The sequence below is a fragment of the Chryseobacterium sp. GM_Chr_2 genome, assembly GCF_026540445.1.
Lineage (GTDB): Bacteria > Bacteroidota > Bacteroidia > Flavobacteriales > Weeksellaceae > Chryseobacterium.
On record NZ_JALNUD010000004.1, the window covers coordinates 287,894 to 345,564 of the forward strand.

Annotated in this window: 52 protein-coding genes (2 of these 52 running past the window's edge); 20 read left to right on the forward strand and 32 right to left on the reverse strand. The window is 35.0% G+C overall.

The annotated features are described in order from the left end of the window. The 4 genes from OXQ85_RS09060 to mraZ all read right to left on the reverse strand — a co-directional run. Nucleotides 1-139 carry the beginning of a penicillin-binding transpeptidase domain-containing protein gene (locus OXQ85_RS09060; protein ID WP_267403768.1) on the reverse strand. 1,853 nt of this gene lie to the left of the window's left edge, so only the first 139 of its 1,992 coding nucleotides appear in the window; its start codon is at nt 137-139; its stop codon lies beyond the left edge, outside the window. Next, complete coding sequence (locus OXQ85_RS09065) at nt 123-491, reverse strand: FtsL-like putative cell division protein (protein ID WP_267403770.1); 369 nt, start codon at nt 489-491, stop codon at nt 123-125. The genes OXQ85_RS09060 and OXQ85_RS09065 overlap by 17 nt, the downstream gene beginning before the upstream one ends. 90 nt (nt 492-581) lie before the next feature. Next, on the reverse strand, nt 582-1,475 hold the full coding sequence (gene rsmH, locus OXQ85_RS09070) for a 16S rRNA (cytosine(1402)-N(4))-methyltransferase RsmH (protein ID WP_267403772.1): 894 nt from the start codon (nt 1,473-1,475) through the stop codon (nt 582-584). Nucleotides 1,476-1,512: 37 nt separating this feature from the next. Then, nucleotides 1,513-1,971, reverse strand: a complete 459-nt coding sequence (gene mraZ / locus OXQ85_RS09075; protein ID WP_267403774.1) for a division/cell wall cluster transcriptional repressor MraZ — start codon at nt 1,969-1,971, stop codon at nt 1,513-1,515. Nucleotides 1,972-2,244: 273 nt separating this feature from the next. Between mraZ and OXQ85_RS09080 the strand changes: the two genes are divergently transcribed. The 3 genes from OXQ85_RS09080 (at nt 2,245) to OXQ85_RS09090 (ending at nt 4,139) form a co-directional block, all read left to right on the forward strand. After that, nucleotides 2,245-3,006 carry an alpha/beta hydrolase gene (locus tag OXQ85_RS09080; protein ID WP_267403776.1) on the forward strand — a complete coding sequence of 254 codons (762 nt, stop codon included), beginning with the start codon at nt 2,245-2,247 and terminating at the stop codon, nt 3,004-3,006. Between the two features lie 64 nt (nt 3,007-3,070). Then, complete coding sequence (gene yihA / locus OXQ85_RS09085; protein WP_267403778.1) at nt 3,071-3,697, forward strand: ribosome biogenesis GTP-binding protein YihA/YsxC; 627 nt, start codon at nt 3,071-3,073, stop codon at nt 3,695-3,697. Further along, complete coding sequence (locus tag OXQ85_RS09090) at nt 3,690-4,139, forward strand: GNAT family N-acetyltransferase (RefSeq protein WP_267403880.1); 450 nt, start codon at nt 3,690-3,692, stop codon at nt 4,137-4,139. The genes yihA and OXQ85_RS09090 overlap by 8 nt, the downstream gene beginning before the upstream one ends. A 62-nt stretch (nt 4,140-4,201) precedes the next feature. On the opposite strand, the gene OXQ85_RS09095 is transcribed toward OXQ85_RS09090, so the two are convergent. The 7 genes from OXQ85_RS09095 to OXQ85_RS09125 form a co-directional block, all read right to left on the reverse strand. After that, nucleotides 4,202-4,780 carry a hypothetical protein gene (locus OXQ85_RS09095; RefSeq protein WP_267403780.1) on the reverse strand — a complete coding sequence of 193 codons (579 nt, stop codon included), beginning with the start codon at nt 4,778-4,780 and terminating at the stop codon, nt 4,202-4,204. 18 nt (nt 4,781-4,798) lie between these two features. Continuing rightward, nucleotides 4,799-5,092, reverse strand: a complete 294-nt coding sequence (locus OXQ85_RS09100; protein WP_267403782.1) for a hypothetical protein — start codon at nt 5,090-5,092, stop codon at nt 4,799-4,801. A 13-nt stretch (nt 5,093-5,105) separates the two neighbouring features. Further along, nucleotides 5,106-6,176, reverse strand: a complete 1,071-nt coding sequence (locus OXQ85_RS09105; protein WP_267403784.1) for a type I restriction endonuclease — start codon at nt 6,174-6,176, stop codon at nt 5,106-5,108. A gap of 12 nt (nt 6,177-6,188) precedes the next feature. Then, nucleotides 6,189-6,845: a hypothetical protein gene (locus OXQ85_RS09110; protein ID WP_267403786.1), complete on the reverse strand. Its 657-nt coding sequence runs from the start codon at nt 6,843-6,845 to the stop codon at nt 6,189-6,191. A gap of 314 nt (nt 6,846-7,159) precedes the next feature. Then, nucleotides 7,160-7,825 (reverse strand): response regulator, encoded by a 666-nt coding sequence (locus OXQ85_RS09115; protein WP_267403787.1) that lies wholly within the window; start codon nt 7,823-7,825, stop codon nt 7,160-7,162. Between the two features lie 13 nt (nt 7,826-7,838). After that, entirely contained in the window at nt 7,839-9,476 is a 1,638-nt protein-coding gene (locus OXQ85_RS09120) for an ATP-binding protein (protein ID WP_267403788.1), read from the reverse strand. A gap of 261 nt (nt 9,477-9,737) precedes the next feature. Next, on the reverse strand, nt 9,738-9,926 hold the full coding sequence (locus tag OXQ85_RS09125; RefSeq protein ID WP_267403789.1) for a hypothetical protein: 189 nt from the start codon (nt 9,924-9,926) through the stop codon (nt 9,738-9,740). A 385-nt stretch (nt 9,927-10,311) separates the two neighbouring features. Between OXQ85_RS09125 and OXQ85_RS09130 the strand changes: the two genes are divergently transcribed. Then, a complete protein-coding gene (locus OXQ85_RS09130; protein ID WP_267403791.1) occupies nt 10,312-11,142 on the forward strand; it encodes a hypothetical protein in 831 nt (276 codons plus the stop codon). 71 nt (nt 11,143-11,213) lie between these two features. Further along, nucleotides 11,214-13,001, forward strand: a complete 1,788-nt coding sequence (locus tag OXQ85_RS09135) for a metallophosphoesterase (RefSeq protein ID WP_267403793.1) — start codon at nt 11,214-11,216, stop codon at nt 12,999-13,001. A gap of 342 nt (nt 13,002-13,343) precedes the next feature. Here the strand turns inward: OXQ85_RS09135 and OXQ85_RS09140 are convergent, their stop codons facing one another. Then, complete coding sequence (locus OXQ85_RS09140) at nt 13,344-14,417, reverse strand: phosphatidylinositol-specific phospholipase C1-like protein (protein WP_267403795.1); 1,074 nt, start codon at nt 14,415-14,417, stop codon at nt 13,344-13,346. 333 nt (nt 14,418-14,750) lie between these two features. Between OXQ85_RS09140 and OXQ85_RS09145 the strand changes: the two genes are divergently transcribed. Further along, nucleotides 14,751-17,795, forward strand: coding sequence for a SusC/RagA family TonB-linked outer membrane protein (locus tag OXQ85_RS09145; protein WP_267403797.1), 3,045 nt, complete (start codon nt 14,751-14,753; stop codon nt 17,793-17,795). Between the two features lie 19 nt (nt 17,796-17,814). Further along, entirely contained in the window at nt 17,815-19,578 is a 1,764-nt protein-coding gene (locus OXQ85_RS09150; protein WP_267403799.1) for a RagB/SusD family nutrient uptake outer membrane protein, read from the forward strand. A gap of 329 nt (nt 19,579-19,907) precedes the next feature. Here the strand turns inward: OXQ85_RS09150 and msrA are convergent, their stop codons facing one another. The 10 genes from msrA to OXQ85_RS09200 form a co-directional block, all read right to left on the reverse strand. Next, the gene (msrA, locus tag OXQ85_RS09155; protein ID WP_267403800.1) at nt 19,908-20,459 is read right to left on the reverse strand and encodes a peptide-methionine (S)-S-oxide reductase MsrA; all 552 of its coding nucleotides are present in this window, start codon (nt 20,457-20,459) and stop codon (nt 19,908-19,910) included. A gap of 573 nt (nt 20,460-21,032) precedes the next feature. Further along, the gene (locus OXQ85_RS09160; RefSeq protein WP_267403802.1) at nt 21,033-22,001 is read right to left on the reverse strand and encodes an ROK family protein; all 969 of its coding nucleotides are present in this window, start codon (nt 21,999-22,001) and stop codon (nt 21,033-21,035) included. Nucleotides 22,002-22,087: 86 nt separating this feature from the next. After that, the gene (locus tag OXQ85_RS09165) at nt 22,088-23,299 is read right to left on the reverse strand and encodes a PepSY-associated TM helix domain-containing protein (RefSeq protein WP_267403804.1); all 1,212 of its coding nucleotides are present in this window, start codon (nt 23,297-23,299) and stop codon (nt 22,088-22,090) included. A 293-nt stretch (nt 23,300-23,592) separates the two neighbouring features. Continuing rightward, a complete protein-coding gene (locus tag OXQ85_RS09170) occupies nt 23,593-25,707 on the reverse strand; it encodes a TonB-dependent receptor (protein ID WP_267403806.1) in 2,115 nt (704 codons plus the stop codon). Beyond that, nucleotides 25,707-26,909 (reverse strand): PepSY-associated TM helix domain-containing protein, encoded by a 1,203-nt coding sequence (locus OXQ85_RS09175; protein ID WP_267403808.1) that lies wholly within the window; start codon nt 26,907-26,909, stop codon nt 25,707-25,709. The genes OXQ85_RS09170 and OXQ85_RS09175 overlap by 1 nt, the downstream gene beginning before the upstream one ends. A gap of 41 nt (nt 26,910-26,950) precedes the next feature. Then, the gene (locus tag OXQ85_RS09180) at nt 26,951-29,176 is read right to left on the reverse strand and encodes a TonB-dependent siderophore receptor (RefSeq protein WP_267403809.1); all 2,226 of its coding nucleotides are present in this window, start codon (nt 29,174-29,176) and stop codon (nt 26,951-26,953) included. Nucleotides 29,177-29,201: 25 nt separating this feature from the next. Further along, nucleotides 29,202-31,349 (reverse strand): TonB-dependent receptor, encoded by a 2,148-nt coding sequence (locus OXQ85_RS09185; RefSeq protein WP_267403810.1) that lies wholly within the window; start codon nt 31,347-31,349, stop codon nt 29,202-29,204. A gap of 152 nt (nt 31,350-31,501) precedes the next feature. After that, on the reverse strand, nt 31,502-34,576 hold the full coding sequence (gene secA, locus OXQ85_RS09190; RefSeq protein ID WP_267403811.1) for a preprotein translocase subunit SecA: 3,075 nt from the start codon (nt 34,574-34,576) through the stop codon (nt 31,502-31,504). A gap of 126 nt (nt 34,577-34,702) precedes the next feature. Beyond that, entirely contained in the window at nt 34,703-34,924 is a 222-nt protein-coding gene (locus OXQ85_RS09195; RefSeq protein ID WP_047399050.1) for a DUF2795 domain-containing protein, read from the reverse strand. A gap of 140 nt (nt 34,925-35,064) precedes the next feature. Continuing rightward, nucleotides 35,065-36,087 (reverse strand): GDP-mannose 4,6-dehydratase, encoded by a 1,023-nt coding sequence (locus tag OXQ85_RS09200; RefSeq protein ID WP_267403820.1) that lies wholly within the window; start codon nt 36,085-36,087, stop codon nt 35,065-35,067. 163 nt (nt 36,088-36,250) lie between these two features. On the opposite strand from OXQ85_RS09200, the gene OXQ85_RS09205 reads away from it, so the two are divergent. From OXQ85_RS09205 to OXQ85_RS09215, 3 genes are read left to right on the forward strand one after another with little or no spacing between them, the layout of a single operon-like run. Next, nucleotides 36,251-37,045: a DUF2797 domain-containing protein gene (locus OXQ85_RS09205; RefSeq protein ID WP_267403822.1), complete on the forward strand. Its 795-nt coding sequence runs from the start codon at nt 36,251-36,253 to the stop codon at nt 37,043-37,045. Between the two features lie 2 nt (nt 37,046-37,047). Further along, the gene (locus tag OXQ85_RS09210) at nt 37,048-38,847 is read left to right on the forward strand and encodes a WG repeat-containing protein (protein ID WP_267403824.1); all 1,800 of its coding nucleotides are present in this window, start codon (nt 37,048-37,050) and stop codon (nt 38,845-38,847) included. 16 nt (nt 38,848-38,863) lie between these two features. Continuing rightward, a complete protein-coding gene (locus OXQ85_RS09215) occupies nt 38,864-41,518 on the forward strand; it encodes a hypothetical protein (RefSeq protein WP_267403826.1) in 2,655 nt (884 codons plus the stop codon). 36 nt (nt 41,519-41,554) lie between these two features. Here OXQ85_RS09215 and OXQ85_RS09220 read toward each other — a convergent pair whose 3' ends face one another. Continuing rightward, nucleotides 41,555-41,905 carry a hypothetical protein gene (locus OXQ85_RS09220; RefSeq protein WP_267403828.1) on the reverse strand — a complete coding sequence of 117 codons (351 nt, stop codon included), beginning with the start codon at nt 41,903-41,905 and terminating at the stop codon, nt 41,555-41,557. Between the two features lie 173 nt (nt 41,906-42,078). Between OXQ85_RS09220 and OXQ85_RS09225 the strand changes: the two genes are divergently transcribed. Both OXQ85_RS09225 and OXQ85_RS09230 read left to right on the forward strand, forming a co-directional pair. Then, entirely contained in the window at nt 42,079-42,273 is a 195-nt protein-coding gene (locus OXQ85_RS09225) for a hypothetical protein (RefSeq protein ID WP_267403830.1), read from the forward strand. A 121-nt stretch (nt 42,274-42,394) separates the two neighbouring features. Next, nucleotides 42,395-43,441 (forward strand): PA0069 family radical SAM protein, encoded by a 1,047-nt coding sequence (locus tag OXQ85_RS09230; protein WP_267403832.1) that lies wholly within the window; start codon nt 42,395-42,397, stop codon nt 43,439-43,441. On the opposite strand, the gene OXQ85_RS09235 is transcribed toward OXQ85_RS09230, so the two are convergent. Next, the gene (locus OXQ85_RS09235) at nt 43,438-43,740 is read right to left on the reverse strand and encodes a helix-turn-helix transcriptional regulator (RefSeq protein WP_267403834.1); all 303 of its coding nucleotides are present in this window, start codon (nt 43,738-43,740) and stop codon (nt 43,438-43,440) included. The two genes, OXQ85_RS09230 and OXQ85_RS09235, sit on opposite strands and share 4 nt — an antisense overlap. A 152-nt stretch (nt 43,741-43,892) precedes the next feature. Here OXQ85_RS09235 and OXQ85_RS09240 point away from each other — a divergent pair, with 152 nt between their 5' ends. Together OXQ85_RS09240 and OXQ85_RS09245 are read left to right on the forward strand one after the other, a co-directional pair. Continuing rightward, nucleotides 43,893-44,078: a hypothetical protein gene (locus OXQ85_RS09240; protein ID WP_267403836.1), complete on the forward strand. Its 186-nt coding sequence runs from the start codon at nt 43,893-43,895 to the stop codon at nt 44,076-44,078. 76 nt (nt 44,079-44,154) lie between these two features. Next, nucleotides 44,155-44,970 (forward strand): GLPGLI family protein, encoded by an 816-nt coding sequence (locus OXQ85_RS09245; protein ID WP_267403838.1) that lies wholly within the window; start codon nt 44,155-44,157, stop codon nt 44,968-44,970. Nucleotides 44,971-45,033: 63 nt separating this feature from the next. Here the strand turns inward: OXQ85_RS09245 and OXQ85_RS09250 are convergent, their stop codons facing one another. After that, on the reverse strand, nt 45,034-45,195 hold the full coding sequence (locus tag OXQ85_RS09250; RefSeq protein WP_267403840.1) for a hypothetical protein: 162 nt from the start codon (nt 45,193-45,195) through the stop codon (nt 45,034-45,036). An 81-nt stretch (nt 45,196-45,276) separates the two neighbouring features. Then, complete coding sequence (locus tag OXQ85_RS09255) at nt 45,277-46,227, reverse strand: 2-oxoglutarate and iron-dependent oxygenase domain-containing protein (protein ID WP_267403842.1); 951 nt, start codon at nt 46,225-46,227, stop codon at nt 45,277-45,279. An 86-nt stretch (nt 46,228-46,313) separates the two neighbouring features. Here OXQ85_RS09255 and menD point away from each other — a divergent pair, with 86 nt between their 5' ends. After that, nucleotides 46,314-47,987 (forward strand): 2-succinyl-5-enolpyruvyl-6-hydroxy-3-cyclohexene-1-carboxylic-acid synthase, encoded by a 1,674-nt coding sequence (gene menD / locus OXQ85_RS09260; RefSeq protein ID WP_267403844.1) that lies wholly within the window; start codon nt 46,314-46,316, stop codon nt 47,985-47,987. 2 nt (nt 47,988-47,989) lie between these two features. On the opposite strand, the gene OXQ85_RS09265 is transcribed toward menD, so the two are convergent. Then, nucleotides 47,990-48,616, reverse strand: a complete 627-nt coding sequence (locus tag OXQ85_RS09265; RefSeq protein ID WP_267403846.1) for an aminotransferase class IV — start codon at nt 48,614-48,616, stop codon at nt 47,990-47,992. Then, nucleotides 48,600-49,577: an aminodeoxychorismate synthase component I gene (locus tag OXQ85_RS09270; RefSeq protein ID WP_267403848.1), complete on the reverse strand. Its 978-nt coding sequence runs from the start codon at nt 49,575-49,577 to the stop codon at nt 48,600-48,602. The genes OXQ85_RS09265 and OXQ85_RS09270 overlap by 17 nt, the downstream gene beginning before the upstream one ends. 48 nt (nt 49,578-49,625) lie before the next feature. On the opposite strand from OXQ85_RS09270, the gene OXQ85_RS09275 reads away from it, so the two are divergent. The 4 genes from OXQ85_RS09275 to OXQ85_RS09290 all read left to right on the forward strand — a co-directional run bounded on the left by OXQ85_RS09275 (nt 49,626) and on the right by OXQ85_RS09290 (nt 52,511). Next, nucleotides 49,626-50,348 carry a hypothetical protein gene (locus OXQ85_RS09275; protein WP_267403850.1) on the forward strand — a complete coding sequence of 241 codons (723 nt, stop codon included), beginning with the start codon at nt 49,626-49,628 and terminating at the stop codon, nt 50,346-50,348. Between the two features lie 71 nt (nt 50,349-50,419). After that, on the forward strand, nt 50,420-51,157 hold the full coding sequence (locus OXQ85_RS09280; RefSeq protein ID WP_267403852.1) for a beta-carotene 15,15'-monooxygenase: 738 nt from the start codon (nt 50,420-50,422) through the stop codon (nt 51,155-51,157). Next, nucleotides 51,157-52,245 (forward strand): AI-2E family transporter, encoded by a 1,089-nt coding sequence (locus tag OXQ85_RS09285; protein WP_267403854.1) that lies wholly within the window; start codon nt 51,157-51,159, stop codon nt 52,243-52,245. The genes OXQ85_RS09280 and OXQ85_RS09285 overlap by 1 nt, the downstream gene beginning before the upstream one ends. Before the next feature lie 11 nt (nt 52,246-52,256). Further along, nucleotides 52,257-52,511, forward strand: coding sequence for a DUF3820 family protein (locus OXQ85_RS09290; protein ID WP_267403882.1), 255 nt, complete (start codon nt 52,257-52,259; stop codon nt 52,509-52,511). Between the two features lie 61 nt (nt 52,512-52,572). On the opposite strand, the gene OXQ85_RS09295 is transcribed toward OXQ85_RS09290, so the two are convergent. The 4 genes from OXQ85_RS09295 to OXQ85_RS09310 form a co-directional block, all read right to left on the reverse strand. Then, nucleotides 52,573-52,947, reverse strand: coding sequence for a VOC family protein (locus OXQ85_RS09295; RefSeq protein ID WP_267403856.1), 375 nt, complete (start codon nt 52,945-52,947; stop codon nt 52,573-52,575). Between the two features lie 28 nt (nt 52,948-52,975). Continuing rightward, nucleotides 52,976-54,967 (reverse strand): excinuclease ABC subunit UvrB, encoded by a 1,992-nt coding sequence (gene uvrB, locus OXQ85_RS09300; RefSeq protein WP_267403858.1) that lies wholly within the window; start codon nt 54,965-54,967, stop codon nt 52,976-52,978. Between the two features lie 64 nt (nt 54,968-55,031). Then, on the reverse strand, nt 55,032-56,417 hold the full coding sequence (locus tag OXQ85_RS09305; RefSeq protein WP_267403860.1) for a M56 family metallopeptidase: 1,386 nt from the start codon (nt 56,415-56,417) through the stop codon (nt 55,032-55,034). 3 nt (nt 56,418-56,420) lie between these two features. After that, nucleotides 56,421-56,792, reverse strand: a complete 372-nt coding sequence (locus OXQ85_RS09310) for a BlaI/MecI/CopY family transcriptional regulator (protein WP_267403862.1) — start codon at nt 56,790-56,792, stop codon at nt 56,421-56,423. Nucleotides 56,793-56,901: 109 nt separating this feature from the next. Here OXQ85_RS09310 and OXQ85_RS09315 point away from each other — a divergent pair, with 109 nt between their 5' ends. Next, nucleotides 56,902-57,671, forward strand: the 5' portion of a protein-coding gene (locus OXQ85_RS09315; protein WP_267403864.1) for a PQQ-dependent sugar dehydrogenase. The gene runs 448 nt beyond the window's last position; the window shows 770 of its 1,218 coding nt (coding positions 1-770); it begins with the start codon at nt 56,902-56,904; the stop codon falls past the right edge of the window.

Below are 57,671 nucleotides of genomic sequence, written 5' to 3' on the forward strand. Positions count from 1 at the left end.
TTTCCTGAACGTTTGTGTTTTGCAAGATGACGATTCTCGCAAGGAACATGACAAATACGCACAAAGCTACCACTGCGAAGAGGTAGCCCCACCTTAAGGTATTTTTACGCTTGTTATCGTATTCACTTGGCTTTTGCATCTGTACTGTCCAGTTTTATGAGCAATTTATGAGGGTGATTTTCCAAGGTCATCAAAGAATCCTTTGCAACCTCTTTCCCCAGCTCCGATTCCATTTTTACTTTTATCAGCTTACTTTGTGCGTAAGCGTTTCTCGATTTATATTCTTCTGTTTCTTCTTTTAATGTATTTACGATCTTGATCTTTTTATTCACCAAATGATTGGTGTAGATCATCGCCATCATTAGCACAAACAACAATAAAAAATACTTGTAATGTACTTTTATCTCATCACGATTCAGGAAATTACCTTTTATAATGTCTATAAAAGTTAATTTCTTCTGAGGGCGATTTGTTGTTGCTCTTTTTGCCACTTTAAATGTCAATTTGCTTTACAGTGAATTCACTTCGTTGGTCAATTGTCAATTTTAAAAATTCACGATTAACAATTCACTCATTCACTTTTAAACTTTTATTCCTGTTCTCATTTTAGCACTTCTGGCTCTTGAGTTTTCTTCGATTTCCTTATCATCAGGGATAATCGCTTTGCTCTTTACCAGTTCGAATGCTTTTTTATAATTTCCGTAAATGTCTCTTTCGGGCTCGCCTTCAAACATTCCGTTTTTCAAAAATCTTTTTACCAATCTGTCTTCCAACGAGTGGTAAGAAATTACAACCAGTCTTCCTTCCGGTTTTAAAACATTGTAAGCCTGAACCAGCATTTCTTTTAAAACTTCCAATTCTTGGTTCACTTCAATTCTAATGGCCTGAAACAATTGAGCATAAAATTTATTCACTTTATGCGGTGGAAGGTAGCTGAATAATTTCTTCAGATCTTCCGTTGTTTCGATGCTTTTCGTTTTTCTGTGATGAACGATGTCTCGCGCCAACTTTCTTGCTTCTCTCAATTCACCGTAATAGTAAAAAATATCGGCAAGCTGCTCTTCATCGTAATCGTTGATTACTCTTTTAGCATCCAATCCCTGCATTACATTCATTCTCATATCCAGCGGAGCGTTGCTTCTTGTGGAGAAACCTCTGTCGGCCTCATCAAACTGGTGAGAAGATACACCAAGATCTGCCAAAACTCCGTCTACCTGAGGAACTCCGTACATAAGTAAAGAGTTTTCCAGAAATCTGAAATTCTGATTGATTAATGTAAATCTCGGATCATCAATTGTATTTTTAAGAGCGTCTAAATCCTGGTCAAAGCTGAACAATCTTCCTTTATCAGAAAGTCTGCTCAGGATCTCTCTTGAATGGCCACCGCCACCAAAAGTACAGTCCACGTATGTTCCGTCTGGATTCGTCACCAAATCATCAACACTTTGCTTCAACAAAACGGGGTTATGATACATGTCTAATTGTGTTTTTTAACGCTTTTCAATCGCGTGGTTATTCTTCCTCGAATGAGCCCATTACATCTTCGGCGAGGCTTGCAAAATCTATCTCATCGGTAGAAATTACTTTCTCGTACGCTTCTTTATCCCAAATTTCAAATAATTCTCCTGCGCTGGTAATCACAATATCTTTCTGAAGATGTGCGAAAGCCATAAGGTCTTTTGAAATCTGTAATCTTCCCGCATTATCCAACTCTACAGTTTTTACGCCTGCCGTAAACATTCTAATGAAATCAGCATTCTTTTTAATGAATCTGTTCAGTTTATTAATTTTGCCCATCATTTTATCCCAGGCATTCATGGGATAAACCTCCAGGCAAGGTTGGAACACAGATCTCTTGACTACAAACGCCTTGTCGTCGAAGTTTTCCATCTGATTAATTAGAGATGAAGGAACTTTCAGGCGGCCTTTGTCGTCAATTTTACACTCATATGTCCCAATGAAACTTTTCATTTGGAGCAAATTTATATAATAATTTCCAAAATTTCCCACTTTTTCCCACTTTTTCCCTTAATGTTAATAAGTTTTATTAAAGATTTAAGGTAAACGCTGTAATCTATTGATATTTTGAGGGTTGTTGAAAGTATTATTCAAGCCATATGAAAGAGATTTTCAAAAAAAAAGTTAAAAAGCAGATTATTATATTATTTTTATTTTAAATTAGGGTAATCAAAATATTTTTGAGGTTTAATTTGTATTTTTGCAAGGCTTTATTACAGGCATTATATGATATTTAGTACAAAAAAAGAAAAGAAATATACTTTTGTTGAGGCGGGAGAAGGACATCCATTGGTGCTGCTGCACGGGTTAATGGGTGGTTTGAGTAATTTCGATAAGATGGTAGATTTTTTTTCAGACCGAGGTTTCAAAGTATATGTTCCTCAGTTGCCGATCTACGATTTGCCGGTACTCAATACGAATCTCACGACGATAGCGAAATATATTATCAAGTTTATAGAGAGCCACATCAACGGGCCGGTTACCATTGTAGGAAATTCTATGGGAGGTCATGTTGGGCTAATTTTAACATTGGCAAGACCTGATTTGGTTAAAAATTTGGTGCTTACAGGGAGTTCTGGTTTATACGAAAGAACTTTCGGAGATAGTTTTCCGAGAAAGAATGACCGTTCGTATATCAGAAAAAAGACGGAAGAAGTTTTTTATGATCCTGCGGTAGCGACTGAAGATTTGGTAGATGAAGTTTTCGGCGTGGTAAACGACAGAATGAAGGGAATTAAAACCGTCATGTTAGCCAGAAGCGCCATCAAACACAATATGCTGAATGATTTGCCTAAAATTACGACGCCGACGTGTCTGATTTGGGGAAAACAGGATAATGTAACACCTCCTGAGGTTGCAGAAGACATGCACAAATTTATTCCGAATTCGGATCTGTTCTGGATTGATAAATGCGGGCATGCGGCGATGATGGAAAAACCAGATGAATTCAACGAAATTCTCTACAACTGGGTAAAAGATAAAGTTTAAAATTAAAATATAAATGACCATTAAGAGCTTTTCTTAATGGTTTATTTTTCTAAAAAATAGTCAAATGGTTATTAAAACAGCAACGTTTGTAAAGAGCAGCGGAAAATGGCAGGATTGCCCAGACCCGAATCTTCCGGAATACGCATTTATCGGAAGGTCTAATGTGGGAAAATCATCGCTGATCAATGCAATGATGAATCATAAAGATCTGGCCAAAACTTCCGGAACGCCTGGAAAAACTCAGCTTATTAATCATTTTTTAGTGAATGAGACCTGGTATCTTACCGATTTACCGGGATATGGATATGCAAAGGTTTCAAAATCTATCAGAAAAGATTTCGAAAAACTGATTACCAATTATATTCTGAACAGAAGAAATCTAGTTAATCTTTTTGTACTGGTAGATTCGAGACATAAGCCACAAACCATCGATTTGGAATTTATCCAATGGTGTGGAGAAAGTGGAGTACCGTTTTCTATCGTGTTTACAAAAGCAGATAAGCTGAAACCGAATATTGTGATTAAGAATGTTGAAGATTATAAAGCCGAACTTCATAAAACTTGGGAAGATCTTCCGGAATTGTATGTAACTTCTGCTGAGAAAAAGGAGGGAGGTGATAAAATCCTGGATTTTATTCAGAAAACCAATGAGTTTTTAATCAATAATAATGTAAGCTTTGATGATGAGTAATATTGTCTGGAAGATCAAAACTTTTGACGAATTTACGGTTCCTGAATTATACAATGTTTTAAAAGCCAGAATTGATGTTTTTGTGATCGAGCAAAATTGTCCTTATCCAGATTTAGATAATTATGATCAGAAAGCCATTCACATTTGGGCAGAAGAAGATGGTGAAATTTTAGCAAATTGCAGAATTTTTGATAAAGGGATAAAGTATGATGAAGCTTCAATCGGAAGAGTTTTAACAACAGAAAAAGCAAGAGGAAAAAAACTTGGAAAGCTTTTGATACAATATGCTGTTGAAACCATCGAAAACCGTTTTCATACTTCGGAAATCAGAATTTCTGCACAGGATTATCTGTTGAGATTTTACGGAGACTTCGGTTTTGAAGATACCGGAAAAAAATATTTAGAAGATAACATTCCGCACACGGAAATGTTGAGAAAATAAAAAAAACGCGAGGATAAATCTTCGCGTTTTTTGGTAATGTATATGAAAGTGTTTTTTTATGGTTATTTAATATAGAGTACCTCAATCTTTTTCTTCAAAAATTTTGGATTTCCTTTTTTCGAATATTCATATTCAAAATTTTTTGTAACATTTTCTCCGCGAACTGTCCAATTGTAGTTTGTTATTAGTTCTAACGTGTCTTCTGCGGTTATTAAGCTTTTATTAAAAGAATGATAAACTCTATTAAAATCCCAGTCTTGGTAACTTTTGGTGATGGGACAAATGTCAATTATTTTATCATTATAGTATAAAACGGATAAATATATTTTTGTTCCAGAATTTTTATCTTCAGTAACAGATAATTTTGAATTCTGAATTCCTTCTTCCTGAAAAGTTTCAGAAGGAGTATATTCTTCCTTTGAGCTGTTTATCGAAGAATTTAAATAGTTGATGTTTGATGTAGGAGATGAACTATATGATGAAGAATATCCACTTCCCGAATTGTATGATCTTGTATGAGGTCTTACATATGTTCCGTCCTTTCTTGTATAACCTCTTACGCTGGTTGTTCTTCTTTGTGCTTCAACTTGAGCTAGAAATGAGAATGAAAATATAAAAAGTAATAATAATTTGAATTTCATGATTATTCGTTTTTAGAATTAATTACAATTTGAACAATAAGCTCTTTTAACATACTGTTTGCTTTTTCCTGCATAATAATAACAACCGCCTCTTTCACCAACATATAATTGATGTCCGTTATAGGTACATCCTTTGCTGCTGCTTTTAGAATATGATTTTGATGATCTGCTTTTCTTCGATTTCTTCGATTTTTTCTTTGGCTTTTTTGTGTAATATTCTGTTGCTGAAGTTGTACTTTTTTCAGCTGCCGAAAAAGTAGTTGGTAATAATAATCCTAAACCTAAAAGGCTTGTAAATAGTAATTTTTTCATGGTTATTAGTTTTTTAAATATAATTTTCTAGTGTTTTGTGTAGTTGCTCTCTGTAGTTATAGATTTCATCAAGACTATTTAATAAAAATTTTTCTCCGGCATCTTTACCGTTGTGAAAAGTCTCAAGATATTTATTGGCGGTATTAAAATGTAGCCTGCAAATTGGTTTTCTATTATTGTCATCCAACAGAATTCCGAAATAAGAAAGAGTGTCTCTATAAGCAATTCTTGATGCCGGAATTTTCTCTCTTACAATAGCTTTTACAATTTGAAATCCTTCCAATTCTTCTTCGGTTGTTACAATTTTCGAATCATTATTTTCATCAATAGGTGCGGCTGTTTTTATCTCATCTTCTTGCTTTTCAATTTGTTCATTAATGCTCAGCGCAGATTTTAATCTGAAACTTATCGACTCATTAATTGAAGTGGCTAAAGCTTTCTTTGCATATTCTTTAAAAGAAATCATTCTATTGGCCGTTAAAGGTTTTTCGAAAAAACGGTTCACTAACAGTTTTACCAATTCATCAGAAGGATTTTCTATTTCCTTTTCAAACTCTTTTCGGATGGCTTTGATATATTTCAATGCTTCGGCAGAATCCAAAATACTGTTGAGATTATAATCTTTTTTAGTAAAGCTTTCTAAAATTTTAATAGAACTGTCTTTTAAATCTTCAATATTGATGGTAAAAAATGGTTTTTCATCCATAATATTCGGCTTTTCAAGATCTGTGTAAAAATTGTAAATAATTCCGTTGGTTAAAACTCCAAATCTTGTTTTTGAAACATGATAATATCTGTGAAGCTGTGAATTATGAGCGTCTGCGCTTTCTTTCCAATGTTTACATTCGATAATAAAAATAGGTTCGTCATTATTTTTGATGACATAATCTACTTTTTCACCTTTCTTTGTTCCGATGTCGCAAACGTGCTCGGGAACAACTTCTGTCGGATTGAAAATGTCATAACCCAAAATTTGAATGAAAGGCATTACAAAAGCATTTTTTGTAGCTTCTTCTGTACTGATCTGGTCTTTCAAGCCAACCACTTTTTGGTGTAATTGCTCAAGTTTTATTTTAAGATCCATGGTTATTAGTTTTTAATTGTAATCTATAATTTCGGAATCTTTCGGAGAGTCTAAGTTATAATAAGTAAACTCATCATCTCCTGAGTACCATTTATATTGTATTTGTTTAAATCTTAGTAAGGAAAGTGCTTCGTGAAGCATTGATTGAGTATCCTGAATATTTTTGTTGGAAGCAAATATTCCTCCGGTAAGTTGAAGTGTTTTGTTAGAAGAATTTAAAATCTTAACATCTATATTATTTTCCCAAAGTTTATCTTTTATAAGTTTGTAATAAACCAGTCTTAATTTTGGAAGCACTTTTATTTGAGAGTTAATCACTTTTTTTTCGAGTTTTTTAGCCAGCTCTTGTTCTTCCGGTTTATCACTCTCTATACCTTCTTTAATAATAGATGAATAAAATTTATAAAGAGCAAGAACTAATGTAATTCCATCCATGGAAGAAACATTTTTGGATAAATCTAAATCCTTTTCTAAACTTTCAATTTCTTTGTTTAATCTAACGTTCAAGTCAAGTTTCTTTTCTTCAGTTTTAATAGAATCTTTTAAAAATGAATCCTTTTCATTGGTGACATCTGGTTTTGTACATCTTATGAGAGATAAAAAAGAGAAACTCACAAGAATTAAAATTTTAAAAAAAATTAGATTGCTCTTAATGGTTATCTTATTCATTGGTTTGTTTTTGATACGCCAAAAATATCACCCTTTAAAAAGTATTCCTTACGTGAAACCGTAAAAACAAAAAACCTTTCAAAAATATTGAAAGGCTATATACAAGTTTTTAATTAAGAAGTTATTTAAAAAATTAATCAAAATAAATTTCCGGTTGGTTTTCGCAAAGGCACAAAGTTATTTAGATCTTAATGCGCTTTAAGGCTCAAGGATTTTATCTACGATAAAATTGATCATCAGCATGATAAAAAGAATATTTTTATTAAACCTTGCGCCTTTGTGTTTTTCCAATAAACTTAAATAGGCTCTAAGATTTAAATAATCCCCAAATCTTTACAAAAAGCAACCAATTGCTCATTGCTTGTCACTTCCAGATCTTCTTTTAAACTGTTTAATCTTTTTTCAACACTGCTTAAACTGTTAGGCCTAATGTTATTCGCTTTAAGGTAAACAGGAATATTTTTAAGCAAAACACCTTGCGAAAGGAGAGAAACCAAAGTAATATCATACTCTGTAAACTCGTAGCTGTTGAGTTTTTTCACATCCTGTTTAAGATCAAGAGAAAGGTAAGTTTCATTTACATACACGGAAGCGATTGCCTTTTTCAAATCCTTAGAATCATTTCGGGCTTTTCTTACATAGCCATTGATTTTAGTTTCATTGAATAAAGAATGGATAACGCCTGATTTATGTTCCGCAGAGAAGACTATTACTTTTAATTCCGGTTGAAGCTGTCGAACCTCTTCCACCAATTCTTTTCCGTCTTTGATATTTTGCGGATGGTGATCTTCCTCATAATATAGATCGGTGATCAGCAGATCGTAAGGCTCATTTTCACGAATCGATTTCTGAATCTTTGCTAATGCATCATCACAATAATATACATGATCTACGGTCGGAATATTCAGCTCTTCTAATGTTTTTTGTACTGAAATACTGATGCTTTCGTGGTCTTCGGCTATTAAAATTTTTTTGAACATTTTTGGTCTTTTTTTAAGATGTAGGGAAAGAAATATAAATCTTCAACCCTTTTTCGATATTGGTTTCAAAAATAATTTTTCCCTGAATAGCTTCAATACGGGTTCCCGTATTTGTCAGTCCATTTTTGCGGATAAGATCTCCGGAAATACCAATCCCGTTATCGGTGTATTGAATAGTGATGGAATCCTTCAGCTTTTCAAATTTAAAAGCAACGGTGCTTGCCTGGCTGTGTTTTTTCATATTCACGAGCAATTCCCGAATGATTTGATACACCTCATCTTTTGAAGAAGCTGGTAAATTTTCCCAAATTTGTTTTCCGTTTCCGGCAACATAAGTGTTTACTGTATCATTTTTGAAAGAAGCAATAAGCGCGGAAATTTTTTCATCAAAAGGCTGTATATCTTTAATTTCATTCTTTTCATAAGAAATGTCTCTTGATTTTTCATAAACATATTCCAGCTCATCCAGCGCTTCATCTTTGTCAAAATGTTCCTGATTTTCAATCTTTGTCATTACCTGATAAATACCGTTGGCTACCACGTCGTGAACTTTTTTAGACATTTTAAGCTGGGTGTTTTTGACTTCGAGTTTTAATTTTAGCTGTCTTCTTCTGTACAAAACTATAATGATAATTATGATGACAATCAAAATGGCGGTTCCTATATATAATCTCAGAATGCTATTTTGATCTTCTATTTTGTCGTTTCTTAATCGTTGGTTATCGACTTCTTTTTTCTCAGTATCATATTTAATAAAAGCAAATCGATTTTTGTAAGTATTTCGTGCTGTTTGTATGCTGTCATCAAGAGTTTTGTATTCTAGAAACATATTTTTAGAATTTGAAGGATTATCTACTAATATTATTCTCTCAACAGCCTCTAATTTATCTTCTGGACTTTTAATCTTAATCGCTACATTATACATTTCTTTAGCATAGAATAATGATAACGCAGGATTTGTTTTTTCATTGATTTCAGCAAGATGAGCGTAACTTGAATTAGCGCCCCATAAATCATTATTTTGTAGCTTACTATCTAAAATTGCCAGCATATTTGTTTGTGGGTTATAACTTTTGTTATCCAACCATTTTACATATTCAATTAAAGTTTTTATTCTATTATTTAGTTTTAGGTCTGAAGAATTGATTGATCTTAATGTAGTTAAAGCTTTCGAGTAGTTATTTAATTTAAATTCTGAAGCGGCTTTATTACACAGGATATTATTTCTGTTTTCCTCAGAATTTATTGGTACAGATAGAGCTTTATCATACCATTTAATAGCATCTTTATACTCTTTTTGATCAGATTTTAGATTAGCCATTGTATCATAGACAGAATAAAAACTTTCGTCACCATCTTTCATATGTTTCATAGCTTCCACCAGCGTTTCTTCGGCGCCAAGTAGGTCTCCCCTGTTTTTTTGTGCAATGGCTTGGCAAATCAAGCTTTTTGATATATTAGATGAATCTTTTTTATTTGAATAATAATCAATAGCTTGTTGAAATTTCAAATAGGCATTAACATCATCTATTGAGAGTAATTTTATACCTTCATTATATAGCTTATCACCATTTAAAGCATCACTGCTTGTGGGGGGATTTTCTTTACAAGAAAAAAGAAAAAAAACAAGAAAGGGTATATATCGTATCATAATACTAAACTAAAAATCTATTGGTTAAATTATAAACGATGATGATATTACATCTCGTATAAATCTCATTTTAGGTAATGTGATACAGTTGTTTTGTATTATTGATAAATTCTCAACTCTACAAAATGTAATTTTTAATGTACCATTATTTGAATATATAAATGCGGATAACATTATTAAAAAATTGATCATAGTTTTAGTTTTCTTAATCGATTGTTACAAATATACAAAGAGGAGAAAAATTATTCTCCTCCTGATTATTTATTTTTTAGGCGGAAGAGTTGGTGCTGTATCTCCTCCCGTATCACTTCCCCCTGGATCTACACCTTCTCCTGGCATACTCGAATTCTGTACGGTTATTTGTCCGTTATTATTATGATTACATGCTGCTGTATTTGCGTTATTATGTCCGAATGCTAATCCCCATAGCATCAATATTAATTGTAACATTGTTTAAAAAATTTTCAGATTTTTGAAATTTTTCTTCCTCTCACGATCTATTGATCGCAAGCTGTACACGTTTAAAATTTCGAAGCGCTTCTAAAATTTTTTGGGAAGTGAACCTTCAAAAACGGAGGAGAAACATCTGCTTCCCAACCCGGAGTTTTACCTCCGTTTTTTCGGGTGTTTTTAAAATCAGTTTTGTAAATTTGTTTTTATAATGTTTTATTTATCACTGATTTTGTTATGGCAAAGATGGAGCATAAAGGCAGGCAAGGGTTAGACAAAACATGGACATCGATGGACATCAAATGGACAGGAATTGTGTTACGGAAAACCGTAATGCGACACGGTCAAGAATTTATTATTTTGTAATGCCCTTTAAAAACTAATTATGTCCAAAAGAAAACTACTAATTCGTGAAGTATTTAAAAAAGCAAAAGAAGAGACAGAAAAAACGACTAAAAATGCTTTAGCGGGCTATTTGTGGACTTATTTTGATGAACGCTTTCCAAATATTATTTCAGAAAAGACTTTAACAAGATATTATGATGCTTTTGTTTTGGAAACAAAGAATGAAATTGATATAGACCTTTTTATACTTGACAAGTTGAGCCAATATCTTGGTTATGAGAATTTCACCGATTTCTCCCGAACATTTATTAAAAATGATGAAGAAGCCAATAAAACGACGGTGAAAATAAGCGTTGACCAAGACGAAGAATCTCTTGTTGAAAAACTTTCGAATATTATCATCAATATTACGAATGAGCAGCATTTCAAAATGCCAGATTTCATGAAGAAAAACGGAATGGGCATTGTAGAAATTGCTTTTTTGCTATGTTTGGCCAGTGGAAGTGTGATGTTTTCCAAGAAACCCAAAGGGGCTGGTTTTGCAGGAATTTTAGATTCCAGACCGCATTGTATGTATTGGGATAAAAGTGAATATAAGCCCGTGGATTGCGAAGATAAAAACCCGATCTACGGACAAATAATTCCTTTTGATTATGAGACGATGGAATATTTTAAAAGGATCGAACGAAAAGATACCTTAACGGTGGAGAATGCTGCAGGAAAGGTTTGGTATTCAAAATATAACGGCGAAGTTGAGTTTTTTACAGCAGATGGAATTGATCCTAATAATGGCAGAGAACTAAGAAAAGCAACTCCTTTTATGATTGATAAATACGCAGGATTACCAATAGATTCTACTGAAGAAGAATAATTTTTCATAATTAATTAAAATTGGCGTAAAACATTTCGTTTCAGAAACGCCTAATTTCGCTTTATTTTACAATGAATAAAGGGATATTCTCATTACTGTTTTTCGTGACAACATTATTTTCAGCACAAAAACCTGTGCAAATTGCTTTTCTTTCTGATGTGCATTTTCAGGATTTGTACGGAAGCTTTTCGGATAATGATTTTAAAGGAATTACGAATCCTAAAACCGGAAAGCAAACTATTTTACGAACAATGGATTCTCAGTTGCATTCTACACGAATTTTCAATGAAAATTATTTTGCTTTTCTGAAAGCTTTGGATGATATTGCCGCCAAAGGGATCAAAATTGTGGCAATGCCCGGCGATTTTTCAGATGACGGACAGGCGTATAATCTCCGTGGGCTTCATCATATTTTAAATCAATATCATCAGAAGTATGGGATAAATTTTTATTTAACAACTGGAAATCACGATCCGGTTGGCCCATATCGAAACGAAGGTGGAAAAGATGATTTTCTGGGAAAAGACGGCAATCCTTTAGGTATTTACAGCAAAGAAAACATCGGAAAAGCAGATAATCAAATCATTACTAAAGATATTGCGGAATCAGGATATTTAGAAATTTTAAATGAATTGAAATACTTTGGTTTCTATCCAAAAAAAGAAAATTTATTCTGGAGTACTCCTTTTGATTCAGATGTATTTAAAAACTATTCCTATAAAAAAGCTGTGCAGTCGGCAGATTATTCCAAAAGAATGTATGAAGTGGCGAAAGGTTTTTCTGTTCCTGATTTAAGTTATGTTGTGGAGCCTGTACAAGGAGTCTGGATGATTGCCATAGACGGAAATACATATATTCCGAAAAATATTTATGAAAATCCTCAAAATGCTTCCAATTATAAAGGAGCGAGTATTGGCTATAATAACGTGCTCACCAATAAAAAACACCTCATCCAATGGGTAAAAAAGATTGCCGATGATGCGAAGAAAAATAACAAAGTTCTAATCGCATTTACCCATTATCCAATGATCGATTTTAATGATGGTGCAACGAGTGATATTAAAAATCTGCTTGGCGAGAAGAAATGGCAACTAGAGCGCGTTCCGCAGGAAGAAGTAGCGAAAGTTTTTGCAGATGCGGGATTGCAGATTCATTTTGCGGGACATATGCATATTAATGACACGGGAATTCGAAAAATAGGAGATAATATGTTGGTGAATGTTCAGGTTCCGTCGCTGGCGGCTTATTTACCGGGGTATAAAATTCTCACGATTCAATCATCGGAGAAAGTAGAAGTAGAAACAAAAATTTTAGATGAGGTTCCGAATTTTGATGAATTATTTCCTTTGTATGAAAAAGAGTACGAAGCTTTGCAGAAAAATCAGTCTAAAATTCTTTGGAATAAAGATATTCTGAAAACAAAATCCTATCATGATTTTATGCTTTTCCATTTGAAAGAGTTGGTTCGTTTGCGAATGATTCCGAGCGACTGGCCAAAAGATTTTATTCAGAAAGGAAGCACATTAACTGGTGAAGATTTGCTGCTGTTAATTCAAAATAAAAATCAATTAAAGGAAAAAAAGATTGCTTCAGAATCTTTTAAAGAGTGGACTTTTGATGATTTGCTGTTGGATGTGTATAAATTTCAATCGGCAGACGAATTGGCAAAGAAAGATATTCCTGCAGAACGATTAGAGCAATATCAGGTATTGGAAAAATTATTTATTGAAAATCAGTCTCATGATCCTTTTATGGTTCAGTTGAAATCTTTATTTAAAATTTTATCCTTATTATCAAGCGGGGATCCGGCTGATCATTTTGAAATAGATTTGAAGGAAAAAACGGTAAAAAGGCTATAATTTTGTTTGCTACGAATGCGCAAGTTTTATTTTACCGCAAAAGGTCCAAAAGTAATTGAATAGCTTTACGATTAAGGTTTACAAAAGTTAACAAAACATTTGTTTTTAGTTCTCTTGTTTCCTACGAAGTATACAGGTTTTCACAGAAAAAACTTTTAATATTTGCCGCGAATCCACGAATAATTTTTTTAAAACATACTGACTACAGAACTCCATTTAAAAATCTGCGTTATCTGCAAAATCAGCGAGAGAATAAAAGGAGACATTTGTGGTTAAGTAAAAGCAGAAAGACCATCGCAAATGCAATAGTCCTTCCTTTCAAAATCTAATCGTAAAAATGTTTTATTTTCCTGTTACGGGGTTCTTTCTTTCGTAAGTGTTGTTATCAAAACTTACCTTGTAATGCGATTTGAATAATTTACTAGGATAATAGTAATCTGTAGTAATTATTTGCGCGCCGCTTTCTTTTGCTTTTTCAAACCTCGAATAATCTTCACTTCGTGCTTCCATAGTATCGGCATCGGCTCTGGTTCGGATGATATAACCTTGTTTTGCAAGTTCTTTAATTTTAGAGTTATCTTTCGGTTCATTCATAAATAAAACTGCGGATTCTGGAGTTCCCGGTGTAGAATTGGTAAAGATCATTCTTCCTTTTAACGAAGGATGTCCTTTTGCATACAAATCTCTGTTTTCACTGTTATTATCCAGTACAAAAAGAAATTTACCTTTCGCATCTTTTACCTTTGGCCAGTTTTTATTCAAGACTGCTTCGTTTAACGTTTTATAAGAACCACGAATATCATCGGGTGTGATGATTTTATCTTTTCCTAAGAATTTTTTCAACTCATTATCCAAATCATCGAAAAGTTTTGAAGTATAATGTTCGGGCTCAGTTCCGTATGGGTTGGTTTTTCCGTCCTTTGGTTCTAGTGTGATAAAAACGGGATCGTGATCAGGATGTGCATCAGACCATTTTTTTAAATCTTTTAAACAATCTTCCAGCGTATAATACCATGTTTGATAGTCAATATCCGTAATATGAATCATTTTATAGCCAGGTTTTTTCATTTTTCCGGTCGGGTCAAAAGGCTCCGTAGTTTTTACCAGATCCAAAATTTTCGGATGGGCATATTTTCCGCCTTTGCTATCGGCATATACATCAATTTCAAGATTTCTCAGCCCCAGATCCAATTGTTGGGGAATAGGGATGTGTTCATACTGAATTCTTGGTAAAAGATGTAACGTATCTTTCTTTTCCAAATAACTGTAAACTTCTGGAAGAATTGCCTTTTTATAAGAATTGTGGGAGCCAATTACCTGAATTTCGTTGATTTTTAAATCATTAAGGTTTTGAGATTGTGACCAAAATAGATGGAATGTAGATAAATATAAGCCAAAGAAAACTACCTTTTTCATGTCGTCGAATTTTGTACATGCGAAATTAGCGACTCTTCGCTGGCTGCTGTTTATATATTATGTTAAGTGTTTTTTAAGCTTTTGTAAATGATGAAAATTGTCCGTTTATAAGTGGTTGATAATTAATATTATTCTATTTTCTCATTTATAGCTATTGATGTTTTATTGATTTTAAGATAATATTATGTTAAAATGAATTCGTGGTAGATGCTTTTACTTTGTATGCCGAAAAATAAAAACTAGCGATTGACTGAAAACAAAACCACTGTTGCGGGAACAACAGCGGCTTTTGAATAAGCAATGTAACGTCGTGCAATTACTTTACTTATTGATATGTACCACAAAATTAATTTTTTTAAATTTAAAAAGCTAATTCCAATTGCGTTACTTTTTTTGGTAGCCAACCAAGCTAATGCTGAAGGACTTACTTCAAACTATCCTGTCTTTTCACAGGTGAACGAAACCATTTCCGGGAATGTAACAGATCAGGACGGTTCAACCATTGAAGGTGCCAAAATCACCGTTGTGGAAACCGGAGACACAGCAACTACCGATGCATCCGGAAACTTTACTATTTCTGCAGCCATCGGGCAAACTCTATCCATTTCTTATGACGGATATACCGTACAGATGGTTAAAATTACCGGAACTTCAGTTTCTGTAAAATTGCAATCTAAAAAAGAAGCCACTTCTATTGAAGAAGTGACTTTGGTAGGTTACGGATCTCAGAAAAAATCTGACTTAACGGGTGCCGTGAGCCAATTGAAAGCTGAAAATTTCAAAGAGGGAATGAATATTTCTGTTGATAATCTGATGCAGGGTAAAATTGCGGGGGTTCGTATTGTTCAGACCAGTGGAGAGCCAGGAGCAGGAGTGAATGTTTCGATCAGAGGGATTGGTTCCATCAGAAGTGGAAGTACTCCTTTGTTCGTTGTAGACGGGGTTCCGTTGAGTAATGATGCGGTAAGTGCTTCGGGGCCGAATGTCGGTTTAGGAAATGCGCAGGCAAAAAACCCGTTAAACTTTTTGAATACAAGTGATATTGAATCGATCACGGTATTAAAAGATGCTTCTGCCGCTGCTATTTATGGAGCAAGAGGTTCTAACGGGGTGGTTTTGGTAACCACGAAAAGAGGAAAGAAGGGAGATCCTTTGTTTACGTATGATACGTACTTAGGCTTTTCTTCGGTGATTAAAAAATTAGACCTGATGACTGCTGATGAATACAGAGGCGCAGGAATTGATAAATTATACGACCACGGAGGAAGTACAGACTGGCAGGATGAGATTTACAGAAATGCAGTTTCTCAGAATCATTCGGTTTCCTTCTCAAAATCTACAGAATCGGGAAATTACTTTGCTTCCCTTTCTCACATGGATCAGGATGGTATCGTTTTAAACAGTGGTTTTAAAAGAACAACAGCCCGTTTAAATGCTGAAGAATCTTTCTTTGATAATAAAAGATTAAAAATTAAGCTAAACCTTACCGCAAGTGATATCAAGGAAACCGGAATTCCAAACGGTGCCAATGCAGGATCAGACGGGCAGGTGATTATCCACGCTTTAATGGCGAATCCTACACGTTCGGTGTATGATCAAAACGGAAATTATACCAACTTCAACATGAATGCTCACTACAATCCTTTGTATCTGTTGAGTAAGTATGAAGACAAAACAAATACCACAAGGATATTAGGGAATACAGAAGCAACGTTGAGAATCTTACCGGGGTTAAATTATAAATTCAACTTAGGGATTGATAAAACCGTATCGGAAAGAAATACCACAATGTATCCTAACCTTACCGACAGAACACCGAAAGGAGTATACGTTCAGGCTAATCTGGATTCTTACAATGTACTTTTGGAGCATTATTTAACATATGATCTTAGCTTAGATAAACATAATTTTAGTTTACTGGGAGGTTTCTCTTATCAGAAATTCAAAGCGACAGGAACGTATTTTGGCGTAAAGGATATTGCAGATAAAGGAGCGGGAATTTCACCAGATATTAACCCCGGATATTCAGGAACAGCATTTGTTCCGGGAGCGGGATATGCACAGGAAAATGAGCTGCAATCGTACTTCGGAAGGGTAAATTATAACTTTGATAAGAAATATTTGTTAACCGCCTCATTAAGGGCCGATGGGTCTACACGTTTTGGCTTGAACAATAAATACGGATATTTCCCTTCAGTAGCGGTAGGCTGGACGATGTCTAACGAAAACTTCCTGAAAGATTCCAGAATTATTAATGAATTAAAATTAAGAGGAAGCTGGGGACAGACGGGTAACCAAGAGGTTCCGAATAAAATTACACAAGCAAGTTCTTCACTGGCGCAGTCGGCAGGATATTATTTGTATGATAATTTAGATCTTGTAAATGGTGTTGTGATCAACAGAACGGTAAATCCTGATCTGAAGTGGGAAGTGGTGGAACAAACCAATATTGGTGCAGATTTCAGCTTATGGAGAAACAGATTGTACGGATCATTAGAATATTATAATAAGGTAACAAGAGATCCTATACTTAATATTCCTTCAAGCCCGTTGAGCCCTACAAGTACCGTTTGGAGAAATGTAGATGCACAAATTGTAAATAAAGGTTTCGAATTCTCTATAGGTTCAGAAATTATTAAAAACGAAAATTTCACTTGGAATTTTGATGTGAATGGAGCGACAGTTAATAATGTGATTAAAGGGCTTCCGGTTTCTGCAATTTATTCAGGTGAGGTTTCTGGGCCGGGGCTTTCAGGGGTTACGGCGAATATCTATAAAAACGGATATGAAGCGGGATCTTTCTATATGCTGAATTATCAGGGAATCGATGCCAACGGAAAGTATATTTATGAAGATGTAAACGGTGACGGAAGAATAGACCAGAATGACAGAAAAATCTTCGAAGGTGCCATTCCTAATTTCACTTTCGGGATCAATTCTTATATGAAATATAAGAAGTTTGACTTCTCATTCTCATTTATCGGACAAACAGGTGGATATTTGGTAAACAATACCGCGCTGGATTTAAATATCAACAACCTGGCTTCAGACAGAAACGTATTGAAAAACTTCTACGATTCTGGGGCAAGTTTTACCAATCAGCCGCAATTGTCTTCTTTGTATCTTGAAAAATCAGACTTTATCCGTTTGAATAATGTGAGATTAGGCTATACTTTCGATATGAATCAGTTAAAATTTCTGAGAAGCATCAATCTGTATGTAAGTGCTCAGAATGTATTCACGATTACCAATTATACGGGATATGATCCTTTGGTAGACACCAACAAGCAAGTGGGAGGAAACCAGTCATTGGGTATTGATTACACTACATATCCTTCGGCAAAGACTTTCATTTTAGGAGTAACTGTTAAGTTTTAATTTAAGTTAAAAAGAAATCATGAGATCTAAATTTTTAAATATTAATAAAATCGTTTTATCCGTTGCTGCATTGGCTTTAGTAGGATGTACCAATCTGGATGAAAAAGTAATTGATGAGGTTTTGGGTTCTGAAAATGCAGATCCTCAAGCGGCTTTGGCTGCAGCATATAGTCAGCTTGGTGAAGGAACTTTCGTAGACCACGGAAACGTTTTTGCACTACAGGAATATTCTACAGATGAGGCTCTTTTGCCAACGAGAGGAAGTGACTGGGGAGATGGCGGAAAATGGAGAGCTATGCACGAATTTAGCTGGGATGCAAGCAACGACGTAGTAAAAACAACATGGAATAATCTGAATTTCGGAATTACAAAGTCTTTAACGGCCATTTCAAGTATTGAAAAGAGCAATGATATGAATAAAGCTCTGTTTTTGGCAGAAGCAAAAGGATTATTGGCATACTATACTTATACGACGCTCGATCTTTTCGGGCAGGCGCCTTACAGAGATCCGGGAAATCTAAGTGCTCCGATTGAAATTAAAAAAGCTGCTACTTCCATCGATGCTTTAATTACTGAGGTTGAAGGTCTTATTCCTGCATTAGCAGATATTAAAACACAGAATACCCACGCGGGAAGATTTACCAAACAGGCGGCGTATGCTTTACTGGCAGATATGTATCTGAACAGAGCGGTATTGAAGGATAAAACATCAAGTAATTTCAACTTTTTGGAGCAAGCGGTAAATGGAAGCGGAACGGATATGGATAAGGTGATTGAATATTCTAATTTATTGATTAATAATGCGAATTTCAGTTTAGAATCTAATTATTTCCACAATTTTGATATCAATAATGATACAAGCAAAGAAATGATCTTTACAGTGGTTCAGAAGAAACTAAATAACACAGATAAAGGTTCAGATAATGACCTGGCATATATGTCGATGGAAAGAATTCAAAAACCTTCTCCTGATAACAGAGGAACCAATGCCAGCTGCGTGACCCCTGAATTTTATTATTCATGGAACGGAAATTTCAACGATCCGCGTTTCCACAGAACGTATCAGTATGAAGACGGAACATGGTTCAAAAATAACGGCTCGGATGTAAGCGTGCCGGCAACCAGTAAAGTGGAAGGAACAGGAAAACCTTGGTTCCATTTCAACAGAGGATTGCAGGTGGGGCAACAATACGGACCAAAGATCGTTGATGGTAATTTTGAAATGACATCAGACGGAAGAATTAAGGTATTTAAATTATTTACAGAAAAAAATACCACGCTGGCGGCAGATTTTACTCCGGAACTGAATTTTGATAATCCTTCGGAAGCCGTTTTCACGCAGTCTCAGATTAACCGAGGGGTGAGAAACTTCAAATTTGAGTTCGATCCGGGGTATGGAAACAACGGAACAAGTGGCTATGATGTACCACTATATCGTTTAGGAACCATTTATATGATGAGAGCAGAAGCGTATTTCAGAAACGGAAATGTAGCGGCAGCTTTGGCGGACGTCAATAAACTGAGAACAAGCAGAACTCGTGAAGCGTTGTATGGAAATGCTCCGGGAACTTCGATTGCCTCTTTGGATGCAAACACTTTGTTTAAAGAATCAGGATACGAGCTGTATTGGGAGATGTACAGAAGAAAGGCGATGATCAGATTCGGAAAGTTTGATCTTGCTGGGACGGCAAAACCTGCTTCTCAGCCTTACAGAAGAATCTTCCCGATTCCTCAGGCGACGTTGGATGCTTCAAAAGATTTCACACAAAATCCGGGATATTAATATCTTCATATCAAATTAATTTTTTGTCTAAAAAAAGCGAAGGGAAATTAATCTCTTCGCTTTTATATTAAACTTGTTTAAACTTTTTTTACCACAAAAGAAACAAAAGATTTTAACACTTTAGTTATTTTAAGTTTAATACTTAAATAAAAAAGATCACATAAGTTTAAAAAAAATCTTTAATTTTTTCTCTTTGCAGACTTTTGAACTCCTTTAAATAAATCCAATAAGATCTTTTGCTTCTTTTGCGGTTAAATTTAAAATTAGTTTAAACAGACTTATTGTTATAGAATCATAGAAATAGGCTTTTGCCTAAATCTAAATGACTTTTAATCATTCAACATTCCCAATTCTCCGAAATGCTTTTTGAATTTCTGGATTTTAGGACCTACCACCGCGCTGCAATAAGGCTGAGTTGGGTTTTCATTATAATATCCCTGGTGATACTGTTCAGCGGGCCAGAATTTTTCGAATTTTGTTAATTCTGTCACATAAGTTCCTGCCCATCTTCCTGATTCCTGAGATGTTTTAATGGCTTGCTCTGCTTTTGCTTTTTCAGCATCATCTTTATAATAAATTACAGAACGGTATTGTGTTCCGATATCATTTCCTTGTCTGTTTAATTGAGTAGGGTCATGAAGAAAGAAGAAAACATCCATCAGCTGCTCGTAAGAGATGATTGCGGGATCATACGTGATCTGAACCACTTCTGCGTGCCCTGTTTCTCCTGTGCAAACTTCCTGATAAGTCGGATTGTCTTTGTGACCTCCGGAATATCCTGAGATTGCAGATTCTACCCCTTTCAGCATATTAAAGCAGCTTTCCACACACCAGAAACATCCGCCACCGAAAGTAATTTGCTCTAAGTTATTTTTATCCATTGTAAGGTTGATTATTTTTTGTCAATATTTTCTTTTTTTCCGGTTTCCGAATTGAGCCTTCGTCACTTCGAGTAGATTTTTAAAGAAAATCATATCGAGAAGTTTTCGATTGATAAACAGTTATTTATTGACTGGTTCTCGATACATTTCTCTCCACTTTGCTTCAAGAAACACTCAAACTGACGATAACCGAAAAAAGACGATCAAAAGTATGAAAAAGTTTTTCATTCGAGCACAATTTTAATTCTCTAAACGCAAATGATAATGATAGATGAGACAAATTTATTTTAAACACAAAAATGAACCTTAAAAATCTGTTTTATTTGCCAAATCAGCGAGAGGCTTTATGAGATCCTTCGACTGCTTCGTGCTCAGGATGACAACGCTAAAAATTAACCGTTAGAATAAAACCGTTAGTATTAGCTCTCTTGTCGAAGCATCGAATACAATTACATCAGCGTAATCTGCCAAATCAGCGAGAGGATACCAATAAAGTATAAAGATCAACAAGAAATCAGAAATAAAAAAAGCATCCTAAAAAGGATGCTTGATATTATTTAAACTAGCTTTCGGTTATTTTTCCCAAACCAAAGCACTTGCTCCTAAAATAGCAGCATCTGCTTCGTCCAGTTCACTGAAAACCAATTTTACTTTATTTCTGAAAATCGGAAGAAGGTTTCTTTCCATGTGAAGTTTGGCAGGCTTTAAAATAAAGTCTCCCGCTTTAATAACTCCTCCAAATAAAAGAATCGCTTCCGGTGAAGAGAACATAACGAAATTCGCCAATGCTTCACCTAATTTCTGACCTGTATATCTGAAAACTTCAATGGCAATGGGATCACCTTTTAAAGCACATTCGTGAACTGTTTTAGAGTTGATGGCTTCTTCAGGATACTGGCTCAGCATAGATTCCGGAAATTCTGCTCTCATTTTCTTTGCAGTGATGGCAATTCCTGTGGCTGATGCATAGGCTTCAAGACTTCCTTCAGAACCAGTGCTCCAGTGTTTTCTTCCGCCAGGTTTTACGATCGTATGACCTAATTCTCCTGCAAAACCGTCGTGTCCGTAGATTAATTTTCCTCCCGACACAATTCCGCTTCCTACGCCTGTTCCCAAAGTAATCATGATGAAATCTTTCATACCTCTTGCTGCTCCGAAAAGCATTTCTCCAATCGCTGCTGCATTCGCATCATTGGTGATGGTACAAGGCAAATTGAATTTATTTTTCATCAATTCCCCAAAAGGAATAATTCCCTTCCAAGGTAAATTAGGAGCCTGCTCAATAGTTCCTGTGTAATAGTTTCCGTTGGGAGCCCCTACGCCTATTCCGTCAAAATTATCTTCAGTACCAAATTTTTCAATCAGGGGATGTACGGCTTCATATAGGGCATCGATAAAATCTTCTACCTTATCATAAGCATCTGTACGCAGATTGCCTTTTTCAAGAACTTCACCTCTATGGTTTACTACCCCAAATTTTGTATTCGTCCCGCCGATATCAATTCCAAGGGCTACATGTTTTGATAAATCTATTAATGACATTGTCTATTGTTAAATTCTAAGGGGATAAAATTATAAAAAAGATTGTATTAATAGCTTATTCTTAAACATTTATTTAAAAAAATATTTTACGCCTTTTGTGGAGTTTTCTTTTTTCTTCTTCCCCACCAGATCAGGAATCCCGTTACTGGTAATGAGGCACATATAAGGCTTACGATAAAAGCGATGATTTTGGTAGGAAGTCCTAAAATAGAACCAACATGGATATCATAATTTGCCCCCACAGTTTTTTCACCGAAATTTTTGTCTTTCATATCATGAGTATGAAGCAATTCTCCTGAGTTTTCATCAAAAATTAAGCTGCTGCTTTTATGATAAGAATAGGATAAATGTTTCACATATACTTCGAAGTTCGGATGCTCATGATCGTCCATGTGCTTGTGGCCAAGGTCTATTGAAAATCCGTAAGAATCCGGATATTTTGCTTTTACGGTATTGCTGATTTTGTCTAAAGTGCCTTCGGTTCTTAATTCGATAGGCGCTTTTGTTTTGATGGCTGAAAAGTCAGGATACGCTGTTTCTCCGCCCGAAAAAACAAAGTAAATGGATGCCTGAACTACGAAGAACGCATAAAACAGACCTGTAATTGCAAAAATTAAAGCGAAAATGGAAGAGTAGAAGCCTAAGACATTATGAAGGTCATAGTTTTTTCTTTTCCAGCTTTTTACGTTTTTCCATTTGAAAGAGAAACGCTGTTTTCTTGCCGCCTTATTTTTGGGCCACCAAAGGATAATCCCTGAGATAAGCATAATTACGAAGATCAGCACCGGAATTCCGGTAAGATAGGTTCCCCAAGATTGTTTTAGCAAATAGCTCCAGTGGATCATCTTTACAATCTGGAAGAAGCCATTCTTCTCATCATAGGTTCTCAGTACTTTTCCGTTGTAAGGGTTTACATAGGCAGCTTTATAAATAGGAAACTCTGTAAAGTAATTCCAGCCGCTGGGATCGTGTTCGTACCAATAAAATAGATAAGACATCTTTTTATCAATCGGAATATTCACCCAATGGATAGGGTATTTTTCTTTTACCTGCTCATCTACTGCCTTTTCCAATACGCGGATCGGAAGAACCTGCTTCTGATCGATATTGGCTTCGTTATGGTAAATGACATCTTTTCGGGTAACATTTTCTATCTCATCTTTGAAAACGTACAGTGCTCCGGTAATGGAGATGATGAAAATTAAAAATCCGACGCCTAAACCTAACCACAAATGCAGTTTTCCCGTCCATTTTTTGAAAACGCTGGGCTTTTTCTTATGATGATGCTTTTTCTTCATTGTTTCCTTAAGTTGCGCAAAGATAAGTTTTTAATTTTATTTAGAATATTTATAAATTGTTAAGGGGTACTTTTCATTTTTCAACCATTTTTTGTGTTATTGGGAATGTTTTAAATGAAAAGACAACTTTCCTAGCAACGATTGAGCGGTTTGTTTGAGCTCTTTTTAGGATTTGGCTCGGCGGCGAAGCCGCCGAGCCAAATCCTAAAAAAGCGAGTAGCGAAAGCGGGAAAAAGCTTCAAATAAAAATGAATGCTGCTTTTCAATCCCATCAATCAGCTACAAAAAAGCTCTTAGAATTTATATTCTACCATAAAAGTACCTCTCATTCCCAAAGCATTGGTGAAATCGGCATCTCTTGCTGCCCACCAGGCAATTGCTGGCTGATAGTTTTTGTTGAATACGTTTTCAATACCCAAAGATACCTTCCAGTTTTTATTAACTTCGTAGCTCGATTTAAAGTTGAAAACTGTGTATTCAGGAACTCTTCCTTCGCCATACACAAAAGTACCTTTGGCATTCGGCTCAAATCTGTTTTGTGAAAAAGAGTGAAGCATGTCTAAACCTATGGATAAAGACGCTGTAGGTCTTGCCTGAATATAAGCCAATACTTTCGGAGCAGAAATTCTGCTGTTGTTGATCTTTGCGGAATAATCGCCGTCGTCTTTCAGAGAGGTAATCCCTTCCATCCAACTGTAGCTTCCTCCGAAGTTGATCCATTTTACGGGAGTGAAGTGTAAGAAACCTTCCACACCGTATACAATTTCGGGCGCTCTTTGAATAGTCAATGCTCTGTCCGGACTTTGAATAAATGTAGCTCCTAATTTTGAAGTACTCACGTAAGAAGTAATTTCATAATTAATCCATTTTGCAATCTGTCCGGTCGCTCCGAATTCGTAATTGTTGACAATAATTGGCTTGGTTTCAAGGTTCTGAATGGTTTCTGAGGTTGAGGTTCTCAGAATTCTTCCCAATTCGTTGATCGAGTAGGCCTGTGAGAAACTTCCGAAAAGATTGATATAATTTTCGATATTGTAACGTACGCCAATGTTTCCTACAAATGCATTATATTTTAAATCTCCGCCTTTTACGAAAATACTCTGCGTGAAAGTTCCGTCGCTTTTTACGGTGGAAAGGGTGTTGAAATCACTCACTTTCACTTTCATATTTTCATATCGAATTCCTCCTTTTACGGTTAGTTTTTTAAATAAATCAATTTTTACCAAGGCAAAAGGGGCAATGTTCGTCATGTTCATATCCGGAGTCCAGTAACGGCCGTCTTCAAGCTTCTGAGCAGTTTGATCGTTCAGCACATCCAATCCATAGATGATTTCTGCCTGAGAATTCTGAGCATTCCAAAGCTGAGTATCTAAATTTACCCTTGCACCGCCTTTTTTGGAAACGACATTCGACTGACCTCCATTCAGAAAAGTATCGCTGTATCCGTAAACGGTTCTGAAATCCTGATAATAAAGATTAACATTTAAAGCTGTTCCGCTCCAAAGGTTTTTATTGTCGTAGCTTAGTTTGTAGTTGTGGTTTCGCGGCGTTCCCTGCGGTGTTGTTTCTAGGCCTTTGCCTAAACCTTCACCAATCGTCGGGGTAATACCGTATTTTCCAGTTTTTAAACCTAAATTCAGATCAGATTTTGAAGCATAGCCAATATATGAAGCCTCAATTCTTTGATTATCATTGATGTTGTAGCCTAACTTCAACATTCCGTTGTAGTTATCCATTTTTGAAGTGCTGTACGTCGGGCTTAAATACGTTCCGTCAGCATCTTTCATATAACCTGTTCTTTCATAAGCGAAAGACGCCACATAATCGAATTTTTTAGCAAAACTTCCCGATAAAAGCTGACTGGCTCTGTATCCTAACGTTCCAGCATAAGGCTGGCCGGTGATTCCTACCTGAGTAATCCCCGATATTTTTTTGTCAGATTTGTTTCTTCTTGTAATATAATTAATGATTCCTCCATCGGCACCGTTTCCGTAGATGGATGATGCTCCTTTGATGACTTCAATTCTTTCAATGACAGTAGGATCAATCACTCTTAAGTCTCTTGCTCCGTTTCGAAGTGGGGTAGATTGTGGAATTCCGTCGATAAGCACCAAAACCTGTCGGCCTCTTAGGGTTTGTCCAGTATTAGAAGTTTGCCCTGAGCTCGTTGCCAAACTGGGAACCGTATATTGAAGAATACTTGTGATGTCGGAATTCACAGTTAGCTGAGCCTGTACCTGCTTTTCGCCAACAATGGTGACAGAACTTGGAATTTCTTTGATGTTTTCCTTTTTTCTGGAAGCAGTAAGAATTACTTCTTCAACACTTTTGGTCTGTAAAGTATCTTTAACCTGAGCAAAAACAGTAACTGTACCCAGACAAGCGACTGATAAAAGAGCCTTTTTCATTATATTTTTTTCTTTCCTTTTTTTTGTTTTCCCCACCAGACCAGAAATCCGGTTACGGGGAGTGATGTGCAGATTAATCCTGCTAAAAACCAAATGATTTTACCGAATAAGCCAAAATAAGATCCTGTGTGAATGTCGTAATTGGCAAGCGCGTATTTTTCGGCGTTATTTAAGTTTTTATGAGCTTTATTTGATAATAGTTTTCCTGAATATTTATCGAAGGAAACCTGACTTCTGTGGCTGTGTCTCCCTTCTTTTTCGTAAACGGTCACGGGAATATTTTTTAATTCTTTCCCTTTTTTATTTTTTCCGTTAAGCGGAATTCTGAAGCTTGATGATTCGGGATATTGTTTTTTTATTTCCAAAGCGGTCAGGTCATAAACCGATGGATTTTTCGCCAATAAAGAATCAGGAGATTTGATTTCCTTATCTTTTGGAAGTTCCAGAGAGCCTGATAAGGTAACGTTAAACACATTTTTAACCCAGGGGTAAGCGAAATAAATTCCTGAAAGGCTCATAATTAAAGCAATAAATGAAGCATAAAATCCGAGAATATTATGAAGATCATAGTTTTTACGTTTCCAGGTTTTTACATTTTTCCAGTCGAAGGTAAGGCGGCTTTTTCTGGCTTTTTTATTGATGGGCCACCAAAGAACAATTCCTGTGATCAGCAAAATAATAAAAAGAACTACGGGAATTCCGACCACATATTTTCCCCAGTCTGCTTTTAACAGTAAACTCCAGTGAATTGATTTCAGAATAGGGAAGAGATCATATTTTTCGTTGTAAATACCTAAAACTTCCCCGGTGTACTGATTAACATAAACCGCTTTGTAGATTTTAATTTCCTGAAAATAGTTCCAGCCTTTTTTATCTCTTTCTAGATAGACAAATTCATAAGATTTGTTTTTATTCAAAGGAATTTCTACCGTGCTGATGGGAAACTTTTCATTGACTTCCAGAGAAATTTTCTCCTTTAAAACTTCAATGGTTAGTGGCTGTTGTGTAATGGTTTCAGGTTTTACCCAGATTGCCTCTTTTCGGAGCGCGCCCTGTATTTCATCCATAAAAACATACATTGTGCCTGTTAAAGACACAATAAACACAATAAGACCAACGGACAAACCAAACCACAAATGCAGTTTGGCAGACCATCTTTTTGTCAGAGAAGGTTTCTTCTTATGATGATGCTTTTTCTTCATATGGAAAAGCTAACCTTTTGGGGAGGTTAGCTTTTAATTATTTAAAATTTATATCCTATTGAAAGTCTGAAGTTTCTTGGAGCTTCTGCTTGGTAATAGTAGTAGCTTCCGTATGGAGAACCAGAGTATAAATATCTGTTGAATACATTAAATACATTCAGACCTACTCGGAATTTTGTATTTTCCCAAGAAGCACCTGCATCGAATTTTACATAATCACCCATATTTTGTTGAGTTCCTGCATTTGCCCAGTTCCAGCTGCTTCTTCCCGCAAGGTAAGTTCCTCCAAAGCTTAATCCGAAACCTTCTAAAATATTATCTGTAAAGGTATAGTTTAACCAACCGTTTGCGGTATGTTTAGCGTATCCTGGAACTTTCATTCCTACAGGATTATGGGTAGGGTCGTTAGATTCTGTAACTTTATTTTCGGTGAATGCATAGTTGAAGATGGCATTAAATCCTCTGGTGATTTCTCCTTTTAAATCAAATTCAACTCCTTGTACTCTTGTTTTTCCTAATAAGATTGAATAAGGTTCCCCCGGCGAGTTGTTTGGGTCACTAACGGTAGCATTGTTTTTAATGATATTATATGCAGAGAAAGTAGTATTCCATTTTCCTCCGAACCAGTCTTTTTTCACCCCGATTTCCATATTATTTCCTGTAATAGGTTTTACGGTGCTTCCATCTCTGAAAACGGCGGCCTGAGGTACAAATGACTGATCATATAAACCATAAACTGAGAAATTTTCGTCAATAGAATAGCTAATTCCAATACGAGGCGTTATTTTGTCTGCTTCAGATTTAGTTCCATAGTTTACTTCTTTCACATTCGTGTAACGGGCTGCTACTGTTAGTCTCAATGCATCATCAAAGAATCCTAACTCATCCTGTAAATACAGACCGGTATAATTCTGTTCGATTGAGCTTCCTAATCCTGCTCTTACGGAAAGAGGAGTACTTTTATCGAATGGTTTATAAGCGGTTGTATTATTTGGACCATAATATGCACCCGTTCCATTGATGTCATAATTGTTAGTATTTAAATTATACCAATAACTATAATCAGGAACCGTATTTCCTGGATCTGTAGCTGTTGCAGGTCTATAATCTCCGTTAGCATTAAATTTATCCAGATTGTATCCCTGAGACCAGTCTGCCATATACTTTTTGCTTCCCAAGTCAAGTCCGGCAAGGATTTTATGAGAAACAATACCTGTTTTTACCGAACCATTTAGAAAAACCTGACCAAATTTCATTGTATTGTCTCCCTCCCAATATCCTAAACGACGAATCATGTAATTTCCTACGAAATTGCTTGGCCAAAGGTTACTTCCCATTGTATATTCGTTCACATACGTTAATTGAGAAGTCAATTTCCAGTTTTCGTTGAATTTATGCTGTAAATTGATGTTTACAGTATTGTTGTCTACTTTTGTAGGGTCAATGCTTGGATCTGTTTGCGTGTAGCTTTGAGGTCTCGTTGCGTATCCGTCATAACTGAAAACATACGCAGAACCTACTTCAGACATTTTAGCCTTTTGGTAAATATATTCTGCGGTTAAGGTTGTATTATCGCTAAGATTTACTTTCAATGATGGATTAATGATATATCTGTCATTGAATTCATAGTCTCTGAAGCTGTTTCTGTTCTGAGCCATTAAATTCAGTCTGAAAGCTACTTTATCTGTGATTTTAGAATCAATATCTGCCTCACCTCTGTACATATTGTAACTTCCCAACGTTACTCTCGCAGTACCGTTTAAGGACTGTCCTGTCGGTTTTTTTGTTACGATATTGTAAATACCACTTGGCTCCCCGTTTGACATTAAGAAGCCTGATGGTCCTTTAATGAATTCGATATGATCTACGAAAGACATATCTTCACTTAGAGGTCCCCAGTTAGAGGTAACGTTTACTCCGTTCATGAAAGCGGCTGCTCTGGATCCTCGCATGTTTACTCTCGTATACATATCTCCCCAGTGCTCCAGTCTCTGAGCTCCAGCAACGTTTCTCAAAACACCGTCGCTCAAAGTGGTTACCTGCTGATCTTCTAATGCCCTTGCGGTAATAATAGAAATATTTTGAGGTATTTTAATTAAAGCTTCGTCAAGACGCATAGAAGAAGAACCTTCTTTTTCTACATATTTTTTGTAATATTTCCCGCTGACAACAACTTCTTCAATATTAGAAGATTTTACAGTGTCTTTTTCCTGAGCAAAAGACAGAACGGTTGTAAGCAAAGCAGCACCAATGATAATTTTCTTCATGGGAGATAAGAGATATATTTAATTTTTAGAATTTATAAGCAATGGTTCCTAAGAAATTGGCCAGTTTTTGTGGGTTCGCTGTAGAATATCCTGTCCAGTAATGTTCATTGGTGAAGTTATCCACTTTAACCCCGATTCTGAATTTTTTGGCATCGTAAAACGCATTGGCATTCAAAACGAAATATTTTGGTAAAATGAAATCTCCTGTTACATTATTGTCACTCGCATAATTTCCACCAAATCCGAATCCCAGACCTTTTATTTTTCCATCAACAAATTGATATGCCAGGTTGAAATTCGCATTCCAGAAAGAACCTGCTGTTGTTGGTCTTAAACCTGTACCTTCATCCACTGTGTCGTTGTAAGCTAAACCTCCGACTAAAGAGAAACCTTTTACCAAGTATGCATTCACTTCCAACTCGAAACCTTTACTCAATGTAGAAGCCGCTTGCTTTTGAACTGAAACAAAATTTGGAGCATATTCTCCGGTATAAAGTAATTGGTTTTTCACTTTAATATTATAGTAAGAAACCGTTGCATTGAATCTGTTGTTGAATAAACTGGCTTTTAAACCTCCTTCAAACTGATTTCCTCTTTCAGCATCTGATAAAGTAGTATTTCCGGCTGTATCAGAAGTATAATATCCGTTTGATTTGAATGAATTTTGGTAGTTTCCGAAAACTGAGAATTTATCTTTTACAATTTCATAAACAATACCTGCTTTTGGGGAAAATGCAGACTGGTTGAATGCTTTCTCTGCGTTTGGTCCAGCCATTCCTCCCAAGAAATCGTTATTTTCATAACGAAGCCCAGCCATAATGTGCAAGTTCGCAATAGGAGTAAATAAGTTGGAAATGTATCCTGAATAGGTATTCAAATCTCTTAAATAATCGTAGGTTGAAAATTTACTTGCATCTGCATACAGTGCTGACAAAGCAGCGGCATTCATTCCTGAATAATCTGCTCCTGAAGCTGCTACAGTATCAAAATCACCGTTGAGATATTTGTATTTCAATCTTTCGGTTGTTCTCATGTAATCAAAACCAACAACTGTTTTGTTTTTCATTCCGTTGGAGAAATCATAATTGAAGTTGAAGTTTTGTTGTACTTGAAACCAAGATTTTTTACTTCCGTTTGTAGATTGATCGGCTCTGTTAACCATATATTGTCCTCCTACATAAGAAACGGAAAAATATGGATTGTAACCGTCTGAATAAGAATCAGAGTTATTAACGTAAGTATTTGAAGTAATATTATTGTTAATTTTCCACTTCACATTTCCGAAAACATTAGAATTTCTTGCCGTCATGTACAAATCATTTCCGGTGTAAGATTCTTTATAATTCAAGCCTGCCGCTTTTTCCAAATCTTTCATATTGTTGATTTGGTTCAAAGATTTCGGAGAAAGATAGAAGAAATATGGGTTTGCCGCTACTCGGTTGTCGAATAATTCATAATCTACATTCAACTGAAGTTTGTCAGAAACATTCCAAGTCAAGCTCGGTGCGAATGTAGTGTATTGATTTTTAGCATCTGTTTTTGTGAAGTTTCCTTCGTTTGTATAGGCTGTATTGATACGGAAAAGTAAGTCTTTTGTAATAGGAGCGTTCACATCTGCCGTTGCTCTGTATGTATTATAACTTCCTGCAGAAGCCGAAACTGCACCAAAGAAATTCTGCTGAGGTTTTTTAGTCACTCTGTTGATAAGCCCACCGTAAGAAGCTACGTTGCTTCCGTAAAGTGTACCTACAGGGCCTTTTAAGAATTCCAATGTTTCCACGTTGATGGCATCAATGGTAGAAGTAACGGGAGCTACGACACCATTTCTTGTAGAAGCCTGCGAAGGAAAACCTCTCAAAACGAAGAACGAACCACCATCTCCGGCTCTTCCTGTCGGGTTCCACATTTTCTGCAAACCGGTTACGTTTCTATAAGCATCATCCACGGTAAAAATATTTTCATTTTCTAAAATCCCTTTATCGATAGAAGAATACACTTGTGGATTTTCAATGAATTTCACCGGCATTTTGTTGGAAGATTCTGTATCAAGTTTTTTCACCATTCTATTGATGATCACTTCTTCTATATTTTTAGAATTTACAGTATCCTTTTTTTCCTGAGCAAAAGTTAGCATGGAACCCAACAAAGAGGCGCAGATCAGTACATTTTTCATGAAAGTCAAATTTTCTGCAAATATATTGTTTTTAATTATTCTAAATTAATAAGAGGATTGATATTTGTCATGTAAATGTTATACATAGAATAACAAAAAACCGCTCCAAGTAGTATTGGAGCGGTTTTGTATGGTTTAAATTAATCTAAAACTTATGCAGGAATTTCTCCTTTGTATAAGAATGAAATAATTTCTTTGTTTAATTTGTCGATCATTTCACTAAATAAGTGGAAAGATTCTTGTTTGTAAATCACCAACGGATCTTTCTGTTCGTAAACAGCACCTTGAGAAGATCTTCTTAAATCGTCCATTTCACGAAGGTGAAGTTTCCAGTTTTCATCGATGATAGAAAGAGTGATGTTCTTTTCAAAATCATTAATTAAACTTTCGCACTGCGTTTCGTAAGCTTCTTTAAGATCTGCCACGATAGTCATTGTTTTATGACCGTCTGTGAAAGGAACTTGAATCATTTTGAACATTGAACCTTGATTTTGATAAACATTCTCAATAATAGGGAATGATTTCTCTTTCAATAAGTTCAGCTTCATATTGTAATCTTCCTGAGCAGCTTTAAATAAAATATTCGTTAAATCCTGAACATTTTTATTGTTGAAGTCGTTTTGAGAAACAGGAGATTCCATTGTGAAAGTCTTGATGATCTCGTACTCAAAATCTTTATAATTTCCTGTAGCTTTTCCTTTCGCAACGATAGAATTAGCAACATCAAAGATCATGTTTGTAATATCATATTTCAAGTGATCTCCGAATAAAGCGTTCTTTCTTCTCTTGTAGATTACGTCACGTTGTTTGTTCATTACGTCATCGTATTCAAGGAGTCTTTTTCTTGTTCCGAAGTTGTTTTCTTCTACTTTTTTCTGCGCTCTTTCGATAGATTTTGAGATCATAGAATGCTGAATAACTTCACCATCTTTATGCCCCATTCTGTCCATCATTTTAGCAATTCTTTCAGAACCGAATAAACGCATCAAGTTATCTTCCAAAGACACATAGAACTGAGAACTTCCCGGATCTCCCTGACGTCCCGCTCTACCTCTCAACTGTCTGTCAACACGTCTAGAATCATGTCTTTCTGTTCCGATAATCGCTAAACCTCCCGCTTCTTTTACTGCTTTAGAAAGCTTAATATCGGTACCACGACCTGCCATGTTGGTTGCAATTGTTACAACTCCCGGCTGTCCTGCCCCTGCAACGATTTCCGCTTCCTTCTTGTGAAGTTTCGCGTTCAATACCTGGTGCTGGATTTTTCTTAACTGTAAGGCTTTTGAAAGCAACTGAGAAATTTCAACTGAAGTTGTACCTACTAGAACAGGTCTTCCTGCAGCCGTTAATTTTTCAATCTCTTCAATTACAGCGTTATATTTTTCTCTATTGGTTTTGAAAACCAAATCTTGTCTGTCATGTCTTAAAATCGGACGATTGGTAGGAATTACCACAACGTCTAATTTATAGATTTCCCAAAGCTCACCCGCTTCCGTCTCTGCAGTACCTGTCATCCCCGCAAGCTTGTTATACATACGGAAATAGTTCTGTAGAGTAACCGTTGCAAAAGTCTGAGTTGCCGCTTCGATTTTTACGTTTTCTTTCGCTTCAATCGCTTGGTGAAGACCGTCAGAATAACGTCTTCCTTCCATGATACGACCTGTTTGCTCGTCAACGATTTTTACTTCACCGTCAATTACTACATATTCATCATCTTTTTCGAATAATGTATAGGCTTTAAGCAATTGGCTCATCGTGTGAACTCTTTCAGATTTTTCAGCAAAATCAGAGAAAAGTCTTTCTTTAGCCTCAAATTCTTCTTCTTTAGATAAATTTTTAGCCTCTACTTCAGCAATTTCAGTTCCGATATCCGGAAGAACGAAGAAGTTGGGATCAGAGTTTCCTTGAGACATGTATTCAACACCTTTGTCTGTCAAATCCACCTGATTGTTCTTTTCTTCAATCACGAAATAAAGATCTTTATCTACGATCGGCATATCACGGTTGTTATCCTGCATATATTGGGCTTCAACTTTCTGAAGCAATGCTCGGTTTCCGCTTTCCGATAAGAATTTAATTAATTGTCTGTTTTTAGGAAGACCTCTGTAAGCCTGAAGCAATTTGAATCCTCCTTCTTTTGTGTTTCCTGCAGCGATTAATTTTTTCGCTTCATTAAAGATGGCAGAAACTGTTTTTTTCTGAACTTCAACGATTCTGTCGATAGAAGGTTTTAGAACATCAAATTCCTGTCTGTCTCCTTGTGGAACCGGACCAGAAATAATCAAAGGTGTTCTTGCATCATCTACCAAAACAGAGTCAACCTCATCCACGATCGCAAAGTTTAGTTCTCTTTGTACCAATTCTGAAGGTGAAGTTACCATGTTATCTCTCAAATAATCGAAACCGAATTCGTTATTTGTACCATAAGTAATGTCTGAATTGTATGCTTTTCTTCTTCCGTCTGAGTTCGGCTGGTGATTATCGATACAATCGATGCTCATTCCGTGGAATTGATATAATGGACCCATCCACGCCGAGTCTCTTTTTGCAAGATAGTCATTCACCGTTACCACGTGAACTCCTCTTGCAGGAAGTGCATTTAAGAAAATTGGCAATGTTCCTACCAAAGTTTTACCTTCCCCGGTTGCCATCTCGGCAATTTTTCCACTGTGAAGAATAATACCTCCGATAAACTGAACATCATAATGCACCATATCCCAGTTTACTGGTGTTCCGGCAGCATCCCATGAGTTTTTCCAAACAGCTTGATCCCCCTGAATTTCTACGAAATCTTTTCCTGCAGCCGCCAATTGTCTGTCCCAATCGCTGGCCTTAATACGGATTTCGCCATTCTGAGCCCATCTTCTTGCTGTTTCTTTTACTAAAGCAAATACTTCAGGAAGAATTTGAAGGAGTACTTTTTCTTCGATTTCGTAAGACTCTTTTTTAAGCCCCTCGATTTTTGTGAAAAGAGCTTCTTTTTCGTCTACGTTCTTAGAATTTTTTATCTGCTCCTGGATCTGTTCTATTTGAGCTGTGATTTTGCTGGTAGCAGATTTAATATTTTCTTTAAACTCAGCAGTTTTCTCTCTTAAACCATCGTCAGACAATTGCTGAATTCCCGGTTCAACAGCTTTGATTTTTGTTACAACTTTTTTTACTTCTTTTAGGTCCTGCGCTTTTTTGTCTCCCAAAAACCCTTTTAGAACTTTGTTTAAAAAACTCATAAATTTTTTGCTTTATGCTTAAAGGAATATCCTGTAAGCGTTTTTACTAACACTTATCGTGTAAAAATAGATATTTAAAAAAGGGCAAAAAAGCTCTAAGCAAGGCCTAAAGCTTAATGCTTTTAATTAATATTCGTCTTCGTTCCAAAGATAATCTTCGTCCGTAGGATAGTCACTCCAGATTTCGTCGATTGCATCATAGATTTCCCCTTCATCTTCAATCGCCTGAAGATTTTCTACCACTTCCATTGGTGCACCAGTTCTGATTGCATAGTCGATAAGTTCAGACTTTGTCATTGGCCAAGGTGCGTCACTTAAGTAAGAAGCTAATTCTAATGTCCAGTACATAATTTTCTAATTTTTTGCAAAAGTATAAAAATAGCTTATATTATATGCTTTTTTATACCTGATTTTCAATTCTTTTTATTAATTTTTGTTCATCATACGCTACAGGAAGCATTATTACTGTGCTGTAGACATACTCGATGTCATTTTCTCAAAAACCATTCCACAAATTTTTTTATGCCATTTTGGAAGTTGGTGTCAGGTTTGTAGCCAATTAATGTCTTAGCTCTGGTAATATCGGCATTGGTTTTCAGGACATCTCCGGGCTGCATTGGCAGATTTTTTCTGATGGCAGATTTTCCCAGTGCATTTTCTATTGTTGAAAGCATTTCATTTAAATTAATCACTTGGCTTTCGCCTAAATTAATGATTTCATAAACATCTGAATTATTTTCTAAATAGTGAACAGACTTTGTAATTCCATCAATAATATCATCAACATAGGTATAATCTCTGGCCGTTGTTCCGTCGCCGTAGAAAGGGACTTCTTGGTTTTCTGAGATTAATTTGGTGAATTTATGAATAGCCAGATCCGGTCTTTGTCTCGGACCATAAACCGTGAAGAACCTCAACTGGATCATATCAATTTTATATAAATCATGATACACATGACCTAAAATTTCACCACATTTTTTAGTAGCGGCATATGGTGAAATAGGATTGTCAACATTATCTGTTTCGGCAAAAGGTACTTTTTCGTTGTTGCCATAAACACTTGAAGATGATGCGCAAACGAATTTTTTAATACCAAAATCTTTAGATAATTCCCAAAGATTCATCGTTCCTCGAACATTTACCTCTTCATATTCCAAAGGTCTTTCAATGGAAGGTCGAACGCCGGCAAGCGCTGCAAGGTGAATAATTAAATCAATCTTATGGTTTTTAAAAATCTCTTCCAAGCCTTTCTTATCACGGATGTCCTGATAATACAAGGTGTAATTCTCTGATTTTGAAATTGAAATCAGCTGTCGGATGTCATTTTCTTTATCAAAAAACGTAAAATCCGAATTTTTCCCGATTGATTCTAAAGTATTCTTAATTTTTATCTGATAACTATAGAAATCATCAAAATTGTCAATGTTTATGACAGAATGTCCTTTTTTTAATAATTGTTCTACCAAGTGAGAACCAATAAATCCGCTTCCTCCTGTTACAAGATAAATCATTCGTGATTTTTTAGTGGTACAAAAATATACATTTACTTTTTGAAAATATAATCTTACATTTGAATTCATATATAAAAGATGAAATAAATGGATTGAATAAAGCTTTAGTTATAATTTATTTCAACTCTTTCATCTTTCAATTTTTTAATCAAGTATCTATTTTATGCAGTTTCAAGGGCAAATTTTAAAAATGACGAGCTTTAATGATGAGCCGATTCAATATTATCTTAATCTTTCGGGTGATCTGATTCATATGAATGAATTGTTCGGAAAAGAATTAACGATAAAGCATACAGGATTTCAATGTGTGAACTGTGGAGAAAATAAGCCTATTTACAGAATGGGGTTTTGCAAAAGCTGTTTTTTTGAAAGTCCGTATGCCAGCGAAACCATTATCCGCCCCGAACTTTCTACGGCGCATCTGGGCATTGCCGAACGTGATCTTGAAGTGGAAAAAGAAATCCAGATTCAGCCGCATACCGTTTATCTGGCCTATACGGGAGATGTAAAAGTTGGAGTGACTAGAAATACACAAATTCCGACACGATGGATCGATCAGGGGGCAACATTTGCTTTACCAATTGCAAGAACTGAAAACCGTTATGAAGCAGGAATGATAGAAGTGGCTTTAAAAGAACATCTGGCAGATAAAACAAACTGGAGAAAAATGCTTCAGGATGATTTTGAAGATGAAGTGGATCTGCAGGACTTTCAACAGAAAATAAAAGAATACTTTCCTCAGGATTTTCAGCAATTTTACAGCGAAGGTGAAAATCTCTGGAAATTCGATTATCCGTACGAAAAACCTGAAAAAATAACCTCGTTTACTTTGGATAAGAAACCTGAGTTTACCGGAAAACTGACAGGGATTAAAGGACAATATTTACAATTCGACAACACACAGTTTATTAATATAAGAGGACATGAAGGGTATGTGGTAGAATTGATCATTTCATAAGCATGAAAAATATAATCTTTCTATTTTTTGCTGTATTTATTTCTTATCAATCAAAATCTCAGGAAAAATTAGATTTTTCAAATAAAAATATTTCCACTAAAGAAGTTGATAAGGAAACTGGATGGATGAGAATAAGTTTGAAGAACCCTAATAAATGGGGATTTATCAATAAAGATAGTCTGGTCATGATTCCTTTTGAATATGACTTTCTTAATCCTTTCACAAATGGTTTAGCTTATGCTGAAAATAATAATCAAAAATATTTTATAACAAAACAAAATCTTAGGTTGAAAGGAGATTACGATGAGATTCGAATTTTTTCAGAAGGTCTAGCAGCCATTAAAAAAAATGGAAAATGGGGATTTATTGATAATAGAGGAGATATTGTTATACCTATTCAATATGAACATGCTAATTATTTTAGTTCAAATGGATTGTGTGCGGTAGGAAAGAACGGAAAATCAGGTTTTATTAATAGAAAAGGTGCAGAGATTATTCCTATTGTTTATGATAAAGTATCGCAGGAAGAGAAAGATGATAATGTGATTGTGAATAAAAATGGAAAGTGGGCTGTTTTTGACAATGAAGGCAAGCAACTTACTGATTTTATTTATACAAGTTTTAAAAGAGCATATATCACAGATTTTTCTAAAGATGTTTTTACTAGAGATCAATCTACTTTTTTTGAAAATGGAGCTGCTTTAGCGGAAAGAGATAATAAATATGAGTTTATTAACAAAAGAGGCCAAGCTGCTTTTTCTAATAATAAATTTGATTATGCAAGCGTTTTCGATACATTTAAAAATGCTATTGTTAAAAGAAATAGAAGATATGGTATTATAAAAACAGATGGAAGTTTTAAGGTGCCGTTAGAATATGATTTTATAGAATATTTTGATGATAATCATTCTTTTTCGGAATATTATAATGCCAAAAAAGGAAAGGTATATCATATCTTTAATAAAGAATTGAAAGAAATCGGACAGTCTTTTGAGCCTGTTTACAACGATTTTTCGAATAATAACCCAACACTTACTTATAAAAATTTAAAAGGAAGAATAGGTATTGTTGATTGGCGAGGAAATATTCTTGTTCCTTTTGAGTATGATAATTTAATAAAAATTGAAAAAACACGGTTTTTATTGGCGCAAAAAGGAGAGTTGTTAGGTGTTATTTCAGAAGAAGGAAAAGTAAAAATACCTTTAAAGTACAAGGTTGTATATGCTCTCTATGATAAATTTGATGAAGAATATCAGCTTAATAAAAATTTATTCATAGCAGATGGAACGGTGATTGATATTAATAACAATGTTGTCATTGGTGGATATAATTCAGTAGTACCAGTTTATTATGATCATAATATACTTATCGTTTCTAAAAATAAAAAACTAGGAATTATAGACATTAATAAAAATAATCTTTTACCTTTAGAATATGACGAAATATCTAATTGGGTTGAATATGGTCCTGAAAAAAAACATTTCATTAAAAAAAATGGAAAATACGGACTAATTGACCAATATACATTTAAGATAGTAATTCCTCCTATTTATGATAAGTTTGTTCAAAGAGAAAATTTGATTTTTGCAACAAGAAATAGTAAATCGGGGATATTAGATTTGGATAATAAAGTGTTGTGTCAATTTATTTTTGATGAAATAAAACCACACAGATATTTTGGCTATTCTCAAGAAAAGAATAAAGAATTTTATTCTAAGCGAGAAGGAAAGTATTTTCTCATAAATTTAGAGGGAAAAATTTTAAAAGAAATTTCTGAAAAGGAATATAAAAATAACACCTAACATCAAAATATGTAAAATGAACAAATGGGTTAAAAAGATTTTAATCGCTTTTGCCGGCTTGCTAGGAATTGTATTGCTGGCTAACTTTGGATTGAATATTTGGCTTAAAACCCAGCTTCCCAATTACATCAAAAATAATACAGATTACAAAGTCTCTTACAAAACGCTGGAGGTTGATTTGATTTCCGGAAATATTTTGTCTTCTGGAATCAGTGTTAATAGTAAAAATCCTCAAAATGTAAACGTTATCGGCTTGCAGGGAACTATTGATACTTTAAAAATTAGTCGTTTTGGTATTTATGATGCTCTTTTCAATAAGCAGATTAGTTCTTCTGATTTGCTGTTGTCGAAGCCTAATTTAAATATCATTTTAGCAAAGCCTGTCGATAGAAAAACGGGTAAAAAGAGAAACCCTGTTTCCTTTGAGAATATAAGAATCAATGATGGTTCTGTGACTATTTTCAAGCATACAAAACAAGAGTTTTTATCGATCAGGCAGCTTCATTTATTTGTCGAAAATCTTCAGATGACGGAAGAATCGGTAGAAAATAAACTTCCTGTTGTTTTTGATAAATATGATATTCAGGGAAAAGATTTTTTCTTCCGACCGAATACGATGTATGCTGTCACAATCCATTCGATAAAAACTTCTAACGGGCAGATGACGGTGGATAATTTCAGATTAAATCCTCTGTTTACATTCGATCAGTTTAAAAGGTTTTATCCTAAAAAATCAAAACTTTTTCAGTTTGAGATTCCTAAAATGGAATTTAAAGATATTGTGTTGAAAAAAAATAAGGTTTCTTTGGCAAATGCCAATTTTCAGAATCCCTCGGTTACCGTTTACACAACGAATGCTATTCCTGAGAAAAAATCTTCAAAACCATTGAATTTTGAGCTGAATCTGGATGATATTAAACTCAATAATGCCACGGTTCAGATGATGAAGCCAGATGGAAATAAATTATTATTTGCCAGAAATCTGAATGTAGACATCAATCAATTAAAATTCGATAAAGAAACGGCATCGGAAGTTATTCCGGTGGGATACAAAAGTTTTCAGTTTTCGGGTAAGGATATTGTGTATTCCAATCATCAAAACTTCAATGTTGGAAGTATGAGTTTGAGTCCCAAAAATGGTGAATTAAGAAATATTTCTGTCACTCCGAATACAAATGATCCGGGGAAAAGAGCAATGAATCTTAAAACCAATCTTGTTGCTTTTACTGTTAATAAGTTTGAATTTATTGATAAAAAATTGAATCTCGATGTTAAAGATGTTTTAATCGATCATCTTAACGGAACGATAAAAGCGGGAGAAAATAAAATCAAAAAAACACCGAAAGAAAATAAGGTGAATTCTATTTTGGTGAGAAAAGTTTCCTTGAAAAATTCAAATATCACATATGATAAAGGCAATGAACCGCTTGTGTTTAATGAATTAAATGCGACCGTTAATGATATTGATATTCAGTCTAAACCCAATAACCACGGGCATAATATTAAGGTGAAAGATTACTTTCTGACGACGAAAAATTTTGCATACAAAACGAAGTTTTACAATATGAGCGTCGGGCTTTTAAAATTGAATAAAAATAGCGTTCAGATCAACCAGTTTGCGATGAAACCTCTTGTTTCGAGAGCTCAGTTTATCAAAATGATTCCTGTTGAACGAGATTTATATGATTTGAAGGCCAGTCAGATTACAGCTAATGGAAATTGGGATTTGTTTTCCCAGAATAAATTCATCAATGCTAATAATGTCACTATTCAATCGGCAGATGCGAATATTTTCAGAAGTAAAATTCCGAATGATGATCCTAAAGAAAAACCGTTATATTCGAGGATGTTGAGATCTATAAAAATTCCGATGTTTGTTAACAATCTGAATTTGAAGAACTCTATTTTGGTATACGAAGAAGATACACCGAAAAGTGCCGGACCGGGAAAACTGACGTTCAGCAACTTTAATATGAATGTTAAAAATTTAAACTCGGCAAAAACAAAAGGCAAACCCACGCGTGTTGACATAAAGATCGATTGCTCATTTATGGATCAGGGTCCATTGTCTGTTAACTGGAATTTTGATGTGGCCAATACCAACGATGTTTTCAATATTTCAGGAAGAGCTTCAAATCTTCCTGCTGCAGAGATCAATCCTTTTATTCGTCCGTATTTACACGTAACGGCTACAGGAACCATTCAGGAAATGCTTTTTAATTTTAAAGGAAATCCAAGAGGTCTGAACGGAACTTTTAATCTTAAACATAAAGATCTGAAAGTGGCAATTTTGGATAAAAATAATCAGGAGAAAAAAGGTTTGCTGACGGCGGTTGCTAATCTTTTGGTGAAATCTGATTCTGGAAATCTGCCACAATCGGTCACTATTGAAGATGTGGAGCGTGACCCTACAAAATCGTTCTTTAATCTTTTCTGGAAAGGAATTGAACAAGGTTTGAAGAAAACTTTAATTGGAATAAACGTAGACAAAACCAAGGAAAAAGTTGAAAATACTGTGGCTGCTGTGAAAGATATGAAACAATCTGTAAAAGAGGTGAAAGAACAGATTAAAGCTAAAAAAGATGAGCCAAAACCTCAAAACGATGATAAAGAAAAGAAAGGTTTTCTGAAAGGTATATTCAAGAAAAAAGAAAAATCCGAAATGGAATAAGTTTCGGATTGTATATAAAGTTAGATCGCTTTTATTTTAAAAATTATATTCTTCGCTCTCTTCTACCGGAATATCTCTTAAAAATTTATCAAAATCTTCACCGGGATAATTACTTTCTGCGCCGTAAGAATCGATGATCATTCCGATATTTCCGGTGGTGTCTTTTAGTACATAAAGGACAACATTATCTGCAGGATTGCTGTCGCCTTCAAAACGGTATGTTTTTAAGATCGTTAAATCTGAGGGTTCATAATTTTTTTCTGAATTTTCGAGTTGCATTTCACAACTTTCATTCATTCTGAATTCTCTGTGAATTCCTCTTCCTCTTAGCTTTTCCATGACCTGACTGAGCGTTGTCATTCTGTCAATATTTTCTTGGTTTTCCATAATAATATTTTTCTTAATAAGTGCAACAATTAAACCATTGGCATTGTGAATGTGGTAGTTTGATGAATATTATTCTTTGCGTAAATAATTTTTAATGTTAACAAAAATTATAATGACATTAGAAGAAATAGGTATGCTTTTTGCAATAGACAATTTAATAAATCGGACAAAATATGAAAAAAGAAGTTGGAGTTTTACTGGCAGGAGGAGTTGGTCTTTTGGCAGTATTAAGCATAATCGGCATCAAAAAAATATTACACAAAAAAGACAAAAAATATAGTGATACCTATTCAGATTATCACAGACACTTTGATGAAAAATACCACGACGATGAATATCATGGCGTGGAGTTTTACGCACTGAAGTAGTAAAAAAATATATTAATTATGTTTAAATCCAGCACTGTCACGGTGTTGGATTTTTTTGTGTAAAATTTTAACATTCAAAGGTGTGATTATATAAAATTTCCATTCTAATTTTACACCTGAAATGCAGAACGAAAATATCATAAAAGGGCAGGGGGCACAACGAAATGTTATCAACCGTTTCGATAAATATACTTATGAGCCTGAAGATGAAGATTTCGAAACAATGAAAACTACTTTTACCGAAGTTTTTCCAAAAACAATTGTGAATCAGGTTAAAAGTGAAGATCTTCCGATGGAGTATTCCATGAATCCTTATCAGGGTTGCGAGCACGGATGTGCTTATTGTTTTGCACGGCCAACGCATGAATACTTGGGCTACAGCGCGGGAATTGATTTTGAAAGAAAAATTATGGTGAAAAAGAATGCGCCACAATTACTGGAAAAATTTTTTCAGAAAAGAGGCTATCAGCCTGCTCCGATTTTACTTTCCGGAAATACAGACTGTTATCAGCCTGCCGAACGACAATTCGAAATCACCAGACAATTGCTGCAGGTTTGTCTTGATTACCGACATCCTGTCAATATTCTGACAAAAAATGCGATGGTTTTACGAGATCTTGATATTCTGAAACCTATGGCGGAGAAAAATCTGGTTTCTGTTTCGTTAAGTATTCCGACAATTAATGAAGATCTTCGAAGAAAAATGGAACCGAGGACAAGTTCTGCCCAAAATAAATTAAAAGCGATAGAAATTTTATCGGAAAATAATATTCCGGTTCATGTGATGGTTGCGCCTATCATTCCGGGATTAAATAGTGATGAACCTTTAACTATTTTAAAAACGATTTCTGAAGCTGGTGCTCAGAGTTTTGGCTATACATTAGTTCGGTTAAATGATGCCGTGGAGCCTGTTTTTGTAAAATGGATTGAAACTGCCTTTCCGGATCGAGCGCAGAAGGTATTAAACTTAATCCGTTCTATGCGTGGCGGAAAGCTGGGTGAAAAAAGATATTTCGACCGACAAAAAGGGGAGGGTAATATAGCAGAGATGGTTCATAATACATTCAAAATCGGAAGGAAAAAGTTTTTTGAGAGTAAAGAGTTTCCGAAGTTGTCTGTGAAGGATTTTACGGGGAGTAAAGATCAGCAGTTGAGATTGTTTGATTAATGCATATTATTGCTTGTGTTAAGGTTTATTTTTAATTCCAGTTTTTTTATTCTTTCTTTTAAAAATAAAACTTCTTCGGCGAGACTTTTTTCATGAACTGTGTGATTGTTTTTCACATTAATTTCATCAAGATCAATGTCTAGCAGTTTTGCAATTTTTTCCCATTCGTAGGCTGTGATTTTTATTTTCCCGGCTTCTCTTTTCTGATATTGCGTCTGGCTAATTTTCAGATACGTGGCAACATCGGCCTGTGAGATTTTTTTCGATTTCCGAATCGAAATTAATTTAGTGTTTTTCATTCGAGTTATACAGTTTTATACTAATTTAGCAATATTTCTTTAAATGTTGAAATATAGCCTGTAAAAAGCTATAATTTTCGGTTTTTCATGAGAAAATAGTTTGATACATTTGAATGTCGCTGATGACACAAAACAAATTAATAATTATTCTTATGAAAAATCTAAAGAAACTTTTAAGAGAAGATTTAAAGACAGTAAAAGGAGGTTTGGCACAACCGTCAGGAGATTACAAATGCTGCTGGAAAGGAACTAGCAACTGTAGTTCTACCGTACACCACGATCACTCAACAGGAGGAAATCTAAGTTGTGTAGAAGGAGCAGTTTTAACTCCGGCTTAATGGCTTAAACCTTAAAAATCATAGGGCTGTTGTTTTTGAATAACAGTCTTTTTTTTGTTAAACTAATGCCTATTTCATGAGAATATTATTTATTTTATTTTTTGTTTTTAATTATTCATTCGCACAGACGACAAGGTTTATTTATCAATATGAATTTATCCCTGATAGTACGCTTCTCAAGGTCATTAGCAAAGAATATATGTTCTTGGATGTACATCAGAAAGACTCTCAATTTTACAGCTACAGAAATTACAATGTAGATTCTACAGCTGTGGCTTACAAGAAGAAAGGATTGTTTTATATGCCTCCCAATCGTGAATATATTAATTTTAGAATCATAAAAAACCTTCAGAATAATGAGGTGAATATGATCACTAAAGTCAACTCTACAGTATATAGTGTTGCAGACGGAAGAGAAATAAACTGGAAGATTACCAATAAGAAAAGTAATATTTTAGGTCATTCTGTGACAAGTGCTGAAGTCAGTTTTGGCGGTAGAGTTTGGATGGCATGGTTTGCTTCCGATATTCCTATTCAGGATGGACCCTATAAGTTTAAAGGGCTTCCGGGTATTATTCTAAAGGTGGAAGATAATGAAAAAAATCATGTTTTTACAGCTATACAAATTATAAAGTCTAAAAGTAATGAAGATTATCCTTCAACCGAAAATTCAAAGCCCACGAAACAGATTACTCAGCAAGAATACAAAAAAATATATACAGAATATAGAAAAGATCCCCTGAAACATTTACGCGGCAGATATCCTGATCAAACAGATACCAGCGGAAATTTCCGAACGGGAGAGCAGGTTTTCAGAGATGAAGAAAAACTTTTTAAAAACAAGATTAAAAAAGATAATAATGTGTTGGAGATCGACCTCCTGAAAATATAATTTTCACAAAACAAAAAACCACTCCCAAAGGAGCGGTTTTCTTATAATGTATGATTTTAGATCTTACATATCATCTACTGGGCATTTGAAATCATCACTGCAAGCTGCACAGATAACAACTCCGTTGCAAGCGTACATACAAAGTTCTGGTTCCGGAAATTTTACACCTCCTGCTCCGGTAATTGATTTTAATTGGCCTTTACTTAGTTTTTTTAGATTTTTCATAATGATTTAATTATAAATTTGATACTTAAGTAAAGATAATTAAAATTTGATTAACTCAAACAACTGTGGTATATTTTACAGTTAAATTTTTATCAATCCCAATTCTACCAATCTTTCATGCAAAAATTCTCCGGCTGTGGTGTCTTCGTACAATTTAGGATTGTTCTCGTCTACACAGTTTTCAAGTGCATTTAATGACATTGTGCTTACAGGATGCATAAAGAAAGGGATAGAATATCTTGAAGTTCCCCACAATTCTCTTGGTGGGTTTACCACTCTGTGAATCGTTGATTTCAATTTGTTGTTGGTATGTCTTGATAACATATCACCAACATTAATCATCAATTCGTCTGGTTCTGCGATTGCGTCAATCCAGTCTCCGTTGTGATTCTGAACCTGAAGACCTTTCCCCTGAGAACCCATTAAAAGAGTAATTAAGTTGATGTCTCCGTGAGCAGCAGCTCTTACAGCGTCATTAGGTTCTTCTTGGATCGGCGGATAGTGAATAGGTCTAAGGATAGAATTTCCTTCTGCAATTTTATCATCAAAATAAAATTCATCAAGACCAAGATACAAAGCCAAAGCTCTCAAAACATATTGTCCTGTTTTCTCAAGCATCTGGTAAGCTTCCTTACCTACTTCGTTGAATTTTGGAAGTTCTTCAACGATTACGTTTTCAGGATATTCGCTTTTGTATTTGGAATCATCAGACACATATTGTCCGAAATGCCAAAACTCTTTCAAATCTCCTTTTTTGAAACCCTTTGCAGTTTCCTTTCCAAATCCTACATAACCTCTTTGGCCACCAATTCCGGGAATTTCATACTTAAGTTTCGTTTCCGTTGGAAGTTCAAAAAAGTTTTTCACCTCACCATACAGGTCATCTACAAGGTTGTCATCAAGAAAATGGCCTTTTAAGGCTACAAAACCAATTTCTTCATAAGCTTTTCCGATTTCATTTACAAATTTCTGTTTGCGTTCCGGGGTACCCGAAAGGAAATCACGCAGGTCTACACTAGGTATTTTGTCCATTTTAGAAATTTAACGTGACTGCAAAATTACATTTTTTTTAAATTAAATGTTTTTAGAATTAGGTATTTATAAACTAAATTTGTGATATGAAAAAATATTCTTCTAAGAGAAGTATTCAGATACTTGCACATCTTCTTCAGCAATATGGAATTTCAGACGTGGTGATCTCTCCGGGATCCCGAAATGCACCTTTAGCAATTCATTTTGCCGAGATGCCGGGTGTTTTTAATTCCTTTAGTATTGTGGATGAAAGAAGTGCAGCTTTTGTCGCTCTGGGAATGTCGATCAGCGAGAAAAAACCTGTAGCCATTACCTGTACAAGTGGTTCGGCGGCGGCCAATTATTATCCTGCGGTTACAGAAGCATTTTATTCTAATATTCCGTTGTTGATATTAACAGCCGACAGACCTACGGATTTTGTAGATATTTTCGATGGACAAACCATTAGACAGAATCAACTTTTTCATCAACATTCTTACGGAGATTTCCAGTTGTTGGAAGACAGTAAAGAAAATGCAGAAGATATCAATTTTGATATTATTAAAAAAGCCATTGAACTTTGTATTGAAAAGCAGGGGCCAGTACATATCAATATTCCGTTGGAAGAACCTTTGTATGAATTGGTTTCAGAACTTCCCACTTTCCCAAGTGTGGAAAAAACACTCAAACATAAAGAATATGAAATTCCGTCTAATTTAGTAGCTGACTGGAATACTTCACAAAGAATTTTGTTGTTAGTTGGAACCAGAAATTACAGCCCGGAATTGGAAAATCAATTAACGCAATTGGTTAAAAATCATTCGGTTGTTGTTTTGAGTGAAGCGAATTCTAATTTGCATTACGAAAAGTTTTTTAAGCATATCGACCGTTATATTTACAATTTCACGGAAGAAGATTTTAAAACCTACGCTCCGGATTTGTTGATTACGGTGGGGCAAAATGTTGTTTCTAAAAAAGTGAAACAGTTTTTGAGAAAAGCACATCCGAGGCAGCACTGGCATCTGGATGAGGTTTGGCAGCCGGATACATATTTTGCTTTAACGGAGAAAATTGAAGTAAAACCTGAAGTTTTCTTTTCAAAATTACTAAACTTCGTAACTCTTGAGCCTAAACCTTATTTCAATCTTTGGGATGTTTTAAGAGATAAAAAAGATGCGAAACACGAGCAATATTTAAATAGAGTTGAATTTTCCGATTTCTATTTCTTTAATAAAGCTTCTCAAACCATTCCTGAAAATTATAATATTCATTTCAGCAACAGTTCGGCGATTCGCTATGCGCAGTTGTTCGATTTCGGGAAAAGGAAAATGTATTGCAACCGAGGAACCAGCGGAATAGACGGTTCTACGTCTACAGCGATGGGTTTTGCGATAAAAAATGCTAATCCAACCTTATTGATTACAGGAGATTTAAGCTTTTTCTATGATATTAACGGACTTTGGAATCAATATATTCCGCCATTTGTAAGAATTATTATCTTCAATAACGGAGAAGGGAATATTTTCAAAATTATTCCGGGGCCAGGAAATGCCAATCCAAATACGTTGGACGAATTTATCGCAACGAAGCATAAAAAGCATGCAGAAAGTATTGCTAAACATTTCGGTTTTGCTTACACCAAAGTGGAAGATGAGCCAACGCTAGACAGGGTGCTGGAAAATTTCTTCAAGCCAGATTTGCAGCCTAAAATATTAGAAGTCAACACCTATGGTAAAAATAGTGCTGACGTTCTAAAGGCTTATTTTGAATTTATGAAATAAAATTAAAGATCCAAATATTCTTCATTACCCGGTAGATTGATAATTCGGGCTATTGGGTAAATGAAGTTTTCATCAAAATCATTTAAAGAGTTAATCAATTGGAAATGTGAAAATTGTTTCAGATTTTGCAACGTGATTTCAGTTTCTTTAATCTCCTTTGATTTTAAAAGATCCTGTCTTTGAACTCCATTCAAAAGATAAGTGTTGGGTGTAAACCATTCTTTACCTTTCAAAAACAAAAGATTCGAAAAAGAAGTATCAGTAATGTGGTTGTTTTTCACGATGATAATTTCCTCTGCTTTAGATTTCATCTTCATTCTTTCCAGCTCTTTTCGGTCTTCAAATTTGAAGGAATAATCAAAACTGTTATTCTCAACCAATTGAAAATCTTCAATTTCCGGAATCGCATAAGGAATCATTTGGGTACGCACTTTTTTATCCAGATCATACACAATTCTAAATTTGAAAAGCCCATCTTCGTCATGCTCAAGATGTTCAAATATTTTTTTTAAATCGATAGAACCTTCTTTCCCGAAATGGGCAAAGGTTTGATTTACACGCTTCTGGTGATACTCCAACAGGTAAATTTCCTGATCTTCTACTTTAATGCTTTCAATGAATTGGGACATAAATTTTATTTTTCATTTCCTGATACTCGTCTTCTAATTTACTCATGTGAGTGATGCCGCCGCCACTTTTGAAATAAAGTTCTTTCCCTTCTTTTTCAATAAAACGGATCATCACACAGCTGTCTACATTTTTACCATCAAACCAACCGCAAACTCCCGTATAATATCCTCTGTCAAACCCTTCGGCATTCAGGATGATTTCCAAGGTTTTTGGTTTTGGTGCTCCTAAAATAGAACCGGCCGGAAGCAGTTTTTGCATAATACTTCCTACTTTTCCATCAAATTCAGGTTTTAAAACCCCTGAAATTTCAGAACTCATGGCATACAAATCTTTTTGTTTTGTTTTAATGAAATCAATGTGTTGAAACTGATCTACCTTCACATCATCTGCCACCATGCTCAAATCGTTTCGAAGCAAATCTACCACCGTGTAGTGCTCTGCTTTTTCTTTCTTATCGTTCTTCAGAATTTCTGCCGCATTTTCCAAAGACGCATCTATGGTTCCTTTCATCGGATAAGTCAAAATTTTGCCGTCGATGATTTTCACAAAAGTTTCAGGAGAAAAAAATACGAAAAAATCTTTATAAAAAACCTTGTATTTTGCACGAGAATGATAAAAAATTTCTTCAAGTGTTAAATTTGTTTCAATTTTCGTTTTTCGAGTATAATTTACCAGATAAGAATTTCCTAAACGAATATTTTTCTGAACTTTATCAAAGCCAAGTTTAAAATTTTCCATCGTCTCAGGAAATGATTTCCATTCTATATTTTTCTGTAATTCTTCTTGCTTTTTGGTGTTTGAAAAGTTTTGAAAATCAATCAATAAGCCTGATTTTTCGATTTCATTTTCTTTGAAGATTTCTACATTTTCTGTAAGGAAGTCTACGATGAAGAAATAGGGAACCTTCTGAAGAGAAAGTTCGTCCATTTCCATAAATTTTTGATGATTCACTGAAAACATTCGGCAAAAATAATTATTAGATGTTTACTTTTGCATAAATTTTTTTTAATGCAGAACAAATATCCTCAGAAACCGGGAATTGATTTTATACTAAAGCAGGCTTTTTTTTATTGGAATAAGACATTGGTTTATCAGCTGGTGTTTTCCATTATCTATTTTGCAGTATTTTTTACGGCGTTTTTCTTTCTCGCTTCCCGATACGGAATTTGGGCGATGAATCAGGAGCTGGCAGACTCTTTTAAAATCGGTACAACAGAATACATGAAAAAAATTACCGAAATAAGTGCCACGGAAAGTTATCAGAGTTTCACCTACGGAATTTTAGCAACCTTTATTTTTTTATATCCTTTAAACCTTGGTTTTTTCCAGATTTTCAGGAAGATCGATCTAAAGGAGAAGTTGGAATTGGGTGATATTTTTGCGGGTTATAGCGGAATTAATTTCTTCAAATACATCGGGTTTTATATTTTCTGGATGTTTACTTACCTTTTGGTAGCTCAAACCATTATTCTACCCGTTGTTTGGGTGGTTGTGACACTATTTGCTGCACCGTTGATGTTTTATACAGGAAAGGGAACGTTTGAAGCCATCGCATTAAGCTTTAAAGCATTGAAAATGTTCTTTGTTGAAATTTTGGTGTGTGTAATGGTTGCTTTTTTCTTTAAATACATCGGTTTTGCCTTATTTTTAATAGGTGGATTATTCACTTTCCCGTTTTGGAATGCGATGATTTATTCATTATATAAAACTGTTTTTTCAGAGAAAAGTTAAATTTCAGATTGTTTTACGATAAGTTTTATCAAAAAAAGCTAAATTTGATAAAATCACTAAAATATTAAACAATGTCTGACTTTAACGAATTCGATCAACAGGGATCTGTACCTTCCAGAGATACGGGATCTATTATTTCGCATGCTTTCGAGATGTATAAAGGTGTTTTTCTTTATGCTATTGTTGCTATGATTATTTATCTCATCGGTGGATTTTTGATACAAACCATCAGTGGTTTTAATTCCGCAAACTTTGCCGAAGAAATAAGAGATGCTGGAGGCGATTTTACCGATTTCAGCTATTGGAATGCACCGGGATTTTCAACCTATCTTACTTTATCTGGTTTGTTGAATATTTTATTGGCACCGTTGTATGTAGGATTGATTTTTATTGTCAATAAATTCAATACAAAAAATGCCATCGAGTTTTCAGATTTATTTGTAGGCTATCGTCAGAATTTTGTTAATATTTTGGTTTATAGTCTTCTTTCAGGAATTATTTCAACCGTTTCGATGTGGTTGTGTTTCTTCCCATTCTTTTTTGTTTTCCCTTTGTTGATGTTGGGATATCCTATTCTTTTGTTTGAAAATGCTTCAGCAACCGAAGCTTTAGGCAAGTCTTACAATATTGCCAAAGAAAATTATGGAACGTTTTTGGGTGCAACATTTTTAGGATTGTTAATTTCCTTCGCAGGAATCATTCTTTGCGGAATAGGAATTATCGCAACCGCCCCATTCATCATGGTAGTAATGTATTCTCTTTACTGCGCCTTTTTAGGAAAACCAAGACAAATATTATATAAACAATAATGAACAAAGGAGAACAAATTAGCAGCGTTAAAATAAAGCAGGTTTTTTTGCTTGCCATCATTTTAGTGTTGGCGGGATTGATATGTTTTAATCTAGCCCTTTTTATTCCATCAGTTTTAGGAGCCATCACCATTTATGTGGTTTGCCGAAAATACAATTTCTATTTACAGGAAGAAAAAAAATGGAAACCGTGGGCTTCATCATTAGTCTTAATGCTTGCCAGTTTAATCATTCTTATTCTACCGATTTATTTCATTGCCGATCTTCTAATTGAAAAGCTAGGAAATGCGCAGGCCTATATGGATAAGTTTAATGTATTTCTTGAAAAAATTCATACCTATATTTATTCTAAAGTTGGTTTTGATATTCTCAGTAAAGAAAATATGGATAAGCTGAAAAGTTCTGTCGGGCAGTTTTCTACTAAAGCTTTAAGCAGTACTTTCAATACGTTGACAGTGATTATGTCTATGTATTTTATTCTTTACTTTATGCTGGAAAGACCACGTTTTTTTGAAAGAATTCTGGCTTCTTCAGCACCGCTAAAAAGATCAAATGTTTCTTTGATTGGCGAAAAGATGCGAAAGCTGATTATGGCAAACGCCATTGGTATTCCCGTTGTAGCACTGGGGCAAGGTCTTGTAGGTCTTGTGGGATATTTTATCTTTGGAGCTCCAAGTCCGGTTTTGCTTTTTGCATTAACGGCAGCGGCATCTATGATTCCTGTTGTTGGGGCAGCGATTATCTACGTTCCGGTCTGTATTTACATGATCGCGAGTGGCGACACGGCAACTGGATTGGGATTGGCAGCGTATTGTATCATCGTTGTCGGTTTAACGGATAATGTATTGCGTTTTACGCTTTTGAAAAAATTAGAAGATATTCACCCTTTAAATACCGTTTTCGGAATTATAATGGGAATGAATTTGTTTGGTTTTATGGGATTAATTTTCGGTCCGATTCTGATTTCCCTGACGCTTTTGTTAATTCAGGTTTACAGAAATGAATTTTCAGATGATGATACGCCCGATTTAGCATTGCCCAACAATGAAGATGACGATCTTGAAAATAAAATTGATATAATAGTATAAAAGTGGAAGGAATAAACCCTGAAATATTAAATGAAATCTGTGTCGTAAAAATGCCTTTTGGAAAATATCAAGGCACAATTCTGGCAGATTTACCCATAAGCTATCTTGAATGGTTTTACCGCAAAGGAATGCCTCCCGGAAAATTGGGAATGCAACTTTCGACCATTTATGAAATAAAATTAAATGGTTTGATGGATTTGCTGACTCCGATTCGTGGTGGAGCGGTGAGCTATGAAAAACCTAAAACAAAGACTTATAAGTTCTAGGATATAGTCTCGGCGGCACCTTTGGTGCCGCCGAAACTATATTTATATCAAATAATTCCAATTACTTCGGTTCCCAAAGCTCAACTTTATTCCCTTCCAAATCCAGAATATGAATAAATTTTCCGAAATCATAAGTTGCTATTTCATCTAAAATTGTAACACCTTCTTTCTTCAGCTCTTCAACCAAAGCTTCCAGATTATCAACTGTATAATTGATCATAAATTCTCTCGCAGAAGGTTCAAAATATGTTGTTGTTTCAGGAGAAGGGCTCCAAGTCAGAGAACCTTTTGCATTCGAGTCTGCAACTTCTTTCCAGTCGAAAGTTGCTCCGTAGTCGTTTACATCAATTCCCAAATGAGTTTTATACCATTCTTTTAAGGCTTTTGGATCTTTACATTTAAAGAAAATTCCCCCGATGCCCGTTACTCTTTTCATTTTAATTATTGTTTATTTTGATTCAAGTTTAACTTTTCAGGGCCGCAATTTCATCCCTCAGCTTAGCTGCTTTAATGAAATCTAAATTTTTTGCAGCAGCTTCCATTTCTTTTTGTTTTTCAACAATCATTTTTTCAATGTCTTCCGTGGCATACGTAGCTTTTGTTTCGGCAACTTTCTGTAAAATTTGTTTTTGAGTATATTTTTCATCAGGAAAATCTTTACTTCTTCCGACTAAGTTTTCTGAGATCTTTTTATTTAAAGCAGTAGGAACTTTTCCGTGGTCTTCATTATATTTCATCTGTTTGGCTCTACGGTATTCCGTTTCATCAAGCGTTGCCTGCATCGATTTGGTGATCTTATCGGCATATAAAATTGCCTTTCCGTTGATATTTCTTGCTGCACGACCAACCGTCTGAATCATTGATCTTCTGCTTCTTAGCATTCCTTCCTTATCGGCATCGAGAATGGCAACCAAAGAAACTTCAGGTAAATCCAACCCTTCTCTTAATAAGTTTACGCCTATTAAAACATCAAACAATCCAACACGCAGATCCTGCATGATTTGAATACGCTCCAGAGTCTCTACATCTGAGTGAATGTATCTCGTTCGGATTCCGAATTTCGTGAAATATTTGGTCAGTTCTTCCGCCATTTTCTTGGTTAAAGTTGTTACTAAAACTCTTTCGTCGGCATCGGCTCTTTTCTGAATTTCTTCCATCAGATCATCAATTTGATTTAATGATGGACGAACTTCAATAATAGGATCTAAAAGTCCTGTCGGTCGAATGATTTGTTCTACATAATCACCGCCTGTTTTCTCCATTTCATAATCTGCCGGGGTGGCCGAAACATAAATAACCTGATTTTGAATGTCTTCAAACTCATTGAATTTCAATGGTCTGTTATCCATTGCAGCAGGAAGTCGGAAACCATATTCTACCAACGCTTCTTTTCTGCTTCTGTCGCCGCCATACATCGCATGAACCTGCGGAACAGTAACGTGGCTTTCATCAATAACCATTAAAAAATCTTTCGGAAAATAATCGATCAGGCAGAAAGGTCTTGTTCCGGGTAATCTACCGTCGAGATATCGTGAATAATTCTCAATTCCAGAGCAGTAACCCAATTCTTTGATCATTTCAAGGTCGAGTTCGGTTCTTTCCTGTAATCTTTTGGCTTCCAGTGGTTTTTCTATGGAACTGAAAAAATCTACCTGCTTTACCATATCATCCTGAATTTCTCTGATGGCGCCATTTAAGGTATCTTTTGAGGTTACGAAAAGATTGGCAGGATAAATCTGAATCTGATCAAAATTATCGGTCACATTCCCCGAAACCGGATCGAAGCTTTGTATTTTTTCTATCTCATCACCAAAAAACTGAACTCGTATCGCGTTATCAGCATAGGCTGGGAAAACATCAATAACGTCACCTTTTACACGAAATGTTCCTCGTTGAAACTCGCTTAGTGTTCTGGAATACAAAGCGCTTACCAATGAATGAAGAAGAGCTGTTCTAGTTACTTTTTCACCAATGGCAAGTGAAATTAATGATTTGTGAAATTCTGTCGGGTTTCCGATACCGTAAATACATGAAACTGAGGCAACAATCAATACATCTCTTCTTCCGGAAAGCAAACTTGCCGTGGCGGAAAGACGTAGTTTTTCTACTTCTTCGTTAATGCTCAGATCTTTTTCAATATAAGTTCCCGTTGTGGCAATATAGGCTTCGGGCTGATAATAGTCGTAGTAACTTACAAAATATTCAACCGCATTTTCTGGAAAAAACTCTTTAAACTCCATGAAAAGCTGTGCTGCCAAGGTTTTATTATGAGCCAAAACCAATGTGGGACGCTGAACATTCTGAACAACATTGGCAACGGTAAAGGTTTTTCCGGAACCCGTTACCCCTAGTAAAGTCTGATATTTCTCACCAATTTCTATTCCTTCGGTAAGTTTTTTTATGGCTTGCGGCTGGTCGCCGGTAGGTTGATATTCTGATTGAAGTTTAAAATTCATATATCAAATTTATGAAATAAAAAAGAGTCCTGAATCGGACTCTTGTTAAATTTATTCATAAAAACTATTGAAAGGTCATGGTTAAAGGAAGTCTTAAGGTATAGCGCACCGCAACACCGTCTTTTATTGCGGGCTGCCATTTGATGCCTTCATTTGCCTTTATAAAGGCTGCTTTTGCTTCGTTGTTGAAGGTTTCATTATCTCCTGTAACCATTAAATGTTCTACGGTTCCCTCTTCGTTAATAACATATTCAATGTCTGTTCTCAGGGTTGCTTTGCTAGATCCGAGTTTTGAGCTATCAAAAGTATTAGCAACTTTAGATCTTAATTGATTCATTCCTCCAGGATAAACCGGATTAGTAATATTCTCCGTTTCTGCTGTTGCAATTTCCTGCTTAGGCAGAGTAGTGTCTTGTGAGGAGTTTTTACTTTTCGGACGAATAGTATCTGCAATCATTTTTTCATCATTTGTATTTGTTACCTTCTTCTGTTCCAGCAATTCTTTGGTGTCGTCAACAATTTGCTGAAATGTCGTTGGCTGTTGTGTTTTTTCAGGCTTCGTTTTTTGAGTAAAGGATTCATGACTAGGCTGCAGATCACTAGCATATGTTCTTTGCACAAATAATCCGAAAGCCACGATTAACATCGGAATACTAATAACTTTTTTGAATCCCGTTAATTTAGATTTTTTTCTGTTCATCATAATAAATCGTTTTTTGGTGTTGTTAAAATTAAATGTATGCGTAAGGTTATAGTTTTGTCCTGAAATAATTTCATCAAGAATCAATTCCTGATATTCTTTTACGTTGAAATCGTTCATTAAAACGGCTTCATCAGCTAAAAATTCATGATTGGTAATGATTGCTTTTTTATAAAAATATAAAGCCGGATTGAACCACATCAAGATCTTTAAAAATTCGATAAAAAGAAGGTCGAAGCTGTGTTTTTGTTCTAAATGGCTCTTTTCATGCAGGAAAACCCTTGAATCTATAGTATTGTTAATCAGATAATTTTTGCCTAAATAAATCGTTTTCCAAAATGTAAAAGGCGAAAGTTGATTTTCTGTAACTATCACGTTGTGATTTTGATAGACTATTTTCTTTCCTTTAATTTTTTTAATTCTGAAAATAGAATAAATTGCTTTGGTCAAGAGAAATAAAGTCACGATTCCATAAATAGCCACAATTAAATTAATCCAATTGAAGTTTTCTTCTTTTTGGCTTAAATCTAAAATCTGCTGCGTGGCATCTTCAACAATAATCCTTGATCTGCTGATGGGTTTCGGGTTTTCTGTTTTAATGGATATCAACGGCGCAAGACAGGAAAATATCAATGATGAAATCAGAAAAAACCGATTAAATCGATACATTTTTTCTTTCTCCAGAAGCAAATAATACAATGCAATTAATAAAGAAGAGCATAGAATTATTTTAATAAAAATTAAAATCATGGCTTATTCTTTTATCTGTTCATCGATTATTTCACGAAGTTCTTTCAGTTGCTTTTGAGACAGTTTGGCATTTGATGTGAAAAATGAGGCAAACTGTGTTACCGAGCTGTTGAAAAAACGGTCAATCATAGAAGTCATTTCTTCCTTGAAATATTCCCCTTTGGCTACTTTTGCAAAGTATTCGCGGGAATTTCCATACAATTTATAACCTACCAGATCTTTATTTTGCATGCGTTTCAGAAGCGTGGCAATGGTTGTGGTGGCAGGTTTGGGCTCAGGATAAGATTCTAGAATATCTTTCATGAAAACTTTTTCTTTTTCCCAGATAATTTCCATAACTATTTTTTCAGAATCAGTGAGTTTTATTTCTTTCATGCTCTACGTTTTGTTATCTGTTTCTACAAATGTAGAATAAAAATTTAAACCCACAAATTTTATGGCATTATTTTTCCATTCAATTCTAAAACCACCAAATTGTACTTCTATGAAATTCAATACATTTTATATTTCAGCATTCAGTTTATTTCTAATTCTTTCATCATGTCAAAAGAATAATGCCACTGCCCAAGTGGCTAAAGATGGCAGTGTAGAAACCGAAAAACCCAACTCTCCCGAATATAAGCCTGCTTTTGCCGGACAAACCCGAATAAAAGCGGTAAAAACTACAACTCCGTACAATGTTGAAGTTTTAAATAAAGATTTAGGAAGACCTTGGGGAATTATCAATTTACCAGACGGAAGATTTTTAATTACGGATAAACGAGGTCACATGAATGTTGTTTCGACGGACGGAAAGCTGGTTTCAAAAATTGAAGGATTTCCAAAAGTCGACTCAAAAGGGCAGGGCGGGATGTTGGATGTAGCTTTAGATCCTGATTTTAAAACGAATAATATCATTTATTTCAGTTTTTCTGAACCTTATGAAAAAGGAAATCATACTGCCGTTGCGAAGGGAAAAATTTCATCTGATTTAAAAAATATTTCTGATGTAAAAGTAATTTTCAGAGCGACTCCAACTTACGATGGAGATAAACATTACGGAAGCAGATTAGCTTTTGATAAAGATGGAAATTTATTTGTGAGTACAGGCGAAAGATCAGACAAACAGACGAGAGTTTATGCTCAAAAGACAGATAATTATTTAGGTAAAATTTTAAAAATTACCAAAGATGGGCAACCTGCTCCAGGAAATCCATTCATTGGAAAAGCCGGATTTAAACCTGAAATTTATGCTTATGGAATCAGGAATCCGCA

Bases quoted from the DNA above. Each gene is read 5' to 3' on its own strand.
- OXQ85_RS09100 (WP_267403782.1), bottom strand. From the start codon at position 5,092: ATGAAAAAATTACTATTTACAAGCCTTTTAGGTTTAGGATTATTATTA.
- OXQ85_RS09140 (WP_267403795.1), bottom strand. From the start codon at position 14,417: ATGAAAAAGGTAGTTTTCTTTGGCTTATATTTATCTACATTCCATCTA.
- OXQ85_RS09115 (WP_267403787.1), bottom strand. From the start codon at position 7,825: ATGTTCAAAAAAATTTTAATAGCCGAAGACCACGAAAGCATCAGTATT.
- rsmH (WP_267403772.1), bottom strand. From the start codon at position 1,475: ATGTATCATAACCCCGTTTTGTTGAAGCAAAGTGTTGATGATTTGGTG.
- OXQ85_RS09305 (WP_267403860.1), bottom strand. From the start codon at position 56,417: ATGATTTTAATTTTTATTAAAATAATTCTATGCTCTTCTTTATTAATT.
- OXQ85_RS09310 (WP_267403862.1), bottom strand. From the start codon at position 56,792: ATGAAAGAAATAAAACTCACTGATTCTGAAAAAATAGTTATGGAAATT.
- OXQ85_RS09230 (WP_267403832.1), top strand. From the start codon at position 42,395: ATGCAGAACGAAAATATCATAAAAGGGCAGGGGGCACAACGAAATGTT.
- OXQ85_RS09110 (WP_267403786.1), bottom strand. From the start codon at position 6,845: ATGAATAAGATAACCATTAAGAGCAATCTAATTTTTTTTAAAATTTTA.
- OXQ85_RS09210 (WP_267403824.1), top strand. From the start codon at position 37,048: ATGAAAAATATAATCTTTCTATTTTTTGCTGTATTTATTTCTTATCAA.
- OXQ85_RS09150 (WP_267403799.1), top strand. From the start codon at position 17,815: ATGAGATCTAAATTTTTAAATATTAATAAAATCGTTTTATCCGTTGCT.
- OXQ85_RS09200 (WP_267403820.1), bottom strand. From the start codon at position 36,087: ATGATTTATCTTGTAACAGGAGGAAGCGGATTTATTGGTTCTCACTTG.
- OXQ85_RS09130 (WP_267403791.1), top strand. From the start codon at position 10,312: ATGTCCAAAAGAAAACTACTAATTCGTGAAGTATTTAAAAAAGCAAAA.
- OXQ85_RS09195 (WP_047399050.1), bottom strand. From the start codon at position 34,924: ATGTACTGGACATTAGAATTAGCTTCTTACTTAAGTGACGCACCTTGG.
- OXQ85_RS09135 (WP_267403793.1), top strand. From the start codon at position 11,214: ATGAATAAAGGGATATTCTCATTACTGTTTTTCGTGACAACATTATTT.
- OXQ85_RS09145 (WP_267403797.1), top strand. From the start codon at position 14,751: ATGTACCACAAAATTAATTTTTTTAAATTTAAAAAGCTAATTCCAATT.
- OXQ85_RS09255 (WP_267403842.1), bottom strand. From the start codon at position 46,227: ATGGACAAAATACCTAGTGTAGACCTGCGTGATTTCCTTTCGGGTACC.
- OXQ85_RS09295 (WP_267403856.1), bottom strand. From the start codon at position 52,947: ATGAAAAGAGTAACGGGCATCGGGGGAATTTTCTTTAAATGTAAAGAT.
- OXQ85_RS09240 (WP_267403836.1), top strand. From the start codon at position 43,893: ATGAAAAATCTAAAGAAACTTTTAAGAGAAGATTTAAAGACAGTAAAA.
- OXQ85_RS09185 (WP_267403810.1), bottom strand. From the start codon at position 31,349: ATGAAAAATGTACTGATCTGCGCCTCTTTGTTGGGTTCCATGCTAACT.
- OXQ85_RS09080 (WP_267403776.1), top strand. From the start codon at position 2,245: ATGATATTTAGTACAAAAAAAGAAAAGAAATATACTTTTGTTGAGGCG.
- OXQ85_RS09285 (WP_267403854.1), top strand. From the start codon at position 51,157: ATGAACAAAGGAGAACAAATTAGCAGCGTTAAAATAAAGCAGGTTTTT.
- OXQ85_RS09165 (WP_267403804.1), bottom strand. From the start codon at position 23,299: ATGAAGAAAAAGCATCATCATAAGAAAAAGCCCAGCGTTTTCAAAAAA.
- OXQ85_RS09090 (WP_267403880.1), top strand. From the start codon at position 3,690: ATGAGTAATATTGTCTGGAAGATCAAAACTTTTGACGAATTTACGGTT.
- OXQ85_RS09160 (WP_267403802.1), bottom strand. From the start codon at position 22,001: ATGTCATTAATAGATTTATCAAAACATGTAGCCCTTGGAATTGATATC.
- uvrB (WP_267403858.1), bottom strand. From the start codon at position 54,967: ATGAATTTTAAACTTCAATCAGAATATCAACCTACCGGCGACCAGCCG.
- OXQ85_RS09120 (WP_267403788.1), bottom strand. From the start codon at position 9,476: ATGATACGATATATACCCTTTCTTGTTTTTTTTCTTTTTTCTTGTAAA.
- OXQ85_RS09280 (WP_267403852.1), top strand. From the start codon at position 50,420: ATGTCTGACTTTAACGAATTCGATCAACAGGGATCTGTACCTTCCAGA.
- OXQ85_RS09095 (WP_267403780.1), bottom strand. From the start codon at position 4,780: ATGAAATTCAAATTATTATTACTTTTTATATTTTCATTCTCATTTCTA.
- OXQ85_RS09205 (WP_267403822.1), top strand. From the start codon at position 36,251: ATGCAGTTTCAAGGGCAAATTTTAAAAATGACGAGCTTTAATGATGAG.
- OXQ85_RS09125 (WP_267403789.1), bottom strand. From the start codon at position 9,926: ATGTTACAATTAATATTGATGCTATGGGGATTAGCATTCGGACATAAT.
- secA (WP_267403811.1), bottom strand. From the start codon at position 34,576: ATGAGTTTTTTAAACAAAGTTCTAAAAGGGTTTTTGGGAGACAAAAAA.
- OXQ85_RS09215 (WP_267403826.1), top strand. From the start codon at position 38,864: ATGAACAAATGGGTTAAAAAGATTTTAATCGCTTTTGCCGGCTTGCTA.
- mraZ (WP_267403774.1), bottom strand. From the start codon at position 1,971: ATGAAAAGTTTCATTGGGACATATGAGTGTAAAATTGACGACAAAGGC.
- msrA (WP_267403800.1), bottom strand. From the start codon at position 20,459: ATGGATAAAAATAACTTAGAGCAAATTACTTTCGGTGGCGGATGTTTC.
- yihA (WP_267403778.1), top strand. From the start codon at position 3,071: ATGGTTATTAAAACAGCAACGTTTGTAAAGAGCAGCGGAAAATGGCAG.
- OXQ85_RS09170 (WP_267403806.1), bottom strand. From the start codon at position 25,707: ATGAAAAAGGCTCTTTTATCAGTCGCTTGTCTGGGTACAGTTACTGTT.
- menD (WP_267403844.1), top strand. From the start codon at position 46,314: ATGAAAAAATATTCTTCTAAGAGAAGTATTCAGATACTTGCACATCTT.
- OXQ85_RS09225 (WP_267403830.1), top strand. From the start codon at position 42,079: ATGAAAAAAGAAGTTGGAGTTTTACTGGCAGGAGGAGTTGGTCTTTTG.
- OXQ85_RS09275 (WP_267403850.1), top strand. From the start codon at position 49,626: ATGCAGAACAAATATCCTCAGAAACCGGGAATTGATTTTATACTAAAG.
- OXQ85_RS09235 (WP_267403834.1), bottom strand. From the start codon at position 43,740: ATGAAAAACACTAAATTAATTTCGATTCGGAAATCGAAAAAAATCTCA.
- OXQ85_RS09250 (WP_267403840.1), bottom strand. From the start codon at position 45,195: ATGAAAAATCTAAAAAAACTAAGTAAAGGCCAATTAAAATCAATTACC.
- OXQ85_RS09105 (WP_267403784.1), bottom strand. From the start codon at position 6,176: ATGGATCTTAAAATAAAACTTGAGCAATTACACCAAAAAGTGGTTGGC.
- OXQ85_RS09175 (WP_267403808.1), bottom strand. From the start codon at position 26,909: ATGAAGAAAAAGCATCATCATAAGAAGAAACCTTCTCTGACAAAAAGA.
- OXQ85_RS09180 (WP_267403809.1), bottom strand. From the start codon at position 29,176: ATGAAGAAAATTATCATTGGTGCTGCTTTGCTTACAACCGTTCTGTCT.
- OXQ85_RS09270 (WP_267403848.1), bottom strand. From the start codon at position 49,577: ATGTTTTCAGTGAATCATCAAAAATTTATGGAAATGGACGAACTTTCT.
- OXQ85_RS09265 (WP_267403846.1), bottom strand. From the start codon at position 48,616: ATGTCCCAATTCATTGAAAGCATTAAAGTAGAAGATCAGGAAATTTAC.
- OXQ85_RS09245 (WP_267403838.1), top strand. From the start codon at position 44,155: ATGAGAATATTATTTATTTTATTTTTTGTTTTTAATTATTCATTCGCA.
- OXQ85_RS09220 (WP_267403828.1), bottom strand. From the start codon at position 41,905: ATGGAAAACCAAGAAAATATTGACAGAATGACAACGCTCAGTCAGGTC.